The following is a 51,721-nucleotide window of genomic DNA, read 5'->3' on the forward strand; positions in this document are numbered from 1 at the left end:
ACCACAACGAGCCAGCCACAAGATCCTTTCCCCGCCCTGCACTGGCGCCGAAGGCGCCCCCTCCGCTCGATACGCCCTCTCCGAGGGCTACTCGATCAGCATGGAAACTGCGCGCGTCGCAGACGCGCTCCTCATCCCTGCTGGTCGAGGGAAGCGGCGTCTCGGGACCCGCCTAGCCGAAGAGCTCGCCCGGATTCGTCACGCGCCAGCCGAACCCCGGGTCCTCGATCGTCCCGTCCGCGACGAGCGGCACCGGGTACGCCTGCCCGTTGACGGCGACGTTCACGGTCCCGACCTCCTGCCCGTCCGCGACGACCTCCACCGGATCGAGCGACACGCTCGTGGTGACCGTGGTCGCGCCCCAGACCAGGAGCGACTGCGCCTCGCTGCTCTCCGCCACCGCCGACTCGCCCCAGGCGCTGGTGTAGCTGCCGAAGTCCTGCCCCTCCTCGGTCAGCGTCACCGTCCGGAAGCCCGCCTCGACGGTCGGGATCAGCGTCAGGACGTCCGACGCGAGCTGCGGATGCGTCCGCGCCCCCACCACGACGCCGACCATCGTGACCGGCCGTCCCTCGACCGTGGTGTCGAGCGAGAACAGCAGGCACGCGCCGGCCTCGTCGGTCGTGCCCGTCTTGATCCCGTCCACCCCGGCCTGCCCGAGCAGCTTGTTGGTGTTCTCGACGGTCCCCACTCCCGGGATCACCGCGGACGGCAGGGCGACGATCGGCGCGAGCACCGGATCGCCGATCAGCAGCTCGCCGAGCACCACCATCTCGAGGGTCGTGCTGACGGTCGCCGGCGACAGCCCGCTGGTGTCCGCCACTACGGTGCCGGTGAGTCCGCGCTCGTCCAGCCAGGTGCGGGCGGCGGCGAGGTAGCCCTCCTCCGAGCCGAAGGCCCAGACGGCGAGCGACTTCGCGTAGTTGTTGGCCGAGGGCAGCATCAGCACGGTCAGCGCCTCGCGCTCCGTGAGCTCCAGCCCGGCCGAGACCGGCGCGACCGAGCCGTTCTCGGCGACGGAGTCGTTGTAGTAGCCGACGTCCGTGCTCGTGAACGCGATCGTCTCGCCGTCGGTCCCCTCCGCGATCGGCTTCGCCGACAGCACCACCAGCGCCGTCACCACCTTCGCGATGCTGCCGATCGGCAGCTGCCCGGTCGAGCCGTAGGTGGAGAGCATCCCGCCGTCCGCCGGCCCCTGCACGCCCACCGCCGAGATCGCCCCGGCGCCGTACGACGGCCACGCGACCGCGGGCGCGTCGATCACCGTGGGCGGCGTCTCCTGCACGACGGCCGTCGCGACCGGCAGCTCGGCCCCTGCCGCGTTCGCGGCGTAGGCACCGCTCGCGCTGATGAGCACGGCCGCCAGAACGACGCCGATGACCGCGAGCGGACGCGGGCGGCGGCGCCGGGGTGCCTCGGGCGCGGGCGCAGGCGTGACGCTGCCCACGACGTCGATCGGCGAGCGGTCGGGGCGCGTCGGAGAAGTCACCCGGTCATCGTAGGCGGACCCCCGCCGGACACCGCGGAGGCGGCGCGGGGCGGCCGCCCGCCGTTCCGCGCCGCCTGTCCGGAGCAGACGGCTCAGCGCAGTCGGCTCAGCGACCCCGCGTCAGCGCCCAGAGCGCGACGGCGCTCGCCGAGGCCACGTTCAGCGAGTCGACCCCGTGCAGCATCGGGATGGTCACCACGGTGTCGGCCGCGTCGAGCGCCGCCCGGCTCAGCCCGTCGCCCTCGGCGCCCAGCACGATCGCGACGCGCTCGGGCCGGTCGGCCGCGTACTCGTCCAGCGGCACCGCGTCGGGCGCGAGCGCCAGGGCGGCGACCGAGAACCCCGCGGCGAGCAGCTCGGCCCGCGCCGGCCCCCACTCCGGGATCCGCGTCCACGGCACCTGCAGCACCGTGCCCATGCTCACCCGCACGCTCCGCCGGTAGAGCGGGTCCGCGCAGCGCGGGCTCACCAGCACCGCATCCGCCCCCATCCCGGCCGCCGCGCGGAAGACGGCGCCGACGTTGGTGTGGTCGACGAGGTCCTCGAGGATGACGACGAGCCGCGCGTCCTCGAGCAGCGACGCCATCGACGGCAGCTCCGGACGCCGCATCGACGCGAGCGCCCCACGGTGCAGGTGGAACCCGGTCAGCTCCTCGATCATCGCGTCCGGCCCGACGAACACCGGCACGTCCGGGAAGCGCTCGAGCACCTCCGCCGCGTCCGGCAGCCGCTTCTCCTGCACCAGCACCGACTTCGGCACGTGCCCGGCGTCGAGCGCGCGGACGATCACCTTCGACGACTCCGCGATGTAGAGGCCGCCCTCGGGCTCGAGCACCCGGCGCAGCGCCACGTCGGTCAGGCGGTGGTAGTCGGCCAGGAGCGGGTGGTCGAGGTCCTCGATGTGCACGATCGGCATCCCGGAACCCTAGGGCACGGCGCGGTCTAAACTGGCCGATGGAGTGCCCGCGTGCGCGGGTGTCCGAGGGAGGCGTGGATGGAGTCGGGTCCGACACCGATCGCCGACGGCAGCAGTGCCGATCAGGCCGACGAGCAGCGGGCCGACCTGCAGCGGGCCGATCTGCAGCGGGCCGATCTGCAGCGGGCCGATGAGCAGCGCTCCGCCGCCCTCGATCGCACCGTCGAGCTCCTGGCCGGCCGCCGCATCGCCGCCGTCACCGGCGCGGGCGTGAGCACCGACTCCGGCATCCCCGACTACCGCGGCGCGGGAGCCCCCGTCCGCAGCCCGATGACCTACTCCCAGTTCGTCGCCGACCCCGACTACCGCCGCCGCTACTGGGCCGGCAGCCAGCTCGGCTGGCGCCGCTTCACCGCCACGCTGCCGAACGACGGCCACCGCGCCCTCGCGCGGCTCGAGGAGCGCGGCTTGCTCACCGGTGTCGTCACCCAGAACGTGGACGGCCTGCACGTGCGCGCCGGCTCGCAGCGCGTCGTCGACCTGCACGGCTCCGCCGACCGCGTCCGCTGCATGACCTGCGGCCAGTACTTCGCCCGCGACGCGATCGCCGAGCGCATCGAGGCGCTCAACCCCTGGCTCGACGACCCCGACATCTCCTCGCTCAACCCCGACGGCGACGCCGAGGTGCACGACGTCTCGGCGATGACCGTCCCGGAGTGCACGGTCTGCGGCGGGATCCTCAAGCCCGACATCGTCTTCTTCGGCGAGTTCATCCCGACCGAGCGGTTCGAGGAGGCGCGCGCCATCGTCGCGGGCGCCGACGCGCTGCTCGTGGCCGGCTCGTCCCTCGTCGTCAACTCCGGCATCCGCTTCCTCGAGATCGCCCGGCGCGCGAAGATGCCGATCGTCATCGTCAACCGCGGCACCACCAAGGGCGACTCGCGGGCCGGCATCAAGATCGACGGCGGCACGAGCGAGGTCCTCCGCGCCCTCGCCGAGCGCCTCCCGTCGCGCTGACCCACCGCTCCCCCACCACCCGAGAGGCCCTCGTGACCCAGCTCACCCTCGTCCGGCACGGCCAGACCGACTGGAACGCCGCCCGCCGCATCCAGGGCGCGAGCGACATCCCGCTGAACGACACCGGCCGCTCGCAGGCCCGGGCCGCCGCCCGGCTGCTGCGCGAGCGCGACTGGGACGTCGTAGTCGCCAGCCCGCTGCAGCGCGCGCACGAGACCGGGGCGATCATCGCCCGTGGTCTCGGCCTGCCCGAGCCCGAGGTCGTCGAGGGCGTCGCCGAGCGCGCCTACGGCGAGGCGGAGGGCATGACCGGCGACGAGCTCCGCGAGCTCTTCCCCGGCGGCATCGAGGGCGCCCGCATCCCCGGCTGCGAGACCCGCGCCCAGGTCGTCGAGCGCGCCACCGCCGCGCTGCTCGAGATCGCCGAGCGCTTCCCGGAGCAGCGCGTGATCGTCGCGACGCACGGCGCCGTCATCGGCAGCCTGCTCCGCGCCCTCAGCGAGGACGAGCTGCCGGCCCAGGGCACCACGGTCGGCAACGGCTCGCGGCACGACTTCGCGATCGTCGACGGCTCCCTGCAGATCGTCGCGGTCGACGACTCCGGCGACGTCGTCGTCGTCGACGCCGATCTGCAGTCCGACCTGGACGACGTGCTCAGCCCGAGCGCCTCCGCCTGACGCCCGGCCCGGCGCCGCTCAGCGCCCGACGCTCGTCAGCAGCTCCAGCAGCACCCGCGCGGAGTCGCGCCACGAGTACGCCGCCGCCCGCTCCCGCGCCTTCGCCGACAGCTCCCGCCAGCGCTCCGGGTCCTCGAGCGAGCGCACGCCCTCGGCGATCCCCTTCGCGCTCGAGGGATCCACGTAGACGGCCGCGTCACCGCCGATCTCGCGGAAGATCGGGATGTCGCTGACGACGACCGGGGTGCCGAGCGCCATCGCCTCGACCAGCGGGATGCCGAAGCCCTCGTCCCGGCTCGCGGTCACCAGTGCCGTGGCACGCGCGAGCGCCTCGCCGTAGGAGGCGTCGTCCGCCCCCTGGTGGAAGATCAGCTTCGCCGTCGGCGCGAGCGAGCGGAGGGTCTCCACCGTCTCGTCGCTCGCCCGGCTCATCAGGTGCAGCTCGTAGTCGGGCAGCAGCCGCATCGCCCGCGCCAGCGACTCCACGTTCTTGTAGGGCATGAACGAGCCCATGTAGACGAGCGAGCGCGCGTCCGAGCGGTCCGGCAGCGCCGCCGCGAGGGCCGCGCTCGCCTCGTCCGGAGCGGTCGCCGCGTTCGGCACCACGACGACCGGCCGGGTCGTCAGCCGGTGCGTGCGGAGCAGCCCGCGGGTCGTCTCGGACACCGTCACGATCGCGTCGGCGCGCTGCAGCAGGCGCCGCTGCGGCCACCAGGCCAGGTGGTAGAGCCGCCAGAGCCCGCGCACCGGCAGCGGAAGATCGCGCGGCGGCGTGCGGTGGCGGTAGTAGATCAGGTCGTGCACCGTGAGCACGAGCTTGTAGCGCCGCCCGAGCGAGCCCATCGTCTGCATCGGCGAGAAGACGACGTCGGGCCGCAGCCGGTTCACCAGCAGCGCCACGAACGGCTCGAACGGTCCGGTCGGCGAGGTGACCTTCTCCCACGGCAGATCCGGCAGCATCGCCCGCTGCCGGCGGTCGCTGATCAGCATCGTCACGTCGTGCAGCTTCGCCAGCTCGGCCACGATCTCCGCGGTGTAGCGGCTGATGCCGTCGTGGCGCTCGAGCCGGGTGTACCGGCAGTCGACGACGATCCTCATCGGTCGATCCCCTCGTCCAGGGCCGCGCGGAGGACGGCGGCCGCCTCGTCCGGCGTCTCGTAGTGGATGAGGTGCCCGACCCCGTCGATCACGTGCAGGCGGGCGTGCGGCAGCGCCTCGAGCAGGCGGTACTGGGCGGCGAGCGGCGTGATGTCGTCCTGCGCCGCGGCGATCAGCAGCGTCGGCACCGCGATCCGCGCGGCGTACTCGCTGACGTCGTGCGAGACCGAGGCGCAGAACGCCTCCAGCACCGTGTCGCGCGAGGCGAAGGCGCTGAAGTAGCGGTCGTGCTGGTCGTGCACGAAGCGGCGCAGCGGCCCGTCCTTGGTCTTCACCATCGCGAGGCTCATCACCCGCACGATCAGCGGATCGCCGAGCAGGCGCAGCCCGAGCGGGCGGGGCAGCACCGCGCCGAGGCGGTAGTAGAGCACCGCCAGCCGGGTCAGCACGCCACGGGGCCCCGCGAGGGCGGGCGCGGCGATCGGATTGACGAGCACCAGCAGCGGAGTCTCCAGCCCGCCCGCGACGGCCGCCGCGGAGACGATCGAGCCGAACGAGTGCCCGAGCACGACCGCGCTCCCGCGCAGCCCGAGCGCGTCCAGGAACTCGCCGAGCCAGGCCGCGTAGCCGTCGACGTCGTGCGCGTGCGCCGTCATCGGCGGCGACGCGCCGAAGCCGGGCAGGTCGGGCGCGATGACGCGGGCGTCCGCGCCGCCCGCGAGCAGCCGCGCGATCACCGGCTCCAGCCCGTGGTGCTCGCCGCGGAATCCGTGCACCAGGACCAGCACGGTCCCGGCGTCGGGGTCGCCGTAGCTCCAGTAGGCGGTGGTGGCCCCGGCGACGTCGACGGCGCTCTCGCTGATGGCGAGTCGCCCGAGGTCGGCGGCGTAGGGGGAGGCTATGGTCATGACGGTCCCCATCGTAGGGAAAGCCCGTCGAACTTCCCGCCGCAACGCCTTGCGGGCCCTCGATCCGAGCCGCAAGCATGAAGGCGCGTCCGCACGCGACGCACCGCCCGTCCCCCGTCCTCCGCTCCGATCCCGGCGCGGCGCCGGTCATCCGCTCAGGCAGCAGCAGAAGGAGCACCGTGAGCTTCACGTCCCCGATCCAACTCCCCGGGCTCGCCCTCGATCCGCAGTGGTACCGCAGGGCCGTGTTCTACGAGGTCATGATCCGGTCGTACTACGACTCGAACGGAGACGGCGCCGGCGACATCAACGGCCTGGCGTCCAAGCTCGACTACCTGCAGTGGCTCGGCATCGACGCGCTCTGGCTGCCGCCCTTCTACATGTCGCCTCTGCGCGACGGCGGCTACGACGTCTCCGACTTCAAGGCGATCCTCCCCGAGTTCGGCACCATGGAGGACTTCCGCGAGCTGGTCCGCAAGGCCCACGAGCGCAACATGCGCATCGTGATGGACTTCCCGCTCAACCACACCAGCGACCAGCACGAGTGGTTCCAGCAGTCGCGCTCCGACCCCGAGGGTCCCTACGGCGACTTCTACGTCTGGAACGACACCGACGACAAGTACCCGGACATCCGGATCATCTTCGTCGACACCGAGGACTCCAACTGGGCCTTCGACGCCGAGCGCCGCCAGTTCTACTTCCACCGCTTCTTCTCGCACCAGCCCGACCTCAACTTCGAGAACCCGGCCGTCCACGAGGCGATCCATGACGTCGTCAAGTTCTGGCTCGACCTGGGCGTCGACGGCATCCGGCTCGACGCGATCCCCTACCTCTACGAGTCCGACGAGGGCAACGGCGAGGGCGAGCCGCCCACGCACGACTTCATCAAGAACCTGCGCACGATGGTCGACCGCGACTACCCCGGCCGCATCCTGATCGCCGAGGCGAACCAGTGGCCGCGCGAGGTCGCCGCGTTCTTCGGCACGGAGGAGGAGCCGGAGTGCCACATGGCCTTCGACTTCCCGGTCATGCCGCGCATCTTCTACTCCCTCCGCGCGCAGACCGCGAACGAGCTGAAGAAGGTGCTCTCCGAGACCTTCGACATCCCCTCGGGCGCCGCCTGGGGCGTCTTCCTGCGCAACCACGACGAGCTCACCCTCGAGATGGTCTCCGAGGAGTACCGCCAGGCGATGTACGGCTGGTACGCCTACGACCCGCGGATGCGCTCCAACATCGGCATCCGCCGCCGGCTGGCGCCGCTGCTCGACAACTCGCGCGCCGAGCTCGAGATGATCAACGCCCTGCTCTTCTCGCTCGCCGGCAGCCCGTTCCTCTACTACGGGGACGAGATCGGGATGGGCGACAACATCTGGCTGAACGACCGCGACGCCTCGCGCACCCCGATGCAGTGGACCCCGGACCGCAACGCCGGCTTCTCGGCCGCCGACCCGGGCAAGCTCGTGCAGCCGATCGTGCAGTCGCTCGTCTACCACTACAACCAGGTCAATGTGGAGGCGCAGCTCGCCCAGTCGCGCTCGCTGCTGCACTGGATGCGGAACGTCCTGCACGTGCGCCGCGGCCACCCGGCCTTCGGCCTCGGCTCGATGCGCGTCCTCGAGACCGACCACGAGTCGGTGCTCGCCTTCGTCCGCGACTACGCCGGCTCCGGCACCGCGATGGGCGACCAGCCGGAGGAGGTGCTCTGCGTCTTCAGCTTCAACCACAACCCGGTCTCGGTGACGATCACCGACCCCGAGAACCCCGGCTCGACGCTGACCGACCTCTTCGGCGGCGGCCGCTTCCCCGGCTTCTCCGAGGACGGCTCGCTGACGATGACGCTCGGCACCCAGGGCTTCTTCTGGCTGCACGTCGCGAAGGCGGGCCAGACCCGCGAGGGACTCACCCGCTGACCCGGGCTTCGCCCGCTCGACCGCGCAGCACGCCGCGGGGCCTCCCGACGATGTCGGAGGCCCCGCCTAGGCTGTCGGCGTGAGCACCACCGAGACGAACCAGGCACCGACGCTCTTCGACGAGAGCCTCCTCGACGAAGCCGGGTCCACCGGCGGGTCCGCAGGTTCGTCGGAGAGGTCGGAAGGATCCGACGGCGCCCGCTGGTACGACCGTCTCGCCGTCTTCGACCTCGAGACCACCGGCATCGACGTCCGCACCAGCCGCATCGTCACCGCGCACGTCGGCTTCATCGACGCCGACGGCACCCCGGTCGAGGGCACCACCTGGCTCGCGGATCCCGGCGTCGAGATCCCGGCCGGCGCCAGCGCCGTGCACGGCATCAGCACCGAGCACGCCCGCGAGCACGGCCGCCCCGCCGGCGAGGTCGTCGCCGAGGTGTCGGAGGCGCTCCGCTCGCTCCTGGCCCGCGGGATCCCCGTCGTCATCTACAACGCCCCCTACGACCTCTCGCTGCTCGCCTTCGAGGCGCGCCGCTGGGGCGTCCCGGTGCTGATCGACCCGAGTCCCGTCATCGACCCGCTGGTCATCGACAAGGCCCTCGACCGCTACCGCAAGGGCAAGCGCACGCTGGTCCAGGCCGCGCTGCACTACGGCGTCCCGCTGACCGAGGCGCACGACGCCGGCGCCGACGCGATCGCTGCGGGCCGCGTCGCCCAGGCCCTCGGCCGCGCCTTCGCCGAGGAGCTCGGTGGCGGTGCCGAGGCGCTGCACGCCCTGCAGATCGACTGGTGCCGCACCCAGGCCGAGTCGTTCCAGGAGTACATGCGCCGCGTCCGCGACGAGAGCTTCGTCGCCGACGGCGCCTGGCCCGTCCGGCACTGAGCGTCCGGTAGCGACCTCTCGGCACTGCCGTCGCGGCTCAGGTGAGCGTGCGGCCCTCCGCGAGCAGCGCGACGAACTCCGCTATCCGCCGCTCCCGCGCCTCCGGCCGCTTGAGCTGCGACAGCCGGAACAGGAACGCGAAGCGCTTCTGCCCGCCGACCGTCGCGAAGAAGGCGGCGGCCGCCGGATCCGCGGCCAGTGCCGCCGTGAAGTCGTCCGGCACCTCCGCGTCGCGCTGCCGGTAGGCGGCCTCCCAGCGTCCGTCCGCCCGCGCTCGCTCCACCTCGGCGAGCCCGGCCGGCAGCATCCGGCCCTCCTCGAGCAGCCGCGCCACGTGGTCGCGGTTCACCTTCGACCACGGGCTCGCCCGGCGCCGCGGTGTGAACGCCTGCAGCTTGAACTGCTCGTCGAAGGCGCCCGCCTGCCCGTCGATCCAGCCGTGGCAGAGCGCGACGTCGAGCGCCTCCGCGTAGGTGATGCCCGGGTCGACGGCCGCCTTCTTCCGCAGCTTCAACCGCACACCGCCCGGGTCCGGCTCACCGCGGAGGTAGGCGTCCCACTCCTCGGGCGTCGTGAGCGGCAGGATCGGCTTGTCGGCGAAGGACACCATCCCCGGACGCTACCGCCTCTCGGCCCGCCGCGTCACGGGCCCGGAACCCGCGCTCCCGTCACGAGGACATGCGGCGGCCCTCGCGCGCAACCGCTCGACCGCTGCCTCGCGCTGCGCTGGGATCGGAGGACAGCGGGACCACCCGAGTCCCCGGCGAGGAGCAGTCATGCCCACCATCCGCACGGTCACCGTCCTCGGCAGCGGAGTCCTCGGCTCCCAGATCGCGTTCCAGGCCGCCTTCCACGGCTTCGCCGTCACCAGCTACGACGTCACCGACGAGGTGCTCGACGCCGCGCGCGAGCGCTTCCGCGGGCTCGCCGGCGTCTACGAGTCGGCACAGGTCTCCGGAGGGATCTCCGGCGGCGCCGCCGCGGCCCTCGAGTCGCTGCGCCTCACCTCCGACCTCGCCGAGGCCGTCGCCGACGCCGACCTCGTGATCGAGGCCGTCCCCGAGGACCTCGCGCTCAAGCAGGAGCTCTACGGCCGCCTCGGCGCGGTCGCCCCCGAGCGGACGATCTTCGCGACCAACTCCTCGACGCTGCTCCCCAGCGATCTGAAGGAGTCGACCGGCCGCCCCGACCGCTTCCTCGCCCTGCACTACGCCAACCACGTCTGGGTGCAGAACACCGCCGAGATCATGGGCACGGCCGACACCGACCCGGCCGTCGTCGACGCGGTCGTCGCCTTCGCGGTCGAGAGCGGTCTCGAGCCGATCCGCCTGCAGAAGGAGAAGGCCGGCTACCTGCTCAACTCGCTGCTGGTGCCGCTGCTGAACGCCGCGAGCGGCCTCCTGATGGGCGGCTACGCCGACCCCGAGACCATCGACAAGACCTGGCGGATCGGCACCGGCGCCCCGCTCGGCCCCTTACAGATCTTCGACGTCATCGGCCTCAACACCGCCTACCACGTCGCCGTCGCCGCCCCCGACGAGGCCTCCCAGGCCTTCGCCGCCCACCTCAAGACCGAGTACCTCGACCAGGGCAAGCTCGGCACCGCGACGGGCGAGGGCTTCTACCGCTACTGAACCGGCCGACTGCCCGATCAGCAGAGGAAGAGGACTCGCTCCGCGAACTGCATCGCGACTCATGCTGGTCGAGTAGCCGCGCAGCGGCGTATCGAGACCCGGCGACCACCGTGCAGGCGGTGGTGGATCTCGATACGCCCGCTCCGCGGGCTACTCGATCAGCAGGAAGCGGCCGGCTGCCGGGTCGTCCGATCAGCAGAGGGAAGCGGACTCGCTCCGCGAGCTCCATCGCCACTCATGCTGGTCGAGTAGCCCCGCAGGGGCGTGTCGAGACCCGCCCACCCCGATGACGTCGGCCTCTTCCCCGCCCTGCGCTGGCGCCTACGACGAAGGGCCCCCGACCGCGAGGTCGAGGGCCCTTCGGAGGCGGGAGGCCGGACCCTACTTGCCGAAGTTCTTGTAGCGCGAGTTGAACTTCTCGACGCGGCCGGCCGAGTCCATGATGCGCTGCTTGCCCGTGTAGAACGGGTGCGAGGCGGACGAGATCTCGACGTCGATGACGGGGTACGTGACGCCGTCGAGCTCGATCGTCTTGCTGCTGGTCGCCGTCGAGCGGGTGAGGAAGGTCTCACCGGAGGCGAGGTCGCGGAACACGATGGCCTCGTACTTGGGGTGGATGTCGGTCTGCATGATCGTGTCCTGTCGCTTGTGGTCCTGAACCGCGCCTGTCGTCGACGGGTGCGGGTGGATGAGTGGCGGGCGCACCGCGAACGGGCCCGAACCAGCTACCGAGAATAGCAGACGGCCGCCGCCACGGGGAGGTGCGGCACGCGGTCGCGCGAGCCCGTGCTCAGCGGGCGCGGGCCGAGTAGCGCCCGTTCTCGTGCGTCAGCGCGATGTCGAGCCCGAAGGCGTCCGCGAGGGTCGCCTCGTTGAGCGCCTCGGCCAGCGGGCCCGCGGCGACGACGGCGCCGTCGCGCAGCAGCAGCGCGTGCGTGAACCCGGCCGGGATCTCCTCGACGTGGTGGGTCACCATCACGATCGCGGGCGAGGCCGGGTCCTGCGCGAAACCGCCGAGCAGCTGCACGAGCTCCTCGCGGGCGCCGAGGTCGAGGCTGCCGGCCGGCTCGTCGAGCAGCAGCAGCTCGGGGTCGGTCATGATCGCGCGGGCGATCTGGACGCGCTTCTGCTCGCCGTCCGAGAGGGTGCCGAAGGTCCGATCGGCGAGGTGGTCGAGCTTCCACTCCACGAGGACGCGGCGCGCGCGGCGCTCGTCGATCTCGTCGTAGCCCTCGTTCCAGCGCCCGGTGACCGCGTACGCGGCGGTCATCACGACGTCGAGCACCGTCTCGCCCGCGGGCAGGCGGCGCGCCATCGCGGTCGAGGCGTAGCCGATCCGGGGGCGCAACTCGAAGACGTCGACGCGGCCGAGCGTCTCCTCGAGCAGGTGCGCCGAGCCGGTCGACGGATAGTTCTGCGCCGCGGCGATCTGCAGGATCGAGGTCTTCCCGGCTCCGTTGGAGCCGAGGATCACCCAGCGCTCCTCCTCGGACACGGTCCAGTCGACGTGGTCGAGGATCCGCTTGCCGTTCCGGACGAAGGACACATCGACGAACGAGACAACGCTGGGCATGCGGACCAGTCTAAAGGGAGCGGGCGGCGGGCTCAGACGAGCGAGTCGTAGATCGCACGGGTGTCCCGGGCGATCTGCGTCCAGCTGAAGTCGCTCTGCGCCCGGAGGCGGCCGGCCTCGCCCATCCGCTTCGCGGCGGCCGGATCGGCGACGACCTCGGCCATCGCGGCCGCGAGATCGGCGACGTAGCGCTCCGGATCCACCGGCGTGCCGGTGCCGTCCGTCACCTGCTCGATCGGCACGAGCCGCCCGGTGACGCCGTCGACGACGACCTCCGGGATGCCGCCGGTCGCGGTCCCGACGACCGCGGCACCGCACGCCATCGCCTCGAGGTTCACGATGCCCAGCGGCTCGTAGATCGACGGGCAGACGAACGTGGTCGCGGCGGTCAGCACCGCGGAGAGCTGGTGGCGCGGCAGGTGGCGGTCGATCCAGACGACGCCGGTGCGCTCCTGCTGCAGCCCCCGGACGAGCGCGGTGACCTCGGCCATGATCTCGGGGGTGTCCGGGGCGCCGGCGCAGAGCACGAGCTGCACCTCCGGCGGCAGCATCGCGGCCGCGCGCAGCAGGTAGGGCAGCCCCTTCTGCCGGGTGATCCGGCCGACGAAGACGACGGACGGACGCGACGGGTCGATACCCAGCTCGGCGAGGACGGCCTCGTCCTCCACCGGGTGCCACGCGTCGAGGTCGATGCCGTTGTAGACGACGTGCACCTTCGCCGGGTCCAGAGCGGGGTACGAGCGGAGGATGTCGTTCCGCATCCCGCCGGAGACCGCGATCACCGCGTCGGCGCTCTCGTACGCCTCGCGCTCGATCCAGCTCGAGACGCGGTAGCCGCCGCCGAGCTGCTCGGCCTTCCACGGGCGCAGCGGCTCGAGGCTGTGCGCCGAGACGACGTGCGGGATGCCGTGCAGCAGCTGCGCGAGGCGCCCGGCCGCGTTGGCGTACCAGGTGTGCGAGTGCACGAGATCGGCTCCGGCCGCGTCCTGGGCGATCTGGAGATCGACGCCCAGGGTCTGCAGCGCGCCGTTGGCCTGCGCCAGCTCGGCCGGCACCGGGTACGCGAACGCACCCTCCTCGTCCCTCGGCGCGCCGAAGCAGCGCACCACGACCTCGATGTCGTGGCGGAGGGCCTTGGTGAGCTCGGCCACGTGCACACCGGCTCCCCCGTACACCTCGGGCGGATATTCCTTGGTCAGCAGATCGACTCGCACACCCCGAACCGTAGTACAGCGTGATCCCCCGGCGACAGCCGCATCCGCGCGGGTTCGCGGACCTTCGCCAACCCCTACTGTGGAGCCATGCAGTCAAAGAAGATTTTCGGCATCGTCCTCGCGGGTGGCGAAGGCAAGCGGCTCATGCCCCTGACGGCGGACCGGGCCAAGCCCGCGGTGCCGTTCGGCGGGCAGTACCGTCTGATCGACTTCGCGCTGTCCAACCTCATCAACTCGGGTCTGACTCAGATCGTGGTGCTGACGCAGTACAAGTCGCACTCGCTCGACCGCCACGTCTCGCAGACCTGGACGCTCTCGGGGCTGCTCAACTCGTACGTCGCGTCCGTCCCGGCGCAGCAGCGGCTCGGCAAGCGCTGGTTCAGCGGCTCGGCCGACGCGATCCTGCAGAGCCTCAACCTGATCCGCGACGAGAAGCCCGACATCGTCGTCGTGGTCGGCGCGGACCACGTCTACCGCATGGACTTCTCGCAGATGATCGAGGCGCACATCAAGTCGGGCGCTAAGGCGACCGTCGCGGCGATCCGCCAGCCGATCGAGCTCGCCGACCAGTTCGGCGTCATCCAGCTCGCGGGCGACGAGGCCGGCGACGGCATCGTCCCGACCAAGATCGCCGAGTTCCTCGAGAAGCCCAAGGACGCGGTCGGCCTCGCCGACTCCCCGCACGAGGTCCTCGCCTCGATGGGCAACTACGTCTTCGACGCCGACGCACTGATCGACGCGGTCATCCGCGACGGCGAGCTCTCCACCTCCGACCACGACATGGGCGGCGACATCATCCCCGACTTCGTCGCGCGCGGCGAGGCGGGGGTCTACGACCTCAAGCTCAACGAGGTCCCCGGCTCCACCGATCGCGACCGCTACTACTGGCGCGACGTGGGGACGATCGACTCGTTCTTCGAGGCGCACCAGGACCTCATCTCGGCGCTGCCCGTCTTCAACCTCTACAACCAGCAGTGGCCGATCTTCTCGTCGCAGCTCAACTCGCCGCCCGCGAAGATCGTGCGCGACGGCAAGGGCAACCTCGGCACGACCGTCGACTCGGTGGTCTCGCTCGGCACGGTCATCTCCGGAGCCCACATCGAGCGCAGCGTCGTCGGGCCCTGGGCGATCATCGAGTCGAACGCGACGGTCTCCGACTCGGTCGTCTTCGACAAGGTCCGGATCGGCCCGGACGCCGTGGTCGCCCGCGCTATCCTCGACAAGGACGTCGTCGTCGAGCCCGGCGCCCGTGTCGGCGTGGACCACGACCACGACCGCGAGCGCGGGTTCACCGTCACCGAGTCGGGCATCACCGTCGTCGGCAAGGGCGTCGTCGTCCGCCCGTAGCACCCCCGCGGGTCGAGAGCACTGCGCTTCCGCGCGCCGGCCGTGCCGGCGCGCGGACCCGACCGATTGGCCCGTCCTTGAGTGAGCCTCTGCGCACACCCGCCCGCTTCCTGGTCGTCGTCGACGCCGACTCCACGCTGCTGCAGGACGAGGTGATCGAGCTGCTCGCCGCGCACGCTGGCTCCGAGGAGCGCGTCGCCGCGATCACCGAGCGCGCGATGCACGGCGAGATCGACTTCGGCGAGAGCCTGCGCGAGCGCGTCGCCACCCTCGCCGGCGTGCTCGACGACGTCTGCGCCGGAGTGAGCGCCCGCGTCCGGGTCACCCCGGGAGTGGAGGAGCTGATCGCCGGCATCCACGCCGCCGGTGGCCGGATCGGCGTCGTCTCGGGCGGCTTCCACGAGGTGCTCGATCCGGTCGCCGGGGCGCTCGGCCTCGACTTCGTCCGCGCGAACCGGCTCGGCAGCCGCGACGGCCGCCTGACCGGCGCGGTCGAGGGCCCGGTCATCGACGCCGCTGCGAAGGCCGCGGCCCTCTGCGAGTGGGCGGCGGAGTCCGGCGTCCCGCTCCGGCGCGCGATCGCGGTCGGCGACGGCGCGAACGATCTCGAGATGATGCGGGTGGCCGGCCTCTCGGTCGCCTTCAACGCGAAGCCCGTGGTCCGCGAGCGCGCCGACCTCGTCATCGACGGCCTCGACCTCAGCCAGCTGCTGCCGGTCCTCGGCCTGCGCGGCTGACGCCGGTGGGGCGGCGCCTCAGCCGCCCGCCGTCGCGACCAGCGCCGCCGCGCCCAGGGCCAGCGCCCAGCTGACCAGCGAGCCGACCAGGAAGTACTCCGCCTTCGAGCCGCCCTCGCCGTCGCGGGAGATCTCCGGGAAGCGCACGATGCCCTTCGCCGCGAAGACGGCGCCGGCCAGCCCGATCGCTCCGGCGAGGGTGAGCCCGGCCACGAGGAGCCGCTCCAGCGGCCCGATGGCGCGACCGCCGCGCAGATCCGGGACGCGCACCTCCTGGGGCGCCGGCCGGGCGAATCGAGCGCGGAGCGAGAAGCGGCTGCGGGCGGCGACCGGCTGCGGCAGCTCGCGGTAGAGCGCGGCGCGCACGACGACGTTGGCGCTCTCCAGGAGGAAGAGCGCGGCGCCTCCGGCGAGCAGCGCCTGAGCGATCGGCGGCACCGGCCCGGAGCGCCCGAGCTCCGCGTAGGCGTCGACTAGGGGGCCGGCAGCGGGCCCGGCCGCACGATCCAGCACCGAGAGCACGAGGACCGCGACGACCAGGCCGACGGCGGGTCGGAGCCCACCGGGCGGCCGGGTGCCCGCCGCGGTCGTCGTGAGCAGCAGCCAGGCTCCGGAGAGGACCGCGACGATCGCGACCGCGAGCGGCGGAGCCCCGAGGCCGAGCACCGCCGACACCGCTGCGGCCGCCCAGAGCACGACGATCGCGCCGGCGGCGACGGGCCGTCGCAGGTGCGTCCGCGCGAGGTCGGCCAGTCCGACGAGCGCGAGCAGCAGCGCGGTCAGCACGCGTCCGCCAGCAGCCGCGCGCCGGTGAGCAGCGCGCCGGCGCCCGCGCGCTTCAGCGCCTGCGACACCGCCGACTGCGTGATCGACTCCTGCTCGGCCAGGACCTTCTGCGGCAGCCCGCGCGCGGTGCCGAGCACGAGCCGCCGGTCGCGGTCGCTCATCTCGCCGACGAGGGCGTCGCGGGCGAGGAGGTAGGCGTTCACCGCGGCCTCCTGCGCGCCCGGAGCGTCCGAAGCGATGAACCAGCCCCGTGCGGTGGGCACCGCGCCGTCCTCGAGGGCGTGCGCCCGCTCGATGGCCGCTCGCGCGCGCCACCAGCCGGGCCCGTCCTGCAGGTCACCGGCGATGCCCGAGCCGACCACCCTGATCTCGCCGCGACCGAGGCCGACCCGGCAGTCCACCCCGGGCGGCAGCGCCAGGCGAGCCTGGAGCGTCGCCCCGAGGGCCGCGGAGACGGAGGCATAGACCGCCTGGAACTCGTCCCCGACCGTCGGGTGCAGCGGTTCGAGTGCCGGGACCGCCCCGTCGATCGCCGCGAAGCCGCGCTCGATCTCGCGCTGCACGGAGGACCGGGCAGTGATCTCCCGGGAGTCGACCAGGTCGAGCAGCACCGCGACGACGAGGGGTTCGGTCATCGCATAAGCCTACAGCTGATATCCGTCAGATATAAGCTCTCAGCTGATACGGTCAGTGACCCATCCCGAGGCCGCCGTCGACGGGGATGACGGCGCCGGAGATGTAGTCCGCCTCGTCGCTCGCCAGCCAGCGGGTGACCTTCGCGACCTCGGCGGCCGTGCCGTAGCGGGCCAGCGGGATGCTCTTGCGGTACTCCGCCTGCTGCTCCGCCGGGAGCTCCGCCGTCATGTCGGTCTCGATGAACCCGGGTGCGACGACGTTCGCCGTGATGTTGCGGGCACCGAGCTCGCGGGTCAGCGACCGGGCGAAGCCGACCAGCGCGGCCTTCGACGAGGAGTAGTTGATCTGGCCCGGTCCGCCGTAGAGGCCGACGACGCTCGAGATCAGAACGATGCGGCCGAACTTCTGCTTCAGCATCGCCTTCGACGCCCGCTTGACGACCCGGAAGGCTCCGGTGAGGTTGGTGTCGATCACGGAGGTGAAGTCCTCCTCCGACATGCGCAGCAGCAGCATGTCGCGGGTGATGCCGGCGTTCGCGACGACGACCTCGACGGGGCCGAGCTCGGCCTCGATCTGCGAGAAGGCGGCGTCGACGGACGCGGAGTCGGTGACGTCGGCGACGACGGTGAAGGAGCCCTCGGGGCCCGAGCCGGAGCGGGCGGTGACCGCGACCCGGTGACCGGCCGCCACGAACTCCTCGGCGATGGCGTAGCCGATCCCCCGGTTGCCCCCCGTGACGAGAACGGTGCGCGGCGTGGTCATGGTGTCCCTCTCCGCCGGTGCGCGGGCGGCTCCGGACGACCCGTACATCTTAGAGGCGCTCGGCGCAACACATCCGCGGATAGGGCCGTCTCAGCCTTCGCTTGGCGCGCACGACGTAGTCTTGTCGGGCTGTGAAATCACGCGAATCGCTCACCTCCCTCCCGCCGTCGCCCAGTGCCGCGCGTCGCTCCCGCGCGATCAAGTACTCCATCGCCATGGGCATCAGGATGGTCTGCGTGATCTGCCTGATCTTCGCCCAGGGCTGGTGGCTGCTCTTCTTCGCCCTCGGCGCGATCGTGCTCCCCTACTTCGCCGTCGTGCTCGCCAACGTCGGCAGCGCCGGTGAGAGCGGAACGGTCGAGCGTCCCGGCGCGATCGTGCTGTCCCGGCCGGTGCCGCCCTACGTGCCGCCCACGGCGGACGACGCGGCGCCCTCCGCCGACGCGCCCGAGGGCGGCGACCCGACCGAGGGACGACGGTGATCCCGCTCGGCGGCGTGCCCGATCAGCACGCCTGCTCGCGCGCCGGCTGCGCGCTGACCGCGACCTGGGCGATCGAGTGGCGGAATCCGCGCATCCACACGGCGGACCGCCGGAAGACCTGGCTCGCCTGCGGGGAGCACCTCGACTACCTGCGCGAGTTCCTCGCGGCGCGGGAGTTCCCGCTCGAGGTGAAGCCGCTGCTGACGGTGGACCGCGGAGCCGCCCTGTGAGCGCGACGGCGACGCGGCCGTCCTGGCGCTTCGCCTTCTCGCGCCGCTGGTTCGGCTACCTGGCCCTCACGATCGTCTTCGCCGTCGCCTGCGTGCTGCTCTCGCGCTGGCAGGTCGCGCGGCTCGACGAGGCGGCGAGCACCAACCGGCTCGTCACCGCCAACTGGAACGCGGACCCCGTCGCGCTCGACGGGCTGCTCCCCGAGGGAGCGAGCTGGGACGACGCGCTCGAGTACCGGCCCGTCGAGGTCAGCGGCGTCTACGAGACCGACGGCGAGACGCTCGTCCGCAACCGGCCGTACAACGGCAATCCCGGCTTCGAGATCCTCACCCCGCTGCGCCTTGCGGACGGCAGCGTCTTCGTCGTCGATCGCGGCTGGGTCCCGGTCGGCTCCACCCAGGACTCCCCCGACGTCGTCCCGGCCCCGCCCGAGGGCGAGGTCACGGTGACGGCGCGGCTCAAGCCCGGCGAGGGCCGCATCGAGGGCCGCGGTGCCCCTGCCGGCCAGATCGCCACGATCCAGCTCGACGACCTCTCCGCCCAGCTCGACGAGCCGCTGCGCACCGCGGGCTACGGGCTGCTGGTCCAGGAGGACCCGGCTCCGATCGAGGAGCGGCCCCTCGCCGCGATCAAGCCGGTCGCCGACGAGGGCCTGCACATCAGCTACGCGATCCAGTGGGTGCTCTTCGCGATCATGGGCTTCGGCGGTCTCGCCTGGGCGATCCGGCACGAGTACCGGATCCGCAACGCCGACGACCCCGAGGTCATCGCCGCCGAGGAGCGCCGCGAGCAGCGCCGCCTCCGCCGCGGCCGCACCGACGCCGAGATCGAGGACGAACTGCTCGACGCCCGCTGACCGAGCAGGATCCACCGAGATGACGCCCGCCCGCATGCATGCTGGTCGCGTAGCCGCGGCACGCGGTGTATCGGGACCCACATGAGCCACATGCTGGTCGAGTAGCCGCGGCACGCGGCGTATCGAGACCCACGGCGCCGGGACTCGGGGATCCCTGGTCGCCGAGGATCAGGCCAGCATGATCAGGTCGAGGTAGTCCGCGGTCCAGTGGTCCTCGGTGCCCTCGGGCATGATCAGCACGCGCTCGGGGTTGAGCGCCTCCACCGCCCCCTCGTCGTGGCTGACCAGGACGACCGCGCCCTCGTAGTGCGCGAGCGCGTCGAGGATCTCCTCGCGGCTGGCCGGGTCCAGGTTGTTGGTGGGCTCGTCCAGCAGCAGCACGTTGGCGCCCGAGACGACGATCATCGCCAGAGCGAGGCGGGTCTTCTCGCCGCCGGAGAGGACGCCGGCCGGCTTGTGCGAGTCGTCGCCGGTGAAGAGGAACGAGCCCAGCACGCGGCGGGCCTCGGTCTCGGTGAGGTTCGGGCTCGAGGAGACCATGTTCTCCAGCACCGAGCGCTTGACGTCGATCGTCTCGTGCTCCTGGGCGTAGTAGCCGATGCGCAGCCCGTGGCCTGCCTCGATCACGCCGGTGTCCGGCGCGTCCACGCCGCCGAGGATGCGCAGCAGAGTCGTCTTGCCCGCACCGTTCAGCCCGAGGATGACCACCTTCGAGCCGCGGTCGATCGCGAGGTCGACGGAGGTGAAGATCTCGAGCGAGCCGTAGCTCTTCGAGAGGTTCTGCGCCTGCAGCGGGGTCCGGCCGCAGGCGGACGGGGTCGGGAAGCGGAGCTTCGCGACGCGGTCCACGGCGCGGACCTCCTCGAGGCCGCTGAGCATCCGCTCGGCGCGCGCGACCATCTGGTGCGCGGCCGCGGCCTTGGACGCCTTCGCGCCGAAGCGCGCGGCCTGCAGCTGCAGTGCCCCGGCCTTCTTCTCGACGTTGACGCGCTCCTTCTTGCGGCGCTCCTCGTCGGCCGCGCGCTGGCGGAGATAGTTCTTCCAGTTCATGTTGTAGACGTCGATGACCTGGCGGTTGGCGTCCAGGTAGAAGACGCGGTTCACGGTCTCGCCGACCAGCTCGATGTCGTGGCTGATCACGATGAAGCCGCCGCGGTAGTTCTTCAGGAACTCGCGGAGCCAGACCACGGAGTCGGCGTCGAGGTGGTTGGTCGGCTCGTCGAGGATGAGCGTCTGCGCGTCGGAGAAGAGGATGCGGGCGAGCTCGATGCGGCGGCGCTGACCGCCCGAGAGCGTCTTCAGCGGCTGGTCGAGGATCCGGTCCGGCAGGTTGAGGTTGCTCGCGATCGACGCCGCCTCGGCCTCCGCCGCGTAGCCGCCGAGCGAGAGGAAGCGGTCGGTCAGGTTGCCGTACTTCTTCATCCCGGCCTCGCTGACGGCCGTGTCGCTGCTCGACATCGCGACGGTGGCCTCCTGCATGCCCAGCACCAGCTGACCGAGGCCGCGGGCGTCGAGGATGCGCGTGCGCGCCAGCTCCTCGGGATCGCCGGAGCGCGGGTCCTGCGGCAGGTAGCCGATCTCGCCGCCGCGGTCGACCGACCCCTTCGCGGCGATGAGGTCGCCGGCGAGGACCTTGGTCAGCGTCGTCTTGCCCGCGCCGTTGCGGCCGACGAGGCCGACCTTGTCGCCGTCGCCGACTCTGAAGGACACGTTCTCCATCAGGAGTCGGGCGCCGACTCGGAGTTCGAGGTCGTGCACGCTGAGCACTGTGCTGTCCGTTCCCGCCAAGAAATGGCGTTCGGTTCGGGAGGTGTGGGGCAAGAGGCCGCGGAGCGGCAGCCCCCTAGTATATTTCCTGAGCCGCGGGGCGGATCCACGTCCGCTCACCGCGGACGCGCTCGCTCCTCGCTCTCGGGCGACACGGTCTTTGGAGAACAGACATGTCCAGCTACTCTCTCGCCCCGTCGCGACCGGTCCTGGCGGACCGGCTGCTCACCCGCTCGCTGGTCACCGATCTGGTGCTCGTCCTCGCCGCCGCCGCGTTCACGGCCGGCATGGCGCAGCTGTACATCCCGATGTGGCCGGTCCCGATCACGGGCCAGACCTTCGCCGTCCTGCTCGTCGGCACCACGCTCGGCGCCCTCCGCGGCGCGCTCTCGATGGGCGTCTACGCGCTCGTCGGCGCCCTCGGCGCCCCGATCTTCACCGAGGGCTCGAGCGGCTGGGCCGTCCTGGCCGGCCCGACGGGCGGCTACATCGTCGGCTTCGTCCTCGCCTCGATCGTCACCGGATGGCTCGCGCAGCGCCAGTGGGACCGCCGCGTCGTCGGCACCGCCGTGACCTTCCTCGCGGGCACCGCCACGATCTACCTGGTCGGACTCCCCTGGCTCGCCACCGCGCTCGGCTCGATGGGCTACCCGGCCGACCTCGGCTCGGTGCTGACCGCCGGCCTCGTGCCCTTCCTCGTCGGCGACACCCTCAAGATCCTGCTGGCCGCCGCGCTCCTGCCCACCACGTGGGCGATGCTCGGCCGCCGCAAGGGCTGACCCGCCCCGCACGCACGACGAAGGGCCCGGAGGATGATCCTCCGGGCCCTTCCCCGTACCTGACGCCGATCGAGCGGCGCGGCTCTAGATCGAGAAGCCGAGGGCGCGCATCATGTCGCGGCCGTCCTCGGTGATCCGGTCCGGACCCCACGGCGGCATCCAGACCCAGTTGATCCGGAACGCCTCCACGACGCCGTCGAGCGACTCCGCGGTCTGCTCCTCGAGCACGTCCGTCAGCGGGCAGCCCGCCGACGTCAGCGTCATGTGGATGACCAGGGCGTCGTTCTCGTCGTCCCAGCCCAGGTCGTAGATGAGGCCGAGGTCGACGACGTTGACGCCGAGCTCGGGGTCCATGACGTCCTTGAGCGCCTCCTCGACCTGGTCGAAGAGCTTCGGGTCGAGCGTGGTGACCGCCATGATCAGGCCGTCGCCGGGGCGAGGAAGCGGTCGTAGCCCTCGTCCTCGAGGCGGGTCGCGAGCTCCTTGCCGCCCTGCTCGGCGATCCGGCCGGCGACGAAGACGTGCACGAAGTCGGGCTGGATGTAGCGCAGGATCCGCGTGTAGTGCGTGATCAGCAGGACGCCGAGGCCGGTCGAGGCGTGGGCGCGGTTGACGCCCTCCGAGACGATCTTGAGCGCGTCGACGTCGAGGCCGGAGTCGGTCTCGTCGAGGACGGCGAACTGCGGGGCGAGCAGCTCGAGCTGGAGGATCTCGTTGCGCTTCTTCTCGCCGCCCGAGAAGCCCTCGTTGACGTTGCGCGCCGCGAAGGACGGATCCATGCGCAGGTCGGCCATGGCCTTCTTGACGTCCTTGGTCCAGGTGCGGATCGCCGGCGCCTCGCCCGCGATCGCGGTCTTGGCCGTGCGGAGGAAGTTGGTGTTGGTCACGCCGGGGATCTCGACCGGGTACTGCATGGCGAGGAAGAGGCCGGCGCGAGCGCGCTCGTCGACGGTCATGTCGAGGACCTCGACGCCGTCGAGGGTGATCGAGCCGCCGTCGACGTGGTACTTCGGGTGGCCCGCGATCGTGTACGCGAGGGTGGACTTGCCGGACCCGTTCGGGCCCATCACGGCGTGGATCTCACCCTGGTTGATGGTGAGGTCGACACCGCGGAGGATCTGCTTGGTCCCCTGCTCGGTCTCGACACTGACGTGGAGATCGCTGATCTGGAGAACGGACATTCAGACTTCCTTCGTGACGGTCGGGTCGATGTAGACGTCGCCGTCGATGACCTCGACGACGAAGACGGGAACCGGCTCGAAGGCCGGCAGGTTCAGGGGGGCGCCGGTGCGCAGCGAGAACGCCGAGCCGTGGGCCCAGCACTCGAGGGTGTCGTCCTCGACGAAGCCCTCGGCGAGGGAGACCTCGCCGTGCGTGCAGGTGTCGCCGATGGCGTGGATCTCGCCGGCCGTGTCCTGCACAATCGCGATGGCGATGCCGTCGACGACGTAGCGGACGGCCTGATTGGGGATCAGCTCCGAGGCGGCGCAGATCTTCGCGGCGTCGCTCATGCGGACACCTCCGGCATGTACGCGCCGGTCTGCCCGGCGCTGCCGGCCAGCTCGGCCTCGATCGCGAGCTGGAGGCGGTCCTCGAGCTCGGTCACGCCGATCTGCTGCACGATCTCGCTGAGGAAGCCGCGGACGACCAGGCGGCGCGCCTCGTCCTCGCGGATGCCGCGCGACTGCAGGTAGAAGAGCTGCTCGTCGTCGAAGCGGCCGGTCGCCGAGGCGTGGCCCGCTCCGGCGATGTCGCCGGTCTCGATCTCGAGGTTCGGGATCGAGTCGGCCCGCGTGCCGTCCGAGAGGACGAGGTTGCGGTTCTGCTCGTAGCTGTCGGTGCCGTTCGCGCTCTGGCGGATCAGCACGTCGCCGATCCAGACCGTCCGCGCGCCCTGGCCCTGCAGCGCGCCCTTGTAGGTGACGCGGCTGCGGGTGTCGGGGGCGTCGTGGTCGACGTAGACCTGCTGCTCGAGGTGCTGGCCGCCGTCGGCGAAGTACAGGCCGAGGAGCTCGCCGTCGGCGCCGCGCTCGACGAGGTGCGCCGAGGGGTTCACCCGGACGATCGAGCCGCCGAGGGTGACGACGATGTGCTTGACCTTCGCGTCGCGGCCGACGCGGAGGAAGTGGTTCGCGAGGTGGCGGGCGTCGTCGGCCCACTCCTGCAGCGTGACGATGGTCAGCTGCGCGCCCTCGCCGACGAGGACCTCGACGTTCTCGGCGAGAGTCGCCTCGCCCTCGTTCTGCAGCACGACGACGCCGCGCGCGTACGGCGCGGCCTCAATGATCGTGTGCGCGGCACGGGGAGCGGAGCCGAGACCGGTGCGGACGAGCGTCGCGACCTTCTCGTCCTCGCCGGTCACCCGGATCGAGAGCGCCTGCTCGAACTGCGACCAGGCGTTCGCGGCGGCGCGGTCCTCGGGGAGGCCGGCGGTGCCGATCCGCGCGTCGTCGCGACCGACCCAGGAGACGTCGACGCCCTCGACCGCCGCCGACTCCAGCGGAGTCGGCGAGCCGTCGAGGGGGCCGTCGATCAGGTCGCCGAGGCGGGCGACCGGGGTCAGCTTCCAGGCGATCTCGCGACCGGTGACCGTCTCGAAGGCGTCGACGTCGGTGGACGCGAAGCGCTCGGAGCGGGTCTGCACGGGCGTGAACGCCCCGTCGGAGTGCGCGGCGATGCCCAGGCGCGCGGCGGCGTCCGCGCCGTCGATCGCAGGGGACGTCGGGGCGCTCGTGGGGACCGTCATCAGGCGGTGGTTCCTTTCGAAGGGTGCTGGCCGCCCGACTCGGGCGGCCTCGGGGCCGGTGGGGCGAGCGTCAGCCGACGCTGCCCTCCATCCCCATCTCGATGAGCTTGTTGAGCTCGAGGGCGTACTCCATCGGCAGCTCGCGCGCGATCGGCTCGATGAAGCCGCGGACGATCATGGCCATGGCCTCGTCCTCCGGCATGCCGCGGGACATCAGGTAGAAGAGCTGCTCCTCGCTGACCTTCGAGACCGTGGCCTCGTGGCCGAGCTGGACGTCATCCACGCGGATGTCGATCGCCGGGTAGGTGTCCGAGCGCGAGATCGTGTCGACCAGGAGGGCGTCGCAGCGCACCGTGTTCGCGGAGTGGTGCGCGTTGGCGTCCACCCGGACCTCGCCGCGGTAGCCGGCTCGGCCGCCGCCGCGGGCGATCGACTTGGAGACGATCGACGACTGCGTGTACGGAGCCATGTGGATCATCTTCGCGCCGGCGTCCTGGTGCTGGCCGGGGCCCGCGAACGCGACGGAGAGGGTCTCGCCCTTGGCGTGCTCGCCGACCAGGAAGATCGACGGGTACTTCATCGTGACCTTGGAGCCGATGTTGCCGTCGATCCACTCCATCGTCGCGCCCTCGTGAGCGATCGCGCGCTTGGTGACGAGGTTGTAGACGTTGTTCGACCAGTTCTGGATCGTCGTGTAGCGCACGCGGGCGTTCTTCTTCACGATGATCTCGACGACGGCCGAGTGCAGGGAGTCCGACTTGTAGATCGGCGCCGTGCAGCCCTCGATGTAGTGGACGTAGCTGCCCTCGTCCGCGATGATCAGCGTCCGCTCGAACTGGCCCATGTTCTCGGTGTTGATCCGGAAGTAGGCCTGCAGCGGGATGTCGACGCGCACGCCCTTGGGGACGTAGACGAACGAGCCGCCGGACCAGACCGCCGTGTTCAGCGCGGCGAACTTGTTGTCGCCGGCCGGGATGACGGTGCCGAAGTACTCCTCGAAGATCTCGGGGTGCTCGCGGAGGGCGGTGTCGGTGTCCATGAAGATGACGCCCTGCTCCTCCAGGTCCTCGCGGATCTGGTGGTAGACGACCTCGGACTCGTACTGCGCGGCGACGCCGCCGACGAGGCGCTGGCGCTCCGCCTCGGGGATGCCGAGCTTCTCATACGTGTTCTTGATGTCGTCCGGGAGGTCCTCCCAGGTCTGCGCCTGCTTCTCGGTGGAGCGGACGAAGTACTTGATGTTGTCGAAGTCGATGTCCGACAGGTCGGCGCCCCAGGTGGGCATCGGCTTGCGCTCGAAGAGGGCGAGCGCCTTCATGCGCCGCTCGCGCATCCAGGCCGGCTCGTTCTTGAGCGCGGAGATGTCGGAGACGACCTCGGGCGAGATGCCGCGGCGCGCGGAGGCGCCGGCGGAGTCCGAGTCGGACCAGCCGAACTCGTAGACGCCCAGGCTCGCGAGCTCGGGGCGGTCGATCAGGATGTCTGACATAAGTACCTCGTTTCCTACCCACTGGTAACCGGTCGGGTTCCGGAGTCATTCCCCGAGGGGGATCCGAGGAGCGCATCCGGGCCGATCACGCCATCGAGTCGATGGGCGGAGCGGAGCGGTGCGTCCCGGGAAGTCCTGAGGCTTGCGGTGGCGCTCCATCGGGCCGAGGTCCGGGTCTCGCCGTCACGGCGACCGACGCGTCCCGCGTCGAACCTGAACCAACTACTCATCCTACGGAAGCCGTGCTCCCAGTGGAACCTCTGCACCTGGGTGTCGCCCGGGCACCGGAGCCCGCGCCGCCAGACCCGCATGACCACACCCGTGTCGGTGGTCCGTGCTGAAGTGTCCGCATGACGAACGACGACAGCATCCCGACACTTCCCCGCCTCCTCCTCGCGCTTGCGCGCACCGGCCCGGAGCCGAGGCTCGCCCGCGACTTCGGCTCGTTGGCCGAGCCGCTCGCGCGGTGCCTCCCGCTGCCGCGGCTCGTGCTCGCACTGGTCCGGCTGCGCCGGCACCTGCGGTCGGGCGGGAAGGGCCGCCGAGCCGGCCACCGTCCGAGTCAGAGCGCGGGCGCGAGCTCCTCGACGGCCTGCCGACGCTGAGCGCGCACCGTGAAGAGCCGCGGATTCACGTCGAGCAGGACCCGCAGCGCACCGACCCACACGAACGCGGAGCCGAGGAGGTGGACGGCGACGAGCGCCTCCGGCAGGGCGAGGAGCGACTGGGCGACGCCCACCAGCGCCTGCACCCCCACCACGACGAGGAAGGTGATCACGCGGCGCCGTGCCAGCTCGGAGCCCGGAACGCGCGCCAGCAGCACCAGCAGCGCGAGGCCGAGCACGAGCGTGGCCGTCCCGAGGACCCCGTGCACGACGGTGACGCTCTCCCAGTGGAACCGCATCCGCGGGACCTCGGCCGAGTCGCCCGCGTGCGGACCGGTGCCGGTCACCAGGGTGCCGACGGCGATCACGGCCAGCGTCACCGCGACGAGCGCGATGCTCACCCCTCGCGTCAGCGCGTCCGGCTCGAACGCGACGGACTGCGAGCGGTGCGCGCGGTGCCAGGTCAGCGCCGTGGTCGTCAGCAGGGCGATCGCGAGCATGAAGTGACCGGCGACGATGTAGGGGTTGAGGCCCGAGTGCACGGTCGCGCCGCCCGCGAGTGCGTTCGCCACTACGAGCCAGAACTGCGACCAGGCCAGGCGGGTCATCGTGCGGTCGCGCGGCTTCTGCAGCCGGGCCGCGGTGATGGCCCAGCCGACCGCGACGATCAGCACGCCGGTGAAGGCGCGGTTGGTGAACTCGATGAAGCCGTGGATCCCGAGCTCGGGCGTCGATGTCAGCGAGCCCGCGTCGCAGGCGGGCCAGGTCGGGCAGCCGAGGCCCGAGCCGGTCAGGCGCACGACGCCGCCGAAGAAGATGATCAGGATGCTCGCGACCAGGGCGGCCGTCGTCCCCCAGCGCAGGGCGCGGGGACTCAGGGTGACCCGCTCGGCGAGGAACGAGAACGGCGTCACCATCAGAACGGCAGCAGCGGGTCGATGCCGACGGCGAGGAACAGCAGCGTGAGGTATCCGATCGAGCCGTGGAAGACGCGCATCGGCGAGACGTGCTCGTGACGGATCGCGAGGCTGTAGAGGCGGTGCGTCTCGGCGATGAACCAGACACCGCTCGCGAGGGCGACGACCGTGTAGACGACGCCCATCCCGGCGACGGGGATGAGCAGCAGGGAGCACGCGACGGTGGCCCACGCGTAGAGGATGACCTGGAGACCGACGATGCTGCGCCCGCGGACGACGGCGAGCATCGGCACGCCGGCGGCGCGGTAGTCCTCGCGGTACTTCATCGAGAGCGGCCAGTAGTGCGGCGGCGTCCAGAGGAAGATGACCGAGAACAGGATGATCGGAGCCCAGTCGAGCGAGTTCGTGACCGCGGCCCAGCCGATCAGCACGGGCATGCAGCCCGCGATGCCGCCCCAGACGATGTTCTGCGGCGTGCGGCGCTTGAGGAACAGCGTGTAGAAGAGCACGTAGATGAGGATCGCGGCGAGCGAGAGCGACGCGGCCAGCCAGTTGGCGGTCAGGCCGAGCCAGACGATCGACAGCACGCCGATCGTGGTCGCGAAGACCAGCGCCTCCCGGTCGGAGACCTCGCCGGTGACGAGCGGGCGGTTGCGGGTCCGCTTCATCACGCGGTCGATGTCGCGGTCGATGTAGCAGTTGAACGCGCCGGCCGACCCGGCGCTGAGCGCCCCGCCGATGAGGACGTTGAGGACCAGCAGCAGGTTCGGGATCCCGTTCTGCGCCAGGATCATCGTGGGCGCGGTGACCACGAGCAGCAGCTCGATCACCCGCGGCTTCGTCAGCGCGACGTACGCCCTCACCTTGCGCGACAGGGGCGACCGGACGGGTCCTCCCCGCTCGATCGCGGTGGTCTCTGCGACTACGTCCATTGCTCCTCTAACGATCGATGATCCCGAACGAGTGTAATGCGCGCCGGATGGGGGCGGGCCCGGAGTGCACGCTTGTCCAATCGGACGCCGACATATGCGAGGCGCAACCCCCGATCCCCGGCGCACCCCCCTCCGTATACTCGGAACTGCTCGCCAGAGCGCCCGGCCCGCACCCGAGTTCCGCCCGACTGATCAGTCGCGCGAGGCCGAACGGGGCGTCGTCGGAAGCATCGTGTCGAAGTCGTCATGCGCGCTCCACCATGCGAGAGGGCGGACGGTCCCCGTCTGCCCCACGTCTCGAGAAGGGTCAGTACCTAGTGTCAGAACTGCAATGGGATTCCATTGACGAGAAGGCAGTCGACACGGCGAGGGTTCTCGCCGCGGACGCGGTCGAGAAGGTCGGCAACGGCCACCCCGGCACCGCCATGAGCCTCGCGCCGGCCGCGTACCTCCTGTTCCAGAAGGTCATGCGCCGCGATCCGTCCGACGCCACCTGGATCGGCCGCGACCGCTTCATCCTGTCGGTCGGCCACTCCTCGCTGACGCAGTACGTCCAGTTCTACCTGGGCGGCTACGGCCTCGAGCTCGACGACCTCAAGGCGCTGCGCACCTGGGGCTCGAAGACCCCGGGCCACCCCGAGTACGGCCACACCGACGGCGTCGAGATCACCACCGGCCCGCTCGGCCAGGGCCTCGCCTCGGCCGTCGGCTTCGCCTACGCGGCGCGTTTCGAGCGCGACCTGTTCGACCCCGAGGCCGCCGCGGGCACCTCGCCGTTCGACCACTTCGTCTACGTCATCGCCGGCGACGGCGACCTGCAGGAGGGCATCACCAGCGAGGCCTCCTCGCTGGCCGGCCACCAGCAGCTCGGCAACCTCGTCGTCATCTACGACTCCAACCAGATCTCGATCGAGGACGACACCAACATCGCCTTCACCGAGGACGTAAAGGCGCGCTACGAGGCCTACGACTGGCAGGTCCAGGTCGTCGACTGGAAGAAGACCGGCGAGTACCACGAGGACGTCGCCGAGCTGCACGCCGCGATCGAGGCCGCCAAGGGCGAGACCGACAAGCCGTCGCTCATCATCCTGCGCACGATCATCGGCTGGCCCTCGCCGAAGAAGCAGAACACCGGCAAGATCCACGGCTCCGCCCTCGGCGCCGACGAGCTCCGCGGCCTCAAGGAGGTGCTCGGCTTCGACCCCGAGAAGACCTTCGACGTCGCCGACGAGGTCCTCGAGCACACCCGCAAGGCCGTCGAGCGCGGCCAAGCGCAGCACGCCGAGTGGAACGAGACGCTCGAGGCGTGGGCGACCGCGAACCCCGAGAAGAAGGTCCTCCTCGACCGCGTCCTGAGCGGCGACCTCCCCGAGGGCGTCCAGGAGGCCCTCCCGGTCTTCGAGCCCGGCAAGGAGGTGTCGACCCGTGCCGCGTCCGGCAAGGTCATCAACGCCCTCGCCGGCGTCGTGCCCGAGCTCTGGGGCGGCTCCGCCGACCTCGCCGAGTCGAACAACACGACCATCGAGGGCGCCGGCTCCTTCGTGCCGAGCGAGTTCTCGACCCACGAGTGGACCGGCAAGAAGGGCGGCCGCGTGCTGCACTTCGGCATCCGCGAGCACGCCATGGGCGCGATCCTCAACGGCATCGTCCTGCACGGCAACACCCGCCCCTTCGGCGGCACCTTCCTGATCTTCTCCGACTACATGCGCCCGGCGGTCCGTCTCGCCGCGCTCATGAAGGCGCCGGCCATCTACGTCTGGACCCACGACTCCGTGGCGCTCGGCGAGGACGGCCCGACGCACCAGCCGGTCGAGCAGCTGGCGGCCCTCCGCGCGATCCCGGGACTGGACATCGTCCGCCCCGGCGACGCGAACGAGGTCGCCTACGCCTGGAAGACGATCCTGGAGCGCCGCGAGGGCCCGGCCGGCCTCGCGCTGACCCGCCAGAACATCCCCGTCTTCGAGCGCGGAGAGGGCGACGCCTCCGGCGAGACCTTCGCCCACGCGTCGAACGTCGCCCGCGGTGCGTACATCCTCGCCGAGGCGCCGAACGGCACCCCCGACGTGATCCTCATCGCCACCGGCTCCGAGGTGCAGATCGCCGTCGAGGCGCGCGAGCTGCTCAAGGGCGAGGGCGTCAACGCCCGCGTCGTCTCGGCCCCGTCGCTCGAGTGGTTCGAGGAGCAGGACGCCGAGTACCGCGAGAAGGTGCTGCCCTCCGCCGTGAAGGCGCGCGTCTCGATCGAGGCCGGACTCAGCCTCGGCTGGCAGAAGTACGTCGGCGACGCCGGCCGCTCGGTCTCCATCGAGCACTTCGGCGCCTCCGCCGACTACAAGACCCTGTTCCGCGAGTTCGGGATCACCACCGAGGCGGCCATCACCGCCGCCAAGGAGTCGCTCGCGGCGTCCTGACCACGAAGGCCGCGTCCACCCGGGCGCGGCCTTCGCCGTCGGCCCCACGACTCCCCACCGACCCGCACCATCTAGCGAGAAGAAGAGACATGACCGAGAACACCCCCACCGCAGACCTCTCCGCCGCCGGCGTCAGCATCTGGCTCGACGACCTGTCGCGCTCGCGCATCTCGAGCGGCGGGCTGCAGAAGCTCATCGACGAGAAGAACGTCGTCGGAGTCACGACCAACCCCACGATCTTCGCCGCGGCCCTCGCCAAGGGCGAGTCCTACGACGAGCAGGTCGAGGAGCTCGCCGCCGCCGACACCTCGGTGACCGACGCGGTCTTCGCGATCACCACCGACGACGTCGCCGCCGCCTCCGACGTCTTCCGCCCGATCTACGACGCGACGAACGGCTACGACGGCCGCGTCTCGATCGAGGTCGAGCCGGGCCTCGCGCACGACGCGCAGGGCACCATCGAGCAGGCCAAGGCCCTCTGGGCCAAGGTCGACCGCCCGAACGCGATGATCAAGATCCCCGCGACCGTCGAGGGCCTCGAGGCCATCACCGAGGCCATCGGCTCCGGCATCTCGGTCAACGTCACGCTGATCTTCTCGCTCGCCCGCTACCGCGCCGTCATCAACGCGTACCTGGCCGGCCTCGAGAAGGCCAAGGACGCCGGCATCGACCTGTCGACGATCCACTCCGTCGCCTCGTTCTTCGTGTCGCGCGTCGACACCGAGATCGACAAGCGCCTCGAGGCCGTCGGCACCGACGAGGCCCTCGCGCTCAAGAGCAAGGCCGGCGTCGCCAACGCGCAGCTCGCCTACGAGGTCTTCGTCGAGGCCTTCGCCACCGAGCGCGCGCTGCTCCTGCAGGAGTCCGGCGCCAACCGCCAGCGGCCGCTGTGGGCCTCGACCGGCGTCAAGTCGACCGACCTGCCCGACACCCTCTACGTGACCGAGCTGGTCGCGGCGGGCGTCGTCAACACCATGCCCGAGAAGACCCTCGAGGCGACCTTCGACCACGGCGTCATCGCCGGCGACACGGTGACCGGCTCCTACGCCGACGCCAACGCCGTCCTCGACGCCGTCGCCGCGCAGGGCGTCTCCTACGCCGAGGTCACCGAGCTGCTCGAGAAGGAGGGCGTCGAGAAGTTCGTCGTCTCCTGGAACGAGCTGCTCGACACCGTCACCGCCGCGCTCGAGGGCGCGAAGGCGAAGGCCTGAGCATGACGATCCAGATCCACCTCAGCGGCGACGCCGAGAAGGCCGCCGACCGCGTCGTGCCGGAGCTCGTCGCCGACGAGGTCGCCTCGGGCATCACCGCCCAGGTCCCCACCCTCTGGGGTGCGGCGGCCGAGGAGGAGTCGGCGAAGCGCCTCGGCTGGACCGAGTCGACCACCGTCTCCCGCCCGCTGATCCCCGAGATCCTGGCGCTCCGCGAGGAGTTCCAGGCCAAGGGCATCGACCACATCGTGCTCGGCGGCATGGGCGGCTCCTCGCTCGCGCCCGAGGTCATCACCCGGACCGCCGGCGTCGAGCTCACCGTGCTCGATTCCACCGCGCCCGGGCAGGTCCTCGCGGCCCTGAACGACCGCCTCGCGTCGACCGCGGTCGTCATCTCGTCCAAGTCCGGCTCGACGGTCGAGACCGCCAGCCAGAAGAAGGCCTACGAGAAGGCGTTCACCGAGGCGGGCATCGACCCGCTCGACCGCATCGTCATCGTGACCGACCCCGGCTCGCCGCTCGACTCGTCCTCGCGCGAGGCCGGCTACCGGGTCTTCAACGCCGACCCGAACATCGGCGGCCGCTTCTCGGCGCTCTCCGCGTTCGGCCTCGTGCCGTCCGGACTCGCCGGCGCCGACATCGAGGCCCTCCTCGACGAGGCGGCGGAGGCCTCCCTCGGCCTGGCCGTGGACACCCCGGAGAACCCGGGTCTGCTCCTCGGCGCCGCGATCGCCGCCACCAGCCCCCGTCGCGACAAGCTCGCGATCGTGGCCGACGGCACGCACATCGTGGGCTTCGCCGACTGGGCCGAGCAGCTCATCGCCGAGTCCACCGGCAAGGACGGCACGGGCATCCTCCCCGTCGTCCTCGGCACCCTCGCCCCCGAGCTGTCGGAGGACCTCGCCGACGTGCAGGTCGTCCGCCTGGTCGAGGACGCGAGCGCGCTGCACCTGTTCCCGCGCGACCGGCACGAGGGCGAGATCCTCCTGTCCGGCTCGCTCGGCGCGCAGATGCTGACCTGGGAGTACGCGGTCGCGGTCGCCGGGCGCCTGCTCGGGATCAACCCGTTCGACCAGCCCGACGTCGAGTCGGCGAAGGTCGCGACCCGGGCCCTGCTCGAAAAGCGTCCCGAGCCCGCCGCACCGGCGTTCACCGATGCGGGCATCGAGGTCACCGGCACGTCGGACGTCACCGAGGGCGTCTCGACCGTCGCCGCCGCCGTCGACCGCCTCCTCGCCCAGCTGGGCGAGGGCGGCTACGTGTCGATCCAGGCCTACGTCGACCGCCTCGCGCTGCCGCAGCTGGAGGGCGTCCGCGATCTCCTCGCCGCGCAGGCGCAGCGCCCCGTCACCTTCGGCTGGGGCCCGCGCTTCCTGCACTCGACCGGTCAGTACCACAAGGGCGGAGCGCCGACCGGCGTCTTCCTCCAGATCGCCGAGCGCGCGAGCACGGATCTCGAGATCCCCGAGAGCCCGTTCACCTTCGGCCAGCTGATCCAGGCCCAGGCCGCGGGCGACGCGAGCGTGCTCGCCGAGCACGGCCGCCCGGTCCTGACGCTGACGCTGACGGACCCCGAGGCCGACCTCGAGGCCCTCTTCGAGGCGCTCAACACCTGATCCGCCGGGCGCGGCGTCCCGTCCTCCTCGCGGAGGCGGGGCGCCGCGCCCGCGGTCGTCCGCGCGGTCCGCCACGACCCCGCTCGCAAGCCCTCAGCGGAGCGGGCACGCGTCACCACTCCCCCTCCGTCACCGATAGCAGTGCGCCGAGGCGCCGGCTCCGCCGGCCCGCGGCACACAGAAGGACACTGCACATGTCTGTGGACATCACTCCCGAGTTCAATCCGCTGCGGTTGAGCTTCGACCGCCGGCTGAACCGGATCGCGGGGCCGAGCGGCCTCGTCATCTTCGGCGTCACCGGCGATCTCTCCCGCAAGAAGCTCATGCCGGCGGTCTACGACCTCGCCAACCGCGGCCTGCTTCCGCCCGGCTTCGCGCTCGTCGGCTTCGCCCGGCGCGACTGGGACGACCAGGACTTCGAGAAGGTCGTGCACGACTCGGTCAAGAAGCACGCCCGCACCGAGTTCCACGAGGAGGTCTGGACGCAGCTCGCGCAGGGCATCCGCTTCGTGCAGGGCGAGTTCGACGACCCCGAGGCCTTCAGCCGCCTGAAGACGACCGTCGACGACCTCGACCGCGAGCGCGGCACGAACGGCAATTTCGCCTTCTACCTCTCGATCCCGCCGAAGTCCTTCCCCCAGGTCACCGAGCAGCTGCGCAACTCGGGCCTCGCGGAGCAGAAGGACGGCCAGTGGCGCCGCGTCGTCATCGAGAAGCCCTTCGGCAGCGACCTGAAGACCGCCCGCGAGCTCAACGCGGTCGTCGAGTCGGTCTTCCCGCCGGACTCCGTCTTCCGGATCGACCACTACCTCGGCAAGGAGACGGTCCAGAACATCCTGGCGCTGCGCTTCGCCAACATGATGTACGAGCCCCTCTGGAACTCGAACTACGTCGACCACGTGCAGATCACCATGGCCGAGGACATCGGAGTGGGCGGCCGGGCCGGCTACTACGACGGCATCGGCGCCGCGCGCGACGTCATCCAGAACCACCTGCTCCAGCTGCTCGCCCTCACGGCGATGGAGGAGCCGATCTCGTTCGACGCCGCGGACCTCCGCGCCGAGAAGGAGAAGGTCCTCGCGGCCGTCCGCCTGCCGAAGGACCTGTCGACCGTCACCGCCCGCGGGCAGTACTCCGGCGGCTGGCAGGGCGGCGAGAAGGTGCTCGGCTTCCTCGAGGAGGACGGCATGAGCCCCACCTCGACGACCGAGACCTTCGCCGCGATGCGCCTGGACATCGGCACCCGCCGTTGGGCCGGTGTGCCGTTCTACCTGCGCGCGGGCAAGCGCCTCGGACGCCGCGTCACCGAGATCGCCGTGGTCTTCAAGCGCGCGCCCCAGCAGCTCTTCGCCGAGAGCCAGACCACCTCGCTCGGCCAGAACGCTTTGGTCATCCGCGTCCAGCCCGACGAGGGCGTCACCATGCGCTTCGGCTCGAAGGTCCCCGGCGCGGGGATGCAGGTCCGCGACGTCACGATGGACTTCGGCTACGGCCACGCCTTCACCGAGGCGAGCCCCGAGGCCTACGAGCGCCTCATCCTCGACGTCCTCCTCGGCGAGCCGCCGCTCTTCCCGCGGCACGAGGAGGTCGAGCTGTCCTGGAAGATCCTCGACCCGATCGAGGAGTACTGGGCCACGCAGGGCCAGCCCGAGCAGTACCGCCCCGGAACCTGGGGCCCCGATTCCGCCGACGAGCTCCTCGCTCGCGACGGCCGCACCTGGAGGCGCCCGTGATCGTCGATCTGCCCGACACCACGACGAGCGAGGTCTCGAAGACCCTCGTCAAGATCCGCGAGGAGGGCGGCGCCGTCGCCCTCGGCCGCGTGCTCACCCTCATCATCGCGACCTCGCGAGGCCAGGAGGAGGAGGCGATCGACGCAGCCAACGACGCGTCCCGCGAGCACCCGATGCGCGTCATCGTCGTCTCGAAGGACGACGGGCTGACCACGGTCCCCGTCGACGCCACCCCGCGCGTCGACGCGCAGATCCGCGTGGGCGGCGACGCCGGCGCGAGCGAGGTCGTCGTGCTCCGCCCGTTCGGCGACGCGGCGACCGACGAGGAGAGCCTGGTCACCGGGCTCCTGCTCCCGGACGCCCCCGTGGTCGCCTGGTGGCCGAACAGCGCGCCGGACAGCGCCTCGAAGTCGCCGATCGGCCGCATCGCCACGCGCCGGATCACCGACGCCTCCGCGCAGTCCAACCCGGCCGAGGCTCTGCACCACCTGGCCTCGACCTACGCCCCCGGCGACACCGACTTCGCCTGGACCCGCCTCACCCTCTGGCGTGCCCAGCTCGCCGCGGTGCTCGACCAGCCGCCGTACGAGCCGATCACGGCCGTCGAGGTCTCCGGTGCGCCGGACTCCCCCTCGACGATCCTCCTCGCGGCCTGGCTGCAGCTCGAGCTCGACATCCCCGTCGACCACGAGCTCACCATCAGCGCGACCGGGTCCAGCGGGATCCACGGGGTGCGCCTCTTCCGCGAGTCCGGCGTGATCGAGCTCGAGCGCTCGATCCCGAACGTCGCGACGCTGACGCAGCCGGACCAGCCCGTCCACGACATCTCCCTGCCGCGCCGGAGCCTCCGCGACTGCCTGGCGGAGGAGCTGCGCAGGCTCGACCCGGATGACCTGTACGGTGAAGTCATCTCGCGCGGTGTGGACATGCTCACCGAGAAGAACGACGCTCGCAGCGCGTCCTGACACCGCCGCACTCCCCGGCCGCCGCACCCTGCACGTCAGGCGCGGCGGTCGGGTAGACGGCCATCCGCCGATGGCGACCGACCCGAAGGAGACCCCGATGACCACTGACCGCCGTGTGCTCGTCCACCGAGACAAGCAGACCCTCGCAGGCTCGGTCGCCGCGCGCTTCCTGACGAAGACGATCGACATCCTCGACGACCTGGGCACGGCGAACGTGGTCCTCACCGGCGGGACGATGGGGGCGGCGACCCTCAAGGAGATCGGCGGCTCCTCCGCCGCGGGCAACGTCGACTGGACCCGCGTCCACTTCTGGTGGGGCGACGAGCGCTGGGTGCCCCGCGGCCACGAGGACCGCAACGACGTGCAGGCGGGCGACCTCTTCGAGCGCCTCGAGGTGCCGGCCGAGAACGTGCACTCCTACCCCGCGTCCGACGAGGGCCTCGACCTCGACGGCGCGGCCGCCGCCTACGACGCCGAGCTCCGCGCGCACGCGACCGAGGGCCGCGACTACCCGCGCTTCGACATCACCTTCCTCGGGGTCGGCCCCGACGGCCACATCGCCTCGCTCTTCCCGGAGCGCTCGGCCATCCGCCACCCGCAGCCGGGAGTGCTGGCGGTCCGCAACTCCCCGAAGCCGCCGCCCGAGCGCCTCACGCTCACCCTGCCGCTGATCAACCAGTCCGACCGGATCTGGATGGTCCTCGCCGGCGCCGACAAGGCGTCAGCACTCGGGCTGGCCCTCGCGGGCGCGAGCACGAACGAGGTGCCGGCAGCCGGCGCGTTCGGCCGCAAGCGCACGGTGTTCTTCGTCGACCAGGAGGCCGCGGCTGAGGTGCCCGAGTCGCTGATCGCGCCGAGCTACTGAGCTCTCCCCGGCTCGTCCGGGAACGACGAAGGGCCCGCCTCCTCTGGAGGACGGGCCCTTCGTCGTTGCACCGGCCCTGCGGCCGGCGGTGCTCAGGAGGGGGTCGCCGTGCCCCGGCGGGCGCGCAGCTGCTGCAGCGCCTCCTCGAGGAGCTGAGCGGCCTCGGCCTCGGTGCGGCGCTCCTTCACGTACGCGAGGTGCGTCTTGTAGGGCTCCGACTTCGCGACCTGCGGCGGGTTCGCCCGGTCGCGCCCGGCGGGGAGACCGGACTGCGGGGAGTCGATCACCTCGGGGATCTCGTCCTCGGGGAGGGCCGCCGAGAAGTGACGCACCGTCTCGTTGCCGAGGGCGTCCCAGTAGGAGACCGCGACGCGCTCCGCGTGGTAGCCCCGGTCCTGCTCGCCCATGGGTCCCGCGCCGACGCGCGAACCGCGGATTGCACTGCCGCCTGATGCCATTCCGTTTACCCCTATGCTCCGGTGTCGAACTTGGTGATGAGACCGAGCACCACGATGCAGGCCAGCCAGACGAGGCCGAGGATCACGGTGATGCGGTTCAGGTTGCGCTCTGCGACGCCCGAGGCACCGAGGTTCGAGGTGACTCCACCGCCGAACATGTCGGACAGTCCGCCGCCGCGCCCCTTGTGGAGCAGGATCAGCATGGTGAGCAGGAGGCTCGTGATGCCCAGGACGACCTGGAGCACGACCTGGAGGATGTCCACGCGGTACCTTTCGAAGTTCTGGCGCGTTGCACGCCTCGACGAGTATAACGGCGCCTGCGAACCCCCGGGGAATCGCGTCGCCCTGTGTTCCGTCCGCTGTATACGCGAGGGCTTCTGGTGAGGGGCGGAGGGGATGGCCTCGTCGCGGCGCCTTCCCGCGCCCTTCGGGCGCCCGCCAGACCCGAGCTGCGCCCACTCCCACGCCGCTCCCTGCGCGGCGTGGCGCAGTCGGCCTAATCACGGGGTCGCTTCCCGTGGAGCGACTCCCGACCGTCTACGTCGATTCGCTGGCACGCGAATCACCGGTTAGCCTCGCCGCCGAGAGACTGGTCGTTCACCTGCCCGACGACGCCGACCTCGAGCCTGTCGCCTCATGCGAAGACGCCGAGACGATTTCGGGCTTCAACGCGAAGAAGGCGGGCCCTCTCGGGCCCGCCTTCTCGTCGCAGTAGGTCAGACTCCGACGTGGTTGCGGAACCTTGCGATGGCGGCGAACTCCTCGACCTGGAGGCTGGCGCCTCCGACGAGGGCGCCGTCGACGTCGGGCTCGCGCATGAAGCCGGCGATGTTGCCGGACTTGACGGAGCCGCCGTAGAGGATGCGCGTCTTCGCCGCGGTGTCGGCGCCGAGGATGTCGGCGACGACGTCGCGGAGGGCCTTGCAGACCTGCTGGGCCTGCTCGGGCGTGGCGGCCTGGCCGGAGCCGATGGCCCAGACCGGCTCGTAGGCGACGACGATGTCGGCGTCCGAGGGCAGGCCGGTGAGGGCCTCCTTCAGCTGCGCGACCGGGACCGCGGACGGGCCGTGCTTCTCGAGGTCCTCGGCGGTCTCGCCGACGCAGACGATCGGCGGGACGCCGTGCTTGACGGCCGCGGCCGTCTTCGCAGCGATGTCCGCGTCGGTCTCGCCGTGCAGCGTGCGACGCTCCGAGTGGCCGACGATGACGTAGTCGCAGTCGAGCTGCTTGAGGAACTGGCCGGAGATCTCACCGGTGTAGGCCCCGCTGTCGAACTTCGACAGGTCCTGCGCGCCGTACTTGAGCGGCAGCTTGTCGGAGTCCACGAGGATCTGCACGGGGCGCAGATCGGTGAACGGCGGGAACACCGCGACCTCGACGCCGTCGAAGTCGTGGTCGGCGTCCTTGAGGCTCCACGCGAGCTTCTGGACGAAGGCGATGGCCTGGAGGTGGTCCAGGTTCATCTTCCAGTTGCCGGCGATGAGCGGGATGCGGGATGTCACTGCCATCCGAGGACCTCCAGTCCGGGGAGGCGCTTCCCCTCGAGGAATTCGAGGCTGGCTCCGCCTCCCGTCGAGATGTGGCCGAACTGCCCGTCCTCGAAGCCGAGGGCGCGCACCGCGGCGGCCGAGTCTCCGCCGCCGACGACGCTGAGTCCGTCGACCTCGGTGAGGGCCTGGGCGACGGCCTTCGTGCCGGCCGCGAACGGCTCGAGCTCGAAGACGCCCATCGGTCCGTTCCAGAACACGGTCTTCGAGGCCGCGACGACCTCGGCGAACCGCTTCGCGGTGTCGGGCCCGATGTCGAGACCGAGGCCGTCCGCGCCGAAAGCGGTGTCCTCGATCGCGTCGGCGGGGGCCGTCACGTACTCGGCGTCGGCTCCGAACTTCGAGGCGACGACGACGTCCGTGGGGACGACGATCTCCACCCCGAGCTCCTTCGCCTTCGCGAGGTAGCCGAGGACGGTGTCGATCTGGTCGGCCTCGAGCAGGCTCTTGCCGACCTCGTGGCCCTGGGCCTTGAGGAAGGTGAAGAGCATGCCGCCGCCGATGAGGATCGAGTCGACCCGCGGGAGCAGGTGGTCGATCACGCCGAGCTTGTCCGAGACCTTCGAGCCGCCGAGGACGACCGTGTAGGGGCGCTCCGGCTTCTCGGTCAGGCGGTCCAGGACCTCGAGCTCGGCGGCGATCAGCGTTCCGGCGGCACTGGGCAGCAGCTGGGCGAGCTCGTAGACGCTCGCCTGCTTGCGGTGCACGACGCCGAAGCCGTCGGAGACGAACGCGTCGCCGAAGGCGGCGAGCTTCTCGGCGAAGGCGCGGCGCTCGTCCGCGTCCTTGCTGGTCTCCCCCGGGTTGAAGCGGAGGTTCTCGAGCACGACGACCTGGCCGTCCTCGAGGGCGTCCACCGCGGCGGAGGCGGAGTCGCCGACCGTGTCGTCGGCGAACGAGACGGGGGCGTCCAGGAGCTCGCCGAGGCGCTTCGCGACGGGCGCGAGGCTGTACTTCGAGTCGGGGGCGCCGTCGGGGCGGCCGAGGTGGCTCACGACCACGACTCGCGCGCCCTCGGCGACGAGCCGCTGGAGCGTGGGCACCGACGCGCGCACGCGGCCGTCGTCCGTGATCGTTCCGTCCTTCAGGGGGACGTTCAGATCGCAGCGGACGACGACGCGCGTGCCGGCGAGGGAGCCCAGTGAGTCCAGAGTGCGGAGCGTCACGGTGTCACTCGTCACGGAGTCGTGACTCAGAGCTTGCCGGCGACGAGCTCGGCGACGTCGACGAGGCGGTTGGAGTAGCCCCACTCGTTGTCGTACCAGGAGGCGACCTTGACCTGGTTGCCGATGACCTTGGTCAGGCCGGCGTCGAAGATCGAGGAGTGCGGGTCGGTGACGATGTCGCTGGAGACGATCGGGGCCTCGGTGTACTTGAGGATGCCCTTGAGGTCGCCCTCGGCGGCGGCCTTGTAGGCCGCGTTGATCTCCTCGACCGTGGCCGACTTCGACAGCTCGACCGTGAGGTCGGTGATCGAGCCGGTCGGGACCGGGACGCGCAGCGCGTAGCCGTCGAGCTTGCCGACGAGCTCGGGGATGACGAGGCCGAGGGCCTTGGCGGCACCGGTCGACGTCGGGATGATGTTGACCGCGGCGGCGCGCGCGCGACGGAGGTCGCTGTGCGGGCCGTCCTGCAGGTTCTGGTCGGCGGTGTAGGCGTGGACCGTGGTCATCAGACCGCGCTCGATGCCGAAGTTGTCGAGCAGGACCTTGGCGAGGGGCGCGAGGCAGTTCGTGGTGCACGACGCGTTCGAGACGATGTCGTGGACCTGGGGGTCGTAGGTGCCCTCGTTGACGCCGAGGACGATGGTCGCGACGTCGTCGCCGGTGGCGGGAGCCGAGACGATGACCTTCTTGGCGCCGGCGGTGATGTGCTTGCGCGCGTCCTCCGACTTGGTGAAGCGGCCGGTCGACTCGATGACGACGTCGACGCCCAGCTCGCCCCAGGGGAGGTTCGCGGGGTCGCGCTCCTCGAGCACGATGATCGGCTTGCCGTTGACGACGATCTTGTCGCCGTCCAGCTCCACGGTCGCGTCGAGGCGGCCGGTGATGGAGTCGTACTTCAGGAGGTGCGCGAGCGCCTTGTTGTCGGTGAGGTCGTTGACCGCGACGATCTCGAGGTCGCTGCCCTTGGCGAGGGCCGCACGGAGGAAGTTACGGCCGATACGGCCGAAGCCGTTGATGCCGATCTTGACGGACACAGATATCTCCTGGAGAGGAAGGGCACCTCGACGGTGCAGTGGAGGGTGTGGATCGCTGCGAGAGCGGCGTCCCGGATCGGGACCCGGGACGCCGGAATCGCTACGACAGTAGCAGGAGGCCGGAAGTGTTCTGGCGGGCCTTCTCGAAGCGCGCGGAGACGTCCGCCCAGTTCACGATGTTCCAGAACGCCTTGACGTAGTCGGCCTTCACGTTGACGTAGTCGAGGTAGAAGGCGTGCTCCCACATGTCCAGCAGCAGGACCGGAACGGTCGCGGCGGCGTGGTTGCTCTGGTGGTCGTAGAGCTGCTCGATGAGCAGCTTCTGGCCGAGGGAGTCCCAGGCCAGGATCGACCAGCCGGAGCCCTGGATGCCGAGGGCCGAGGCGGTGAAGTGCGCCTTGAACTTGTCGAACGAGCCGAAGTTCTCGTCGATCGCCGCGGCGAGCTCGCCGGTCGGCTTGTCGCCGCCGTCGGGCGAGAGGTTGTTCCAGAACACGGTGTGGTTCACGTGACCGGCGAGGTTGAACGCCAGGTCCTTCTGGAGCTTGTTGACGTTCGCGAGGTTCTCGCTGTCGCGAGCCTCCTGCAGCGCGGCGAGGGCGGTGTTCGCCCCGGTCACGTACGTCGCGTGGTGCTTGTCGTGGTGGAGCTCCATGATCCGTCCACTGATGTGCGGCTCGAGAGCCGAGTAGTCGTAGGGCAGTTCGGCGAGCGTGTAGTCAGCCATGTGCGATCTCCTGTTCGTGGTCGTCGACCTCAGTGATCCGCCGGGTCTCACGGCCCCTCACCGCTGTGCGGGAGGGTGTGCCGGGGTGTCCTGAGCGACCTTTCCAGTCTAGTGAGAGCCGCCCTCCGCACTCGGAGTGTTTCCTCCGTTCAACCAGGAGACACTCAGCGTTCCCGCGTTCGTGCGCCCGACGGCCCTTCGGCTCGCGCGGGGCTCAGAGGTCCTGGAGCTCGGCGGGGAGGTTCGCGTCGGTGCCGGGGATGTCGAGGTCGGTCGCGCGCTTGTCGGCCATCGCGAGCAGGCGGCGGATGCGGCCGGCGACCGCGTCCTTCGTCATCGGCGGGTCGGCGTGGTGGCCGAGCTCGTCGAGGCTGGCGTCGCGGTGGGCGAGCCGGAGGCGGCCGGCGTAGCGGAGGTGCTCGGGGATGTCCTCGCCGAGGATCTCCATGGCGCGCTCGACCCGGGAGCAGGCGGCGACGGCGGCCTGCGCCGAGCGGCGGAGGTTCGCGTCGTCGAAGTTGACCAGGCGGTTGGCGGTGGCCCGCACCTCGCGGCGCTGGCGCAGCTCCTCCCAGCTGGCGACGGTGGAGGTCGCGCCCATCAGGGTGAGCATCGCGCTGATGCTCTCGCCGTCGCGGACGACCACGCGGTGCACGCCGCGCACCTCGCGCGACTTGGCCTGGACGCCGAGGCGCCCGGCCGCACCGACGATCGCCATCGCCGCCTCGTTGCCGGGGCAGATCACCTCGAGCGCGGCCGAGCGGCCGGGATCGGTGAGCGAGCCCTGCGCGAGGAAGGCGCCGCGCCAGACGGCGGCGAGCTCCTCGCGGGTGCCGGTGGTCAGCCGGTTCGGCAGTCCGCGGACGGGACGGCCGCGCTGATCGAGCAGGCCGGTCTGGCGGGCGAGGGTGTCGCCGCCCTCGACCACCCGGACGAGCCAGCTGGTGGTGCGGCGCGAGCCGCCGGCCGACACGATGCTGCCCTCGCTGCGGACGCCGTAGAGCTCGGCGAGGTCGCGGCGGACGCGGGTGGCCAGGGGGGCGGAGTCGAGCTCGACCTCGACCGCGAGGCGGTTCGAGATGATGTGCAGTCCTCCGGAGAAGCGGAGGATGGTCGCCAGTTCAGCGGCACGGACGGTGTTCTTGCGCGAGACGATCGCGACCAGTTCGCCCTTGACATCTGCAGTGAGGGCCACGGAGTCTTCTTTCCTTACGTCGGGAGCGCGGCGGAGCGCGCGGGGATCATTCTCGGCCGAGGTCGCGGTGCGCCACGTTGACGGCGACACCCGGCAGCTCGGCCAGTCGGGCCGCGACGCGGCCGGCGACGGCGACCGAGCGGTGCTTGCCGCCGGTGCAGCCGATGGCGATGGTCGCGTGGCGCTTGTTCTCGCGCTGGTAGCCGTCGAGCACCGGCCGGAGGGCACGCGAGTAGGAGTCGATGAACTCCTCCGCGCCCTGCTGGGCCAGCACGTAGTCTCTCACCTCTTCGTCGAGACCGGTGTGCGGGCGGAGCTCCGGGATCCAGTACGGGTTGGGCAGGAAGCGCGCATCCGCGACCATGTCGGCGTCGGTCGGCAGGCCGTACTTGAAGCCGAAGCTCATCACGGTGATCTGCAGCCCCGCGCGGCCGGCTTCGGCGAACCGCGTGGTGATCGTGGTCGCGAGCTGGTGCGGGTTGAGGTCGGAGGTGTCGATCACGATGTCGGCCGACTCGCGCAGTTGCGCCAGGCGGGTCCGCTCGGCGGAGATGCCGTCGAGGAGCGTGCCGCGCCCCTGCAGCGGGTGCGGGCGGCGGACCTGCTCGAAGCGGCGGACGAGAGCGGCGTCGGCGGCCTCGAGGAAGACGACGCGCAGATCGACGCCGACGCGCAGCTCGCGCACGATCTCGCCGAGGTCGGCGAAGAAGTCCCGCCCGCGGACGTCGACGACGGCCGCGACCTTGGGCACGGTGTCGCCCGCCCGCTGGGCGAGATCCACCAGCGGGCGCAGCATCTGCGGCGGGAGGTTGTCGACCACGTACCAGCCGAGGTCCTCCAGCGCGTTGGCGGCGGTGGATCGTCCGGCTCCGGACATCCCGGTGACGATCAGCACGTTCTGCTGCTCGCTCTCGGTGCTCATGGGGTCTCCGTGCTCGTGTGGGGTGGTCGCGGACCCTCCTTCGGGGAGGGCGGGCCTCCAGCCTAGGGTGTGGCCCTGAGCAGAGCACCCGGCGGAAGGTGGTGCCTCATGGATGCAGGTGCCCGTGGATCGCGGCCGCGAGCGTCGGCCCGATGCCCTTCACCTCCGCGATCTCGGCGTCGCTCGCCTCGCGCAGGCGGGTCACCGAGCCGAAGTGCTTCAGCAGGTCGCGCACCCGCGTCCCGCCCAGCCCCGGGATCTCGGCCAGCTGCGACGAGATGTCGCGCTTGCGCCGCTGCCGCTGGTGGGTGATCGCGAAGCGGTGCGCCTCGTCCCGGATGCGCTGGAACAGGAAGAGCGCGTCGCTGTTGCGCGGCAGGATCACCGGGAAGTCGGAGTCGGGCAGCCAGATCTCCTCCAGCCGCTTGGCGATCCCGCAGAGCGTGATCCCGGTGACGCCGGACTCGTCGAGCGCGCGCTGGGCGGCCGCGACCTGCGGCTGCCCGCCGTCGACGATGAGGAGGTTCGGCGGGTAGGAGAACTTGCGCCGCTTGGCCTCCCCCGTCTCGGGATCGACCTCGGCGGGCTCGGTCGGCTCCTTGAGGTAGGCGAGGCGCCGGGTGAGCACCTGGTGGAGGGACTCGGTGTCGTCCGTGGACTCCGCGATGCTGAAGCGGCGGTACTGGTCTTTGCGGACCAGGCCGTCTTCGAAGACGACCATCGAGGCGACGATGTTCGTGCCGCTGAGGTGCGAGACGTCGTAGCACTCCATCCGCAGCGGCGCCTCGGCCATCCCGAGCGCGTCGCGGATGTCCTCCAGGGCCTGTGTGCGCGCGGTGAAGTCGGCGGAGCGCCGGGTCTTGTAGAGCATCAGCGAGTGCTTGGCGTTCTGCGTCGCGGTCTCGAGGAGGGCCGCCTTGTCGCCGCGCTGCGCGGCGCGCAGACGGACGTTGGCACCGCGGAGGGAGCCCAGCCACTCCTCGAGCGCCTCGGAGTCGTCGGGCAGCTCGGGCACGACGACCTCGCGCGGCGGGACGTCGCCGCCCTCGTAGGCCGCTTGCAGGGCCGTGTCGACGAGCTCGGCGGTGCTCATGTCGAGCTCCTTGTCGACGACCCAGCCGCGCTCACCGCGGATCCGGCCGCCGCGCACGCGGAACTGCTGCACCGAGGCGGCCAGCTCGTCGTGCACGATCGCGTACAGGTCGACGTCGACGTTGTCCTTCAGCACGACCGCGCTCTTGGCGAGCACGGCGTCGAGCGCCGCGGCCTGGTCGCGGAGCTTGCCGGCGCGCTCGTACTGCATCGCCTCGGCGGCCTCGCGCATCTCGCGCTCGAGCTCGCCGATCATCTTGCGGTCGTGGCTGCCCATGAACGCGACGAAGCGGTCGACGATCGTCCGGTGCTCCGCGAAGGTGACCCGGTGCGAGCACGGACCGCCGCAGCGGCCGATCTGCGAGGCGAAGCAGGGCTTCCCGCTCTGCATCGCCCGCTTGTAGTTGGAGTCGTTGCAGGTCCTGATCGGGAACGCCTTGATCATCAGGTCGATCGTCTCGTGGATCGCCCAGATCTTCGGGTACGGGCCGAAGTACCGCGCCCCGCGGATCTTCGAATTGCGGGTCACCATCACCCGCGGCGCCTCGTCGCCGAGGGTCACCGCCATATACGGGTACGACTTGTCGTCGCGGAACTTGACGTTGAAGGGGGGATCGAACTCGTTGATCCAGGTGAACTCGAGCTGCAGCGCCTCGACGTCGGTGCCGACCACGGTCCACTCGACGCCGGACGCCGAGGTGACCATCCGCCGGGTGCGCTCGTGCAGGCTCGGCAGCGGAGCGAAGTAGTTGCTGAGCCGGGCGCGGAGGTTCTTCGCCTTGCCCACGTAGAGGACCCGGCCCCGGGCGTCCTTGAAGCGGTAGACGCCCGGGAGGGTCGGGATCTCGCCCGGCTTGGGCCGGAAGTCGACGGTCTGCGTCATGCCCGCGCCCCCGCTCCCCCGGCCCTCCGGGGACGACCGGCGAGGCGGAGCCGCGTCACGGCAGGATCTCGGCGAGGAAGGTGCCGGTGTGGCTCTCCTTGACCTTCGCGACGTGCTCGGGGGTGCCGATGGCGACGACCTGGCCGCCGCCCGCGCCGCCCTCGGGACCCATGTCGATCAGCCAGTCGGCCGACTTGATGACGTCGAGGTTGTGCTCGATCGTGATGACGGTGTTGCCCTTGTCGACGAGGCCGTTGAGCACCAGCAGGAGCTTGCGGACGTCCTCGAAGTGCAGACCGGTGGTCGGCTCGTCGAGCACGTAGACGCTGCGCCCGTTCGAGCGGCGCTGCAGCTCGGTGGCGAGCTTGACGCGCTGCGCCTCGCCGCCGGAGAGCGTGGTCGCGCTCTGCCCGAGCCGGACGTAGCCGAGGCCGACCTCGACCAGGGTCTTGAGGAACCGGTGGATCGAGGTGATCGGCTCGAAGAACTCGGCCGCCTCGGCGATCGGCATGTCGAGCACCTCGGCGATGTTCTTGCCCTTGTAGTGCACGGTCAGGGTGTCGCGGTTGTAGCGCGCTCCCCCGCAGACCTCGCACGCGACGTAGACGTCGGGCAGGAAGTTCATCTCGATCTTGATCGTGCCGTCGCCCGAACAGGCCTCGCAGCGCCCGCCCTTGACGTTGAAGCTGAACCGGCCGGGCAGGTAGCCGCGGGCCTTCGCCTCGGTGGTCTCGGCGAAGAGGTTGCGGATGCGGTCGAACACGCCGGTGTAGGTCGCCGGGTTGGAGCGCGGGGTGCGGCCGATCGGGTTCTGGTCGACGTGCACGACCTTGTCGAGGTTCTCGAGCCCGGTGACGCGCGTGTGCTTGCCCGGCACCTTGCGGGCGCCGTTGAGCTGGTTGGCGAGCACCCGGTAGAGGATGTCGTTCACCAGCGTCGACTTGCCGGAGCCCGAGACGCCGGTGACCGCGACGAAGGTGCCGAGCGGGAACTCGACGTCGACCTTCTGCAGGTTGTTCGCGTTGGCGCCGACGACCTTGATCACGCGCTTGCGGTCGATCTTGCGGCGCTTCTTCGGCAGCTCGATCGAGCGGCGGCCGGCGATGTAGTCGCCGGTGAGCGAGTGCGTGTTCTCGAGCAGCGACTCGTAGGAGCCGGAGTGCACGACCTGGCCGCCGTTGACGCCGGCGCCGGGGCCGATGTCGACGATCCAGTCGGCGGTGCGGATGGTGTCCTCGTCGTGCTCGACGACGATCAGGGTGTTGCCGAGGTCGCGCAGCTTGATCAGGGTGTCGATCAGCCGGCGGTTGTCGCGCTGGTGCAGGCCGATGCTCGGCTCGTCGAGGACGTAGAGCACGCCGGTGAGACCGGAGCCGATCTGGGTCGCGAGCCGGATGCGCTGGGCCTCGCCGCCGGAGAGCGAGCCGGCCGCACGGGAGAGGTTGAGGTAGTTGAGCCCGACCTCGATCAGGAAGTCGAGGCGCGCGCGGATCTCGCGGAGCACCTGCGCGGCGATGGTGGCCTCGCGCGGGGTGAGCTGCAGCTCGCTCATGAACGACTGGGCGTCACCGAGGCTGAGGTCGGCGACGTCGGCGATGCTCGCGCCGTGCACGAGCACGGCGAGCACCTCGGGCTTAAGGCGCGAGCCCTTGCAGACGGGGCAGGCGACCTCGCGGAGGAACTCGGCCCAGCGCGAGCGCTGCACATCGGTCTCGGCCTGCACGTACTGCCGCTCGATGTAGGGCACGACGCCCTCGAAGCCGGAGGTGTAGCTCATCTCCCGGCCGTAGCGGTTCTTCCACTTGACCTTGACCTCGAAGTTGTCGCCGTGCAGCACGGCCTGCTGCACCTCCGAGCTGAGGCGCTTCCACGGGGTGGTCAGCTTGAAGCCGAGGTCGCGGGAGAGGCCGTCGAGCAGCTTCTCGTAGTACTGGAAGAGGCCCTTGCCCTGGGTGGTCCACGGGATGATGACGCCCTCGGCGATGCTGAGGTCGGGGTCGCCGAGCAGCAGCTCGTCGTCGACCGACATCCGCGTGCCGAGGCCGGAGCACTCGGGGCAGGCGCCGAAGGGGGCGTTGAAGGAGAAGGTGCGCGGCTCGATCTCGGTGAGCGAGATCGGGTGGTTGTTGGGGCAGGACAGCTTCTCGGAGTACGTCGTCCACGCGCCGTCGCCCTCGCCGTCTACGAAGTTGATCTGCACGATGCCGTCGGTGAGGCGCAGCGCCGTCTCGAGCGAGTCGGTCAGGCGGCCGAGGATGTCCGGGCCGGCGACGAGGCGGTCGACGACGACGGAGATGTCGTGCTTGTACTGCTTCTTCAGCACCGGCGGCTCGCTCAGCTGGATGAGCTTGCCGTCGACCATGGCGCGGGAGTAGCCGCCCGCGGTCAGCTCCTTGAAGAGGTCGACGAACTCGCCCTTCTTCTGCGAGACGACCGGGCTGAGGATCTGGTAGCGGGTGCCCTCCTCCAGCTCCATCAGCTGATCGGCGATCTGCTGCACGGTCTGCGCCGAGATCGGCTCGCTGCAGACGGGGCAGTGCGGGATCCCGATGCGGGCCCAGAGCAGGCGCATGTAGTCGAAGATCTCGGTGATCGTGCCGACGGTGGAGCGCGGGTTGCGGTTGGTCGACTTCTGGTCGATCGACACCGCCGGGCTGAGGCCCTCGATGAAGTCGACGTCCGGCCGGTCGACCTGGCCGAGGAACTGCCGCGCGTAGGCGGAGAGCGACTCGACGTAGCGGCGCTGGCCCTCGGCGAAGATCGTGTCGAAGGCGAGCGACGACTTGCCCGACCCGGACAGTCCGGTGAAGACGACCATCGAGTCACGGGGGATCTCGAGGTCGACATCGCGCAGGTTGTGCACTCTGGCCCCGCTCACCACCAGCTTCGACACCGATTCGTCCAGGGAGGAGACGAAGCGGTGGAAGGAGGGTGAGGGGGTGGTGGAAGGGTCCGTAACGGCGTTCAGGATCGACACCTCGAAAGTGTATGCGGAGCCACCGACATCGCCCGGGGCGTTCGCTGGCCGCTGATCCCGGACCCCGCGACTTGCGCTCGTCGACGCCGCCCGCACCGGTGGGCCGGCCCGCGCGGGCCGGCCCGGATCGGTCAGGACAGGTGCCCGGCCTTCTCCATCTGCCGCAGCTCGCGCTTGAGCTCGGAGACCTCGTCGCGCAGGCGCGCGGCGAGCTCGAACTTCAGCTCGCCGGCGGCCTGCAGCATCTGGCCGTTGAGGTCGGCGATGATCGCCTCGAGGTCGTTGCCGCCGTTCGCGGCGAGACCCTGGCGGCGCAGGTTGGGCGTCGGGCTCTTCTTCTTGGCGTCGCGGCCGGCCAGGAGCTTCGCGGTGTCGGCTCCCTCGCGGGCGAGCGCGTCGGTGATGTCGGCGATCTTCTTGCGCAGCGGCGCCGGGTCGATGCCGTGGTCGAGGTTGTAGGCGACCTGCTTCTCGCGACGGCGATCGGTCTCGTCGATCGCGAGCTTCATCGAGTCGGTCATCTTGTCCGCGTACATGTGCACCTCGCCCGAGACGTTGCGCGCGGCGCGGCCGATGGTCTGGATGAGCGAGGTCGACGAGCGGAGGAAGCCCTCCTTGTCGGCGTCGAGGATCGCGACGAGCGACACCTCGGGCAGGTCGAGGCCTTCGCGGAGGAGGTTGATGCCGACGAGGACGTCGTAGACGCCCGCGCGCAGCTCGGAGAGCAGCTCGACCCGTCGCAGCGTGTCGACGTCGGAGTGCAGGTAGCGCACCCGGACTCCGGCCTCGGTGAGGAAGTCCGTGAGCTCCTCCGCCATCCGCTTCGTGAGGGTGGTGACCAGCACGCGCTCGTCGCGCTCGGTGCGGAGCTTGATCTCCTCGAGCAGGTCGTCGATCTGGCCCTTGGTCGGCTTGACGACGATCTCGGGGTCGATCAGGCCGGTCGGGCGGATGATCTGCTCGACGATGCCGTCGGCGATCCCCATTTCGTAGCGGCCGGGGGTGGCCGAGAGGTAGACGGTCTGGCCGACGCGGCCCTTGAACTCCTCCCACTTCAACGGGCGGTTGTCCATCGCCGAGGGCAGCCGGAAGCCGTGCTCGACCAGGGTGCGCTTCCGCGAGGCGTCGCCCTCGTACATCGCGCCGATCTGCGGCACGGTGACGTGCGACTCGTCGATGACGACGAGGAAGTCGTCGGGGAAGTAGTCGAGCAGGCAGTGCGGCGCCTCGCCGGACTCGCGGCCGTCGATGTGGCGCGAGTAGTTCTCGATGCCGGAGCAGAAGCCGATCTGCTGCATCATCTCGAGGTCGAAGGTGGTCCGCATCCGGAGGCGCTGCGCCTCGAGGAGCTTGTTCTGCTTCTCGAGGTCGGCGAGGCGGACCTCGAGCTCCTGCTGGATGGTGTCGATGGCGCGGTGCATGACGTCCTGGCTGGCGACGTAGTGCGAGCCGGGGAAGACGGAGACGGACTCGAGCTTCTTCACGACGTTCCCGGTGAGCGGGTGCAGCGTGTAGAGCGCCTCGATCTCGTCGCCGAACATCTCGATGCGGATCGCGAGCTCCTCGTACATCGGGATGATCTCGATCGTGTCGCCGCGGACCCGGAAGGTGCCGCGGGCGAAGTCGACGTCGTTGCGGGCGTACTGCATCGAGACGAACTTGCGGATCAGGCGGTCGCGGTCGACCCGCTGGCCGACCTGGAGCGCGACCATCGCCTCGAGGTACTGCTCCGGCTGGCCGAGGCCGTAGATGCAGGAGACGGTCGAGACGACGATGACGTCGCGCCGGCTGAGCAGCGAGTTGGTCGTCGAGTGCCGCAGGCGCTCCACCTCGGCGTTGACCGAGCTGTCCTTCTCGATGAAGGTGTCCGTCTGCGGGACGTAGGCCTCGGGCTGGTAGTAGTCGTAGTAGGAGACGAAGTACTCGACCGCGTTGTTGGGGAAGAGCTCGCGGAACTCGTTGGCGAGCTGCGCGGCGAGCGTCTTGTTGTGCGCGAGCACGAGGGTCGGCCGCTGCACGGCCTCGACGAGCCAGGCGGTGGTCGCGGACTTGCCGGTACCGGTGGCGCCGAGGAGGACGACGTCGGTCTCGCCGGCGTTGATCCGGGCGCTCAGATCGGCGATCGCTCCGGGCTGGTCACCGCTCGGCTGGTATTCGCTGATGACCTCGAAGGGGTGCACGGCACGGGTTGGCTCCATGCTCGAAGCGTAACCGCGACCACCGACATCGGGGCGGCCCTGCGCCGACGGCGAACGGGGCTCGCGCCGACCCCGGCCACACACCGCCCGGCTGGGGGCGCCGGGTCTCGATACACCCCTGCGGGGCTACTCGACCAGCAGGGGCGTCCAGCACGTGGCGAACGCATGCCCGACGGGACGCCGCTGCAGGCCTGCTCGATCAGCATGGGCGTCCAGCACCCTGCCACATGCATGCTGATCGAGTAGCGCGCGGAGCGCGCGTATCGAGCGGAGGGGGCGCCTTCGGCGCCAGTGCAGGGCGGGGAAAGGATCTTGTGGCTGGCTCGTTGT

The 51,721-nt window shown here is 70.9% G+C and carries 47 protein-coding genes; 17 read left to right on the plus strand and 30 right to left on the minus strand.

Features of this window, described 5'->3' with window-relative positions; all coding sequences use genetic code 11:
• Window positions 1-172: 172 nt before the first annotated feature.
• Both MT351_RS19005 and MT351_RS19010 read right to left on the minus strand, forming a co-directional pair.
• Window positions 173-1,489 carry a D-alanyl-D-alanine carboxypeptidase family protein gene (locus tag MT351_RS19005; protein WP_243582967.1) on the minus strand — a complete coding sequence of 439 codons (1,317 nt, stop codon included), beginning with the start codon at window positions 1,487-1,489 and terminating at the stop codon, window positions 173-175.
• A gap of 106 nt (window positions 1,490-1,595) precedes the next feature.
• The gene (locus tag MT351_RS19010) at window positions 1,596-2,405 is read right to left on the minus strand and encodes an RNA methyltransferase (protein WP_132436227.1); all 810 of its coding nucleotides are present in this window, start codon (window positions 2,403-2,405) and stop codon (window positions 1,596-1,598) included.
• Window positions 2,406-2,483: 78 nt separating this feature from the next.
• Between MT351_RS19010 and MT351_RS19015 the strand changes: the two genes are divergently transcribed.
• Together MT351_RS19015 and MT351_RS19020 are read left to right on the plus strand one after the other, a co-directional pair.
• Complete coding sequence (locus MT351_RS19015) at window positions 2,484-3,422, plus strand: Sir2 family NAD-dependent protein deacetylase (RefSeq protein ID WP_132436228.1); 939 nt, start codon at window positions 2,484-2,486, stop codon at window positions 3,420-3,422.
• A 32-nt stretch (window positions 3,423-3,454) separates the two neighbouring features.
• Entirely contained in the window at window positions 3,455-4,099 is a 645-nt protein-coding gene (locus MT351_RS19020) for a histidine phosphatase family protein (RefSeq protein WP_165909054.1), read from the plus strand.
• Between the two features lie 18 nt (window positions 4,100-4,117).
• Here the strand turns inward: MT351_RS19020 and MT351_RS19025 are convergent, their stop codons facing one another.
• On the minus strand, window positions 4,118-5,197 hold the full coding sequence (locus MT351_RS19025; RefSeq protein WP_132436230.1) for a glycosyltransferase family 1 protein: 1,080 nt from the start codon (window positions 5,195-5,197) through the stop codon (window positions 4,118-4,120).
• Complete coding sequence (locus MT351_RS19030; protein ID WP_132436231.1) at window positions 5,194-6,105, minus strand: alpha/beta fold hydrolase; 912 nt, start codon at window positions 6,103-6,105, stop codon at window positions 5,194-5,196. The genes MT351_RS19025 and MT351_RS19030 overlap by 4 nt, the downstream gene beginning before the upstream one ends.
• A gap of 179 nt (window positions 6,106-6,284) precedes the next feature.
• On the opposite strand from MT351_RS19030, the gene treS reads away from it, so the two are divergent.
• Together treS and MT351_RS19040 are read left to right on the plus strand one after the other, a co-directional pair.
• The gene (gene treS, locus MT351_RS19035; RefSeq protein ID WP_243582968.1) at window positions 6,285-8,015 is read left to right on the plus strand and encodes a maltose alpha-D-glucosyltransferase; all 1,731 of its coding nucleotides are present in this window, start codon (window positions 6,285-6,287) and stop codon (window positions 8,013-8,015) included.
• A gap of 79 nt (window positions 8,016-8,094) precedes the next feature.
• Window positions 8,095-8,898 (plus strand): 3'-5' exonuclease, encoded by an 804-nt coding sequence (locus tag MT351_RS19040; protein WP_132436232.1) that lies wholly within the window; start codon window positions 8,095-8,097, stop codon window positions 8,896-8,898.
• Between the two features lie 37 nt (window positions 8,899-8,935).
• On the opposite strand, the gene MT351_RS19045 is transcribed toward MT351_RS19040, so the two are convergent.
• Complete coding sequence (locus MT351_RS19045; RefSeq protein ID WP_132436233.1) at window positions 8,936-9,508, minus strand: YdeI family protein; 573 nt, start codon at window positions 9,506-9,508, stop codon at window positions 8,936-8,938.
• A 166-nt stretch (window positions 9,509-9,674) separates the two neighbouring features.
• On the opposite strand from MT351_RS19045, the gene MT351_RS19050 reads away from it, so the two are divergent.
• Complete coding sequence (locus MT351_RS19050; RefSeq protein ID WP_243582969.1) at window positions 9,675-10,532, plus strand: 3-hydroxyacyl-CoA dehydrogenase; 858 nt, start codon at window positions 9,675-9,677, stop codon at window positions 10,530-10,532.
• Window positions 10,533-10,913: 381 nt separating this feature from the next.
• Here MT351_RS19050 and MT351_RS19055 read toward each other — a convergent pair whose 3' ends face one another.
• The 3 genes from MT351_RS19055 to glgA form a co-directional block, all read right to left on the minus strand.
• Complete coding sequence (locus MT351_RS19055; protein ID WP_123446296.1) at window positions 10,914-11,162, minus strand: type B 50S ribosomal protein L31; 249 nt, start codon at window positions 11,160-11,162, stop codon at window positions 10,914-10,916.
• Between the two features lie 160 nt (window positions 11,163-11,322).
• The gene (locus MT351_RS19060; RefSeq protein WP_132436235.1) at window positions 11,323-12,105 is read right to left on the minus strand and encodes an ABC transporter ATP-binding protein; all 783 of its coding nucleotides are present in this window, start codon (window positions 12,103-12,105) and stop codon (window positions 11,323-11,325) included.
• Between the two features lie 32 nt (window positions 12,106-12,137).
• Window positions 12,138-13,319: a glycogen synthase gene (gene glgA / locus MT351_RS19065; RefSeq protein ID WP_123733099.1), complete on the minus strand. Its 1,182-nt coding sequence runs from the start codon at window positions 13,317-13,319 to the stop codon at window positions 12,138-12,140.
• A gap of 87 nt (window positions 13,320-13,406) precedes the next feature.
• Between glgA and MT351_RS19070 the strand changes: the two genes are divergently transcribed.
• Window positions 13,407-14,666 carry a glucose-1-phosphate adenylyltransferase gene (locus MT351_RS19070; RefSeq protein ID WP_132436236.1) on the plus strand — a complete coding sequence of 420 codons (1,260 nt, stop codon included), beginning with the start codon at window positions 13,407-13,409 and terminating at the stop codon, window positions 14,664-14,666.
• Between the two features lie 77 nt (window positions 14,667-14,743).
• Complete coding sequence (gene serB / locus MT351_RS19075; RefSeq protein ID WP_132436237.1) at window positions 14,744-15,403, plus strand: phosphoserine phosphatase SerB; 660 nt, start codon at window positions 14,744-14,746, stop codon at window positions 15,401-15,403.
• Between the two features lie 18 nt (window positions 15,404-15,421).
• Here serB and MT351_RS19080 read toward each other — a convergent pair whose 3' ends face one another.
• From MT351_RS19080 to MT351_RS19090, 3 genes are read right to left on the minus strand one after another with little or no spacing between them, the layout of a single operon-like run.
• On the minus strand, window positions 15,422-16,189 hold the full coding sequence (locus tag MT351_RS19080) for a hypothetical protein (RefSeq protein ID WP_132436238.1): 768 nt from the start codon (window positions 16,187-16,189) through the stop codon (window positions 15,422-15,424).
• On the minus strand, window positions 16,183-16,824 hold the full coding sequence (locus MT351_RS19085; protein ID WP_132436239.1) for a SatD family protein: 642 nt from the start codon (window positions 16,822-16,824) through the stop codon (window positions 16,183-16,185). The genes MT351_RS19080 and MT351_RS19085 overlap by 7 nt, the downstream gene beginning before the upstream one ends.
• 52 nt (window positions 16,825-16,876) lie before the next feature.
• The gene (locus MT351_RS19090; protein WP_132436240.1) at window positions 16,877-17,587 is read right to left on the minus strand and encodes a beta-ketoacyl-ACP reductase; all 711 of its coding nucleotides are present in this window, start codon (window positions 17,585-17,587) and stop codon (window positions 16,877-16,879) included.
• Between the two features lie 131 nt (window positions 17,588-17,718).
• On the opposite strand from MT351_RS19090, the gene MT351_RS19095 reads away from it, so the two are divergent.
• The 3 genes from MT351_RS19095 to MT351_RS19105 are packed head-to-tail and all read left to right on the plus strand — an operon-like array spanning window position 17,719 to window position 19,156.
• Window positions 17,719-18,069, plus strand: a complete 351-nt coding sequence (locus tag MT351_RS19095) for a DUF3099 domain-containing protein (protein WP_123735782.1) — start codon at window positions 17,719-17,721, stop codon at window positions 18,067-18,069.
• The gene (locus MT351_RS19100) at window positions 18,066-18,299 is read left to right on the plus strand and encodes a hypothetical protein (protein WP_243582970.1); all 234 of its coding nucleotides are present in this window, start codon (window positions 18,066-18,068) and stop codon (window positions 18,297-18,299) included. Before MT351_RS19095 ends, MT351_RS19100 begins: the two co-directional genes overlap by 4 nt.
• Complete coding sequence (locus tag MT351_RS19105) at window positions 18,296-19,156, plus strand: SURF1 family protein (RefSeq protein WP_123735783.1); 861 nt, start codon at window positions 18,296-18,298, stop codon at window positions 19,154-19,156. The genes MT351_RS19100 and MT351_RS19105 overlap by 4 nt, the downstream gene beginning before the upstream one ends.
• Window positions 19,157-19,324: 168 nt before the next feature.
• Here the strand turns inward: MT351_RS19105 and MT351_RS19110 are convergent, their stop codons facing one another.
• Window positions 19,325-20,923: an ABC-F family ATP-binding cassette domain-containing protein gene (locus tag MT351_RS19110; protein WP_123733093.1), complete on the minus strand. Its 1,599-nt coding sequence runs from the start codon at window positions 20,921-20,923 to the stop codon at window positions 19,325-19,327.
• Window positions 20,924-21,096: 173 nt separating this feature from the next.
• On the opposite strand from MT351_RS19110, the gene MT351_RS19115 reads away from it, so the two are divergent.
• Window positions 21,097-21,702, plus strand: a complete 606-nt coding sequence (locus tag MT351_RS19115; protein WP_123735784.1) for a biotin transporter BioY — start codon at window positions 21,097-21,099, stop codon at window positions 21,700-21,702.
• A gap of 84 nt (window positions 21,703-21,786) precedes the next feature.
• On the opposite strand, the gene MT351_RS19120 is transcribed toward MT351_RS19115, so the two are convergent.
• From MT351_RS19120 to MT351_RS19150, 7 genes are all read right to left on the minus strand, one after another.
• Complete coding sequence (locus tag MT351_RS19120) at window positions 21,787-22,119, minus strand: metal-sulfur cluster assembly factor (protein WP_123446284.1); 333 nt, start codon at window positions 22,117-22,119, stop codon at window positions 21,787-21,789.
• Window positions 22,120-22,121: 2 nt separating this feature from the next.
• Window positions 22,122-22,883, minus strand: a complete 762-nt coding sequence (sufC, locus tag MT351_RS19125; RefSeq protein ID WP_123446283.1) for a Fe-S cluster assembly ATPase SufC — start codon at window positions 22,881-22,883, stop codon at window positions 22,122-22,124.
• Window positions 22,884-23,213, minus strand: a complete 330-nt coding sequence (locus MT351_RS19130) for a non-heme iron oxygenase ferredoxin subunit (RefSeq protein ID WP_123735785.1) — start codon at window positions 23,211-23,213, stop codon at window positions 22,884-22,886. It lies immediately after the preceding gene.
• Window positions 23,210-24,448 (minus strand): Fe-S cluster assembly protein SufD, encoded by a 1,239-nt coding sequence (sufD, locus tag MT351_RS19135; protein WP_123735786.1) that lies wholly within the window; start codon window positions 24,446-24,448, stop codon window positions 23,210-23,212. The genes MT351_RS19130 and sufD overlap by 4 nt, the downstream gene beginning before the upstream one ends.
• Before the next feature lie 70 nt (window positions 24,449-24,518).
• A complete protein-coding gene (gene sufB / locus MT351_RS19140) occupies window positions 24,519-25,937 on the minus strand; it encodes a Fe-S cluster assembly protein SufB (RefSeq protein ID WP_123446280.1) in 1,419 nt (472 codons plus the stop codon).
• Window positions 25,938-26,499: 562 nt separating this feature from the next.
• Window positions 26,500-27,459 carry a heme A synthase gene (locus MT351_RS19145; protein ID WP_207901647.1) on the minus strand — a complete coding sequence of 320 codons (960 nt, stop codon included), beginning with the start codon at window positions 27,457-27,459 and terminating at the stop codon, window positions 26,500-26,502.
• Window positions 27,459-28,391 carry a heme o synthase gene (locus MT351_RS19150; RefSeq protein ID WP_123735788.1) on the minus strand — a complete coding sequence of 311 codons (933 nt, stop codon included), beginning with the start codon at window positions 28,389-28,391 and terminating at the stop codon, window positions 27,459-27,461. The genes MT351_RS19145 and MT351_RS19150 overlap by 1 nt, the downstream gene beginning before the upstream one ends.
• Window positions 28,392-28,708: 317 nt before the next feature.
• Between MT351_RS19150 and tkt the strand changes: the two genes are divergently transcribed.
• The 6 genes from tkt (at window position 28,709) to pgl (ending at window position 37,192) form a co-directional block, all read left to right on the plus strand.
• Window positions 28,709-30,802 carry a transketolase gene (tkt, locus tag MT351_RS19155; RefSeq protein ID WP_132436241.1) on the plus strand — a complete coding sequence of 698 codons (2,094 nt, stop codon included), beginning with the start codon at window positions 28,709-28,711 and terminating at the stop codon, window positions 30,800-30,802.
• Window positions 30,803-30,891: 89 nt separating this feature from the next.
• Window positions 30,892-32,013, plus strand: a complete 1,122-nt coding sequence (gene tal / locus MT351_RS19160; RefSeq protein WP_123446275.1) for a transaldolase — start codon at window positions 30,892-30,894, stop codon at window positions 32,011-32,013.
• Between the two features lie 2 nt (window positions 32,014-32,015).
• Complete coding sequence (locus tag MT351_RS19165) at window positions 32,016-33,629, plus strand: glucose-6-phosphate isomerase (protein WP_132436243.1); 1,614 nt, start codon at window positions 32,016-32,018, stop codon at window positions 33,627-33,629.
• Between the two features lie 194 nt (window positions 33,630-33,823).
• Window positions 33,824-35,362 (plus strand): glucose-6-phosphate dehydrogenase, encoded by a 1,539-nt coding sequence (gene zwf / locus MT351_RS19170; protein ID WP_132436244.1) that lies wholly within the window; start codon window positions 33,824-33,826, stop codon window positions 35,360-35,362.
• Window positions 35,359-36,327 carry a glucose-6-phosphate dehydrogenase assembly protein OpcA gene (locus MT351_RS19175; protein WP_123735792.1) on the plus strand — a complete coding sequence of 323 codons (969 nt, stop codon included), beginning with the start codon at window positions 35,359-35,361 and terminating at the stop codon, window positions 36,325-36,327. Before zwf ends, MT351_RS19175 begins: the two co-directional genes overlap by 4 nt.
• 97 nt (window positions 36,328-36,424) lie before the next feature.
• Complete coding sequence (gene pgl / locus MT351_RS19180; protein WP_123735998.1) at window positions 36,425-37,192, plus strand: 6-phosphogluconolactonase; 768 nt, start codon at window positions 36,425-36,427, stop codon at window positions 37,190-37,192.
• Window positions 37,193-37,284: 92 nt separating this feature from the next.
• Here pgl and MT351_RS19185 read toward each other — a convergent pair whose 3' ends face one another.
• From MT351_RS19185 to uvrB, 11 genes are all read right to left on the minus strand, one after another.
• Window positions 37,285-37,650, minus strand: a complete 366-nt coding sequence (locus MT351_RS19185) for an RNA polymerase-binding protein RbpA (RefSeq protein ID WP_123446271.1) — start codon at window positions 37,648-37,650, stop codon at window positions 37,285-37,287.
• Between the two features lie 11 nt (window positions 37,651-37,661).
• Window positions 37,662-37,913, minus strand: coding sequence for a preprotein translocase subunit SecG (gene secG, locus MT351_RS19190; RefSeq protein ID WP_123733087.1), 252 nt, complete (start codon window positions 37,911-37,913; stop codon window positions 37,662-37,664).
• A 453-nt stretch (window positions 37,914-38,366) separates the two neighbouring features.
• Entirely contained in the window at window positions 38,367-39,158 is a 792-nt protein-coding gene (gene tpiA / locus MT351_RS19195) for a triose-phosphate isomerase (protein ID WP_132436245.1), read from the minus strand.
• The gene (gene pgk, locus MT351_RS19200) at window positions 39,149-40,363 is read right to left on the minus strand and encodes a phosphoglycerate kinase (RefSeq protein WP_132436246.1); all 1,215 of its coding nucleotides are present in this window, start codon (window positions 40,361-40,363) and stop codon (window positions 39,149-39,151) included. The genes tpiA and pgk overlap by 10 nt, the downstream gene beginning before the upstream one ends.
• A 26-nt stretch (window positions 40,364-40,389) precedes the next feature.
• Window positions 40,390-41,397 carry a type I glyceraldehyde-3-phosphate dehydrogenase gene (gene gap / locus MT351_RS19205; RefSeq protein ID WP_243582971.1) on the minus strand — a complete coding sequence of 336 codons (1,008 nt, stop codon included), beginning with the start codon at window positions 41,395-41,397 and terminating at the stop codon, window positions 40,390-40,392.
• A gap of 100 nt (window positions 41,398-41,497) precedes the next feature.
• Complete coding sequence (locus tag MT351_RS19210) at window positions 41,498-42,124, minus strand: superoxide dismutase (protein ID WP_123446266.1); 627 nt, start codon at window positions 42,122-42,124, stop codon at window positions 41,498-41,500.
• A 214-nt stretch (window positions 42,125-42,338) separates the two neighbouring features.
• Window positions 42,339-43,319 (minus strand): DNA-binding protein WhiA, encoded by a 981-nt coding sequence (gene whiA / locus MT351_RS19215; RefSeq protein ID WP_123446265.1) that lies wholly within the window; start codon window positions 43,317-43,319, stop codon window positions 42,339-42,341.
• A gap of 46 nt (window positions 43,320-43,365) precedes the next feature.
• Window positions 43,366-44,241 (minus strand): RNase adapter RapZ, encoded by an 876-nt coding sequence (rapZ, locus tag MT351_RS19220; RefSeq protein ID WP_123446264.1) that lies wholly within the window; start codon window positions 44,239-44,241, stop codon window positions 43,366-43,368.
• A gap of 106 nt (window positions 44,242-44,347) precedes the next feature.
• Window positions 44,348-46,216, minus strand: coding sequence for an excinuclease ABC subunit UvrC (uvrC, locus tag MT351_RS19225; protein WP_132436247.1), 1,869 nt, complete (start codon window positions 46,214-46,216; stop codon window positions 44,348-44,350).
• A 55-nt stretch (window positions 46,217-46,271) separates the two neighbouring features.
• Complete coding sequence (gene uvrA, locus MT351_RS19230; protein ID WP_123735999.1) at window positions 46,272-49,121, minus strand: excinuclease ABC subunit UvrA; 2,850 nt, start codon at window positions 49,119-49,121, stop codon at window positions 46,272-46,274.
• A 203-nt stretch (window positions 49,122-49,324) separates the two neighbouring features.
• Complete coding sequence (gene uvrB / locus MT351_RS19235; protein ID WP_243582972.1) at window positions 49,325-51,391, minus strand: excinuclease ABC subunit UvrB; 2,067 nt, start codon at window positions 51,389-51,391, stop codon at window positions 49,325-49,327.
• Window positions 51,392-51,721 lie beyond the last annotated feature (330 nt).

This window comes from Rathayibacter sp. VKM Ac-2926 (assembly GCF_022815565.1).
Lineage (GTDB): Bacteria > Actinomycetota > Actinomycetes > Actinomycetales > Microbacteriaceae > Rathayibacter > Rathayibacter festucae.

What these genes read in the sequence shown, in the direction of transcription:
- MT351_RS19050 (WP_243582969.1), top strand. Translation starts at nt 9,675, where the DNA reads ATGCCCACCATCCGCACGGTCACCGTCCTCGGCAGCGGAGTCCTCGGC.
- zwf (WP_132436244.1), top strand. Translation starts at nt 33,824, where the DNA reads ATGTCTGTGGACATCACTCCCGAGTTCAATCCGCTGCGGTTGAGCTTC.
- MT351_RS19015 (WP_132436228.1), top strand. Translation starts at nt 2,484, where the DNA reads ATGGAGTCGGGTCCGACACCGATCGCCGACGGCAGCAGTGCCGATCAG.
- MT351_RS19070 (WP_132436236.1), top strand. Translation starts at nt 13,407, where the DNA reads ATGCAGTCAAAGAAGATTTTCGGCATCGTCCTCGCGGGTGGCGAAGGC.
- sufB (WP_123446280.1), bottom strand. Translation starts at nt 25,937, where the DNA reads ATGTCAGACATCCTGATCGACCGCCCCGAGCTCGCGAGCCTGGGCGTC.
- MT351_RS19010 (WP_132436227.1), bottom strand. Translation starts at nt 2,405, where the DNA reads ATGCCGATCGTGCACATCGAGGACCTCGACCACCCGCTCCTGGCCGAC.
- MT351_RS19045 (WP_132436233.1), bottom strand. Translation starts at nt 9,508, where the DNA reads ATGGTGTCCTTCGCCGACAAGCCGATCCTGCCGCTCACGACGCCCGAG.
- MT351_RS19030 (WP_132436231.1), bottom strand. Translation starts at nt 6,105, where the DNA reads ATGACCATAGCCTCCCCCTACGCCGCCGACCTCGGGCGACTCGCCATC.
- MT351_RS19150 (WP_123735788.1), bottom strand. Translation starts at nt 28,391, where the DNA reads ATGGACGTAGTCGCAGAGACCACCGCGATCGAGCGGGGAGGACCCGTC.
- MT351_RS19115 (WP_123735784.1), top strand. Translation starts at nt 21,097, where the DNA reads ATGTCCAGCTACTCTCTCGCCCCGTCGCGACCGGTCCTGGCGGACCGG.
- tal (WP_123446275.1), top strand. Translation starts at nt 30,892, where the DNA reads ATGACCGAGAACACCCCCACCGCAGACCTCTCCGCCGCCGGCGTCAGC.
- MT351_RS19055 (WP_123446296.1), bottom strand. Translation starts at nt 11,162, where the DNA reads ATGCAGACCGACATCCACCCCAAGTACGAGGCCATCGTGTTCCGCGAC.
- MT351_RS19130 (WP_123735785.1), bottom strand. Translation starts at nt 23,213, where the DNA reads ATGAGCGACGCCGCGAAGATCTGCGCCGCCTCGGAGCTGATCCCCAAT.
- sufD (WP_123735786.1), bottom strand. Translation starts at nt 24,448, where the DNA reads ATGACGGTCCCCACGAGCGCCCCGACGTCCCCTGCGATCGACGGCGCG.
- MT351_RS19090 (WP_132436240.1), bottom strand. Translation starts at nt 17,587, where the DNA reads ATGACCACGCCGCGCACCGTTCTCGTCACGGGGGGCAACCGGGGGATC.
- rapZ (WP_123446264.1), bottom strand. Translation starts at nt 44,241, where the DNA reads ATGAGCACCGAGAGCGAGCAGCAGAACGTGCTGATCGTCACCGGGATG.
- MT351_RS19025 (WP_132436230.1), bottom strand. Translation starts at nt 5,197, where the DNA reads ATGAGGATCGTCGTCGACTGCCGGTACACCCGGCTCGAGCGCCACGAC.
- MT351_RS19085 (WP_132436239.1), bottom strand. Translation starts at nt 16,824, where the DNA reads ATGACCGAACCCCTCGTCGTCGCGGTGCTGCTCGACCTGGTCGACTCC.
- MT351_RS19165 (WP_132436243.1), top strand. Translation starts at nt 32,016, where the DNA reads ATGACGATCCAGATCCACCTCAGCGGCGACGCCGAGAAGGCCGCCGAC.
- MT351_RS19120 (WP_123446284.1), bottom strand. Translation starts at nt 22,119, where the DNA reads ATGGCGGTCACCACGCTCGACCCGAAGCTCTTCGACCAGGTCGAGGAG.
- uvrB (WP_243582972.1), bottom strand. Translation starts at nt 51,391, where the DNA reads ATGGAGCCAACCCGTGCCGTGCACCCCTTCGAGGTCATCAGCGAATAC.
- tpiA (WP_132436245.1), bottom strand. Translation starts at nt 39,158, where the DNA reads ATGGCAGTGACATCCCGCATCCCGCTCATCGCCGGCAACTGGAAGATG.
- sufC (WP_123446283.1), bottom strand. Translation starts at nt 22,883, where the DNA reads ATGTCCGTTCTCCAGATCAGCGATCTCCACGTCAGTGTCGAGACCGAG.
- MT351_RS19185 (WP_123446271.1), bottom strand. Translation starts at nt 37,650, where the DNA reads ATGGCATCAGGCGGCAGTGCAATCCGCGGTTCGCGCGTCGGCGCGGGA.
- MT351_RS19210 (WP_123446266.1), bottom strand. Translation starts at nt 42,124, where the DNA reads ATGGCTGACTACACGCTCGCCGAACTGCCCTACGACTACTCGGCTCTC.
- MT351_RS19145 (WP_207901647.1), bottom strand. Translation starts at nt 27,459, where the DNA reads ATGGTGACGCCGTTCTCGTTCCTCGCCGAGCGGGTCACCCTGAGTCCC.
- uvrC (WP_132436247.1), bottom strand. Translation starts at nt 46,216, where the DNA reads ATGACGCAGACCGTCGACTTCCGGCCCAAGCCGGGCGAGATCCCGACC.
- pgl (WP_123735998.1), top strand. Translation starts at nt 36,425, where the DNA reads ATGACCACTGACCGCCGTGTGCTCGTCCACCGAGACAAGCAGACCCTC.
- MT351_RS19060 (WP_132436235.1), bottom strand. Translation starts at nt 12,105, where the DNA reads ATGCCCAGCGTTGTCTCGTTCGTCGATGTGTCCTTCGTCCGGAACGGC.